59 protein-coding genes (1 of these 59 only partly in view) are annotated in these 56,421 nt (G+C 61.8%); 26 read left to right on the top strand and 33 right to left on the bottom strand.

Translation table 11 applies throughout. The annotated features are described in order from the left end of the window. From AC0L20_RS12770 to AC0L20_RS12740, 7 genes are all read right to left on the bottom strand, one after another. Window positions 1-142: the 5' end (the start) of a tagatose 1,6-diphosphate aldolase gene (locus tag AC0L20_RS12770; RefSeq protein ID WP_027519166.1), read on the bottom strand. 896 nt of this gene lie to the left of the window's left edge; the window shows 142 of its 1,038 coding nt (coding positions 1-142); it begins with the start codon at window positions 140-142; its stop codon lies beyond the left edge, outside the window. Continuing rightward, on the bottom strand, window positions 139-1,098 hold the full coding sequence (locus tag AC0L20_RS12765; RefSeq protein ID WP_456768612.1) for a sugar kinase: 960 nt from the start codon (window positions 1,096-1,098) through the stop codon (window positions 139-141). Before AC0L20_RS12765 ends, AC0L20_RS12770 begins: the two co-directional genes overlap by 4 nt. Beyond that, window positions 1,095-2,168, bottom strand: a complete 1,074-nt coding sequence (locus AC0L20_RS12760) for an ABC transporter ATP-binding protein (RefSeq protein ID WP_456768611.1) — start codon at window positions 2,166-2,168, stop codon at window positions 1,095-1,097. The genes AC0L20_RS12765 and AC0L20_RS12760 overlap by 4 nt, the downstream gene beginning before the upstream one ends. 6 nt (window positions 2,169-2,174) lie before the next feature. After that, entirely contained in the window at window positions 2,175-3,179 is a 1,005-nt protein-coding gene (locus AC0L20_RS12755) for a zinc-dependent alcohol dehydrogenase family protein (protein ID WP_473288810.1), read from the bottom strand. A 7-nt stretch (window positions 3,180-3,186) separates the two neighbouring features. After that, window positions 3,187-4,014 (bottom strand): carbohydrate ABC transporter permease, encoded by an 828-nt coding sequence (locus AC0L20_RS12750; RefSeq protein ID WP_473288809.1) that lies wholly within the window; start codon window positions 4,012-4,014, stop codon window positions 3,187-3,189. A 4-nt stretch (window positions 4,015-4,018) separates the two neighbouring features. After that, window positions 4,019-4,906, bottom strand: a complete 888-nt coding sequence (locus AC0L20_RS12745) for a carbohydrate ABC transporter permease (protein WP_035968926.1) — start codon at window positions 4,904-4,906, stop codon at window positions 4,019-4,021. Between the two features lie 62 nt (window positions 4,907-4,968). Beyond that, the gene (locus tag AC0L20_RS12740; protein ID WP_027519172.1) at window positions 4,969-6,270 is read right to left on the bottom strand and encodes an ABC transporter substrate-binding protein; all 1,302 of its coding nucleotides are present in this window, start codon (window positions 6,268-6,270) and stop codon (window positions 4,969-4,971) included. Window positions 6,271-6,462: 192 nt separating this feature from the next. On the opposite strand from AC0L20_RS12740, the gene AC0L20_RS12735 reads away from it, so the two are divergent. The 10 genes from AC0L20_RS12735 to AC0L20_RS12690 all read left to right on the top strand — a co-directional run bounded on the left by AC0L20_RS12735 (window position 6,463) and on the right by AC0L20_RS12690 (window position 17,912). Continuing rightward, window positions 6,463-7,503, top strand: coding sequence for a LacI family DNA-binding transcriptional regulator (locus tag AC0L20_RS12735; protein ID WP_473288808.1), 1,041 nt, complete (start codon window positions 6,463-6,465; stop codon window positions 7,501-7,503). Window positions 7,504-7,513: 10 nt separating this feature from the next. Continuing rightward, the gene (locus AC0L20_RS12730) at window positions 7,514-8,248 is read left to right on the top strand and encodes an SDR family NAD(P)-dependent oxidoreductase (protein ID WP_027519174.1); all 735 of its coding nucleotides are present in this window, start codon (window positions 7,514-7,516) and stop codon (window positions 8,246-8,248) included. A gap of 220 nt (window positions 8,249-8,468) precedes the next feature. Continuing rightward, window positions 8,469-9,863, top strand: coding sequence for an ABC transporter substrate-binding protein (locus AC0L20_RS12725; RefSeq protein WP_027519175.1), 1,395 nt, complete (start codon window positions 8,469-8,471; stop codon window positions 9,861-9,863). Window positions 9,864-9,865: 2 nt separating this feature from the next. Further along, window positions 9,866-10,801, top strand: a complete 936-nt coding sequence (locus AC0L20_RS12720) for a carbohydrate ABC transporter permease (protein ID WP_473288807.1) — start codon at window positions 9,866-9,868, stop codon at window positions 10,799-10,801. Further along, complete coding sequence (locus AC0L20_RS12715) at window positions 10,798-11,637, top strand: carbohydrate ABC transporter permease (protein WP_473288806.1); 840 nt, start codon at window positions 10,798-10,800, stop codon at window positions 11,635-11,637. Before AC0L20_RS12720 ends, AC0L20_RS12715 begins: the two co-directional genes overlap by 4 nt. Beyond that, the gene (locus AC0L20_RS12710; RefSeq protein WP_473288805.1) at window positions 11,634-12,686 is read left to right on the top strand and encodes an ABC transporter ATP-binding protein; all 1,053 of its coding nucleotides are present in this window, start codon (window positions 11,634-11,636) and stop codon (window positions 12,684-12,686) included. Before AC0L20_RS12715 ends, AC0L20_RS12710 begins: the two co-directional genes overlap by 4 nt. 4 nt (window positions 12,687-12,690) lie before the next feature. Next, complete coding sequence (locus tag AC0L20_RS12705) at window positions 12,691-13,464, top strand: GntR family transcriptional regulator (RefSeq protein WP_473288804.1); 774 nt, start codon at window positions 12,691-12,693, stop codon at window positions 13,462-13,464. 33 nt (window positions 13,465-13,497) lie between these two features. Beyond that, entirely contained in the window at window positions 13,498-15,141 is a 1,644-nt protein-coding gene (locus tag AC0L20_RS12700; protein WP_473288803.1) for an arylsulfatase, read from the top strand. 3 nt (window positions 15,142-15,144) lie between these two features. Continuing rightward, window positions 15,145-16,119 (top strand): formylglycine-generating enzyme family protein, encoded by a 975-nt coding sequence (locus AC0L20_RS12695; RefSeq protein WP_473288802.1) that lies wholly within the window; start codon window positions 15,145-15,147, stop codon window positions 16,117-16,119. Between the two features lie 2 nt (window positions 16,120-16,121). After that, the gene (locus tag AC0L20_RS12690; protein WP_473288801.1) at window positions 16,122-17,912 is read left to right on the top strand and encodes a chloride channel protein; all 1,791 of its coding nucleotides are present in this window, start codon (window positions 16,122-16,124) and stop codon (window positions 17,910-17,912) included. Window positions 17,913-17,965: 53 nt separating this feature from the next. Here the strand turns inward: AC0L20_RS12690 and AC0L20_RS12685 are convergent, their stop codons facing one another. From AC0L20_RS12685 to AC0L20_RS12675, 3 genes are read right to left on the bottom strand one after another with little or no spacing between them, the layout of a single operon-like run. Beyond that, on the bottom strand, window positions 17,966-18,688 hold the full coding sequence (locus AC0L20_RS12685) for a GntR family transcriptional regulator (RefSeq protein ID WP_473288800.1): 723 nt from the start codon (window positions 18,686-18,688) through the stop codon (window positions 17,966-17,968). A 28-nt stretch (window positions 18,689-18,716) separates the two neighbouring features. Continuing rightward, window positions 18,717-20,312, bottom strand: coding sequence for a GMC family oxidoreductase (locus AC0L20_RS12680; RefSeq protein WP_473288799.1), 1,596 nt, complete (start codon window positions 20,310-20,312; stop codon window positions 18,717-18,719). Next, window positions 20,312-21,439: a mandelate racemase/muconate lactonizing enzyme family protein gene (locus AC0L20_RS12675; protein ID WP_473288798.1), complete on the bottom strand. Its 1,128-nt coding sequence runs from the start codon at window positions 21,437-21,439 to the stop codon at window positions 20,312-20,314. Before AC0L20_RS12675 ends, AC0L20_RS12680 begins: the two co-directional genes overlap by 1 nt. 106 nt (window positions 21,440-21,545) lie before the next feature. On the opposite strand from AC0L20_RS12675, the gene AC0L20_RS12670 reads away from it, so the two are divergent. The 5 genes from AC0L20_RS12670 to AC0L20_RS12650 all read left to right on the top strand — a co-directional run bounded on the left by AC0L20_RS12670 (window position 21,546) and on the right by AC0L20_RS12650 (window position 25,774). Then, on the top strand, window positions 21,546-22,316 hold the full coding sequence (locus AC0L20_RS12670; RefSeq protein ID WP_473288797.1) for an ABC transporter permease: 771 nt from the start codon (window positions 21,546-21,548) through the stop codon (window positions 22,314-22,316). After that, window positions 22,313-23,122 (top strand): ABC transporter ATP-binding protein, encoded by an 810-nt coding sequence (locus AC0L20_RS12665; RefSeq protein WP_473288796.1) that lies wholly within the window; start codon window positions 22,313-22,315, stop codon window positions 23,120-23,122. The genes AC0L20_RS12670 and AC0L20_RS12665 overlap by 4 nt, the downstream gene beginning before the upstream one ends. Before the next feature lie 21 nt (window positions 23,123-23,143). After that, window positions 23,144-24,139 (top strand): ABC transporter substrate-binding protein, encoded by a 996-nt coding sequence (locus AC0L20_RS12660; RefSeq protein WP_473288795.1) that lies wholly within the window; start codon window positions 23,144-23,146, stop codon window positions 24,137-24,139. 804 nt (window positions 24,140-24,943) lie between these two features. After that, the gene (locus tag AC0L20_RS12655; protein WP_473288794.1) at window positions 24,944-25,168 is read left to right on the top strand and encodes a hypothetical protein; all 225 of its coding nucleotides are present in this window, start codon (window positions 24,944-24,946) and stop codon (window positions 25,166-25,168) included. Between the two features lie 273 nt (window positions 25,169-25,441). After that, the gene (locus AC0L20_RS12650; RefSeq protein ID WP_354255764.1) at window positions 25,442-25,774 is read left to right on the top strand and encodes a hypothetical protein; all 333 of its coding nucleotides are present in this window, start codon (window positions 25,442-25,444) and stop codon (window positions 25,772-25,774) included. Here AC0L20_RS12650 and AC0L20_RS12645 read toward each other — a convergent pair whose 3' ends face one another. The 3 genes from AC0L20_RS12645 to AC0L20_RS12635 all read right to left on the bottom strand — a co-directional run bounded on the left by AC0L20_RS12645 (window position 25,775) and on the right by AC0L20_RS12635 (window position 27,042). Continuing rightward, a complete protein-coding gene (locus tag AC0L20_RS12645; protein ID WP_473288793.1) occupies window positions 25,775-25,999 on the bottom strand; it encodes a hypothetical protein in 225 nt (74 codons plus the stop codon). A 44-nt stretch (window positions 26,000-26,043) separates the two neighbouring features. After that, complete coding sequence (locus AC0L20_RS12640; protein WP_473288792.1) at window positions 26,044-26,256, bottom strand: hypothetical protein; 213 nt, start codon at window positions 26,254-26,256, stop codon at window positions 26,044-26,046. A 387-nt stretch (window positions 26,257-26,643) separates the two neighbouring features. Further along, window positions 26,644-27,042, bottom strand: coding sequence for a hypothetical protein (locus tag AC0L20_RS12635; protein WP_354208850.1), 399 nt, complete (start codon window positions 27,040-27,042; stop codon window positions 26,644-26,646). 625 nt (window positions 27,043-27,667) lie between these two features. On the opposite strand from AC0L20_RS12635, the gene AC0L20_RS12630 reads away from it, so the two are divergent. Together AC0L20_RS12630 and AC0L20_RS12625 are read left to right on the top strand one after the other, a co-directional pair. Beyond that, window positions 27,668-27,856, top strand: a complete 189-nt coding sequence (locus AC0L20_RS12630) for a hypothetical protein (protein ID WP_247289126.1) — start codon at window positions 27,668-27,670, stop codon at window positions 27,854-27,856. After that, on the top strand, window positions 27,840-28,118 hold the full coding sequence (locus AC0L20_RS12625) for a DUF7662 domain-containing protein (RefSeq protein WP_456768591.1): 279 nt from the start codon (window positions 27,840-27,842) through the stop codon (window positions 28,116-28,118). The genes AC0L20_RS12630 and AC0L20_RS12625 overlap by 17 nt, the downstream gene beginning before the upstream one ends. A 539-nt stretch (window positions 28,119-28,657) precedes the next feature. On the opposite strand, the gene AC0L20_RS12620 is transcribed toward AC0L20_RS12625, so the two are convergent. The 5 genes from AC0L20_RS12620 to AC0L20_RS12600 form a co-directional block, all read right to left on the bottom strand. Next, window positions 28,658-29,161 (bottom strand): hypothetical protein, encoded by a 504-nt coding sequence (locus AC0L20_RS12620; RefSeq protein ID WP_354208851.1) that lies wholly within the window; start codon window positions 29,159-29,161, stop codon window positions 28,658-28,660. A 108-nt stretch (window positions 29,162-29,269) separates the two neighbouring features. Beyond that, complete coding sequence (locus AC0L20_RS12615; protein WP_473288791.1) at window positions 29,270-29,497, bottom strand: hypothetical protein; 228 nt, start codon at window positions 29,495-29,497, stop codon at window positions 29,270-29,272. Window positions 29,498-29,751: 254 nt separating this feature from the next. Further along, window positions 29,752-30,264, bottom strand: a complete 513-nt coding sequence (locus AC0L20_RS12610; protein WP_354208852.1) for a hypothetical protein — start codon at window positions 30,262-30,264, stop codon at window positions 29,752-29,754. Window positions 30,265-30,354: 90 nt separating this feature from the next. Further along, window positions 30,355-30,954: an SGNH/GDSL hydrolase family protein gene (locus AC0L20_RS12605; protein WP_473288790.1), complete on the bottom strand. Its 600-nt coding sequence runs from the start codon at window positions 30,952-30,954 to the stop codon at window positions 30,355-30,357. Between the two features lie 1,149 nt (window positions 30,955-32,103). Beyond that, a complete protein-coding gene (locus AC0L20_RS12600) occupies window positions 32,104-32,841 on the bottom strand; it encodes an IclR family transcriptional regulator (protein WP_473288789.1) in 738 nt (245 codons plus the stop codon). Window positions 32,842-33,301: 460 nt separating this feature from the next. On the opposite strand from AC0L20_RS12600, the gene AC0L20_RS12595 reads away from it, so the two are divergent. From AC0L20_RS12595 to AC0L20_RS12565, 7 genes are all read left to right on the top strand, one after another. Beyond that, window positions 33,302-34,147, top strand: coding sequence for an amidohydrolase family protein (locus tag AC0L20_RS12595; RefSeq protein WP_473288788.1), 846 nt, complete (start codon window positions 33,302-33,304; stop codon window positions 34,145-34,147). Between the two features lie 16 nt (window positions 34,148-34,163). Then, entirely contained in the window at window positions 34,164-35,375 is a 1,212-nt protein-coding gene (locus AC0L20_RS12590; RefSeq protein ID WP_473288787.1) for a CaiB/BaiF CoA transferase family protein, read from the top strand. A gap of 51 nt (window positions 35,376-35,426) precedes the next feature. Then, the gene (locus AC0L20_RS12585; protein ID WP_473288786.1) at window positions 35,427-36,599 is read left to right on the top strand and encodes an NADH:flavin oxidoreductase/NADH oxidase; all 1,173 of its coding nucleotides are present in this window, start codon (window positions 35,427-35,429) and stop codon (window positions 36,597-36,599) included. A gap of 78 nt (window positions 36,600-36,677) precedes the next feature. Further along, the gene (locus AC0L20_RS12580) at window positions 36,678-37,889 is read left to right on the top strand and encodes an ABC transporter substrate-binding protein (protein ID WP_473288785.1); all 1,212 of its coding nucleotides are present in this window, start codon (window positions 36,678-36,680) and stop codon (window positions 37,887-37,889) included. Between the two features lie 180 nt (window positions 37,890-38,069). After that, a complete protein-coding gene (locus AC0L20_RS12575) occupies window positions 38,070-38,393 on the top strand; it encodes a hypothetical protein (RefSeq protein WP_106950580.1) in 324 nt (107 codons plus the stop codon). A gap of 150 nt (window positions 38,394-38,543) precedes the next feature. Further along, on the top strand, window positions 38,544-39,713 hold the full coding sequence (locus tag AC0L20_RS12570) for an NADH:flavin oxidoreductase/NADH oxidase (RefSeq protein WP_473288784.1): 1,170 nt from the start codon (window positions 38,544-38,546) through the stop codon (window positions 39,711-39,713). A gap of 106 nt (window positions 39,714-39,819) precedes the next feature. Beyond that, a complete protein-coding gene (locus AC0L20_RS12565) occupies window positions 39,820-40,275 on the top strand; it encodes a PaaI family thioesterase (RefSeq protein WP_473288783.1) in 456 nt (151 codons plus the stop codon). Window positions 40,276-40,296: 21 nt separating this feature from the next. Here the strand turns inward: AC0L20_RS12565 and AC0L20_RS12560 are convergent, their stop codons facing one another. From AC0L20_RS12560 to AC0L20_RS12505, 12 genes are all read right to left on the bottom strand, one after another. Then, window positions 40,297-41,157 (bottom strand): amidohydrolase family protein, encoded by an 861-nt coding sequence (locus AC0L20_RS12560; protein WP_473288782.1) that lies wholly within the window; start codon window positions 41,155-41,157, stop codon window positions 40,297-40,299. Between the two features lie 7 nt (window positions 41,158-41,164). Further along, window positions 41,165-41,941: an enoyl-CoA hydratase/isomerase family protein gene (locus AC0L20_RS12555; RefSeq protein WP_354208870.1), complete on the bottom strand. Its 777-nt coding sequence runs from the start codon at window positions 41,939-41,941 to the stop codon at window positions 41,165-41,167. A gap of 26 nt (window positions 41,942-41,967) precedes the next feature. Next, window positions 41,968-43,125 carry an acyl-CoA dehydrogenase family protein gene (locus tag AC0L20_RS12550; protein WP_473288781.1) on the bottom strand — a complete coding sequence of 386 codons (1,158 nt, stop codon included), beginning with the start codon at window positions 43,123-43,125 and terminating at the stop codon, window positions 41,968-41,970. An 11-nt stretch (window positions 43,126-43,136) separates the two neighbouring features. After that, window positions 43,137-44,207 carry an acyl-CoA dehydrogenase family protein gene (locus AC0L20_RS12545; RefSeq protein ID WP_473288780.1) on the bottom strand — a complete coding sequence of 357 codons (1,071 nt, stop codon included), beginning with the start codon at window positions 44,205-44,207 and terminating at the stop codon, window positions 43,137-43,139. Window positions 44,208-44,220: 13 nt separating this feature from the next. Next, window positions 44,221-45,444, bottom strand: coding sequence for a CaiB/BaiF CoA transferase family protein (locus tag AC0L20_RS12540; RefSeq protein ID WP_473288779.1), 1,224 nt, complete (start codon window positions 45,442-45,444; stop codon window positions 44,221-44,223). A 37-nt stretch (window positions 45,445-45,481) separates the two neighbouring features. Continuing rightward, window positions 45,482-46,195, bottom strand: a complete 714-nt coding sequence (locus AC0L20_RS12535; RefSeq protein ID WP_473288778.1) for an ABC transporter ATP-binding protein — start codon at window positions 46,193-46,195, stop codon at window positions 45,482-45,484. After that, on the bottom strand, window positions 46,185-46,970 hold the full coding sequence (locus AC0L20_RS12530) for an ABC transporter ATP-binding protein (protein WP_473288777.1): 786 nt from the start codon (window positions 46,968-46,970) through the stop codon (window positions 46,185-46,187). The genes AC0L20_RS12535 and AC0L20_RS12530 overlap by 11 nt, the downstream gene beginning before the upstream one ends. After that, entirely contained in the window at window positions 46,951-47,964 is a 1,014-nt protein-coding gene (locus tag AC0L20_RS12525; protein ID WP_473288776.1) for a branched-chain amino acid ABC transporter permease, read from the bottom strand. Before AC0L20_RS12525 ends, AC0L20_RS12530 begins: the two co-directional genes overlap by 20 nt. 22 nt (window positions 47,965-47,986) lie before the next feature. Continuing rightward, entirely contained in the window at window positions 47,987-48,829 is an 843-nt protein-coding gene (locus AC0L20_RS12520) for a branched-chain amino acid ABC transporter permease (RefSeq protein WP_354218057.1), read from the bottom strand. A gap of 70 nt (window positions 48,830-48,899) precedes the next feature. Beyond that, complete coding sequence (locus AC0L20_RS12515) at window positions 48,900-50,012, bottom strand: ABC transporter substrate-binding protein (protein ID WP_473288775.1); 1,113 nt, start codon at window positions 50,010-50,012, stop codon at window positions 48,900-48,902. Between the two features lie 130 nt (window positions 50,013-50,142). Next, window positions 50,143-50,889 carry a dienelactone hydrolase family protein gene (locus AC0L20_RS12510; protein WP_473288774.1) on the bottom strand — a complete coding sequence of 249 codons (747 nt, stop codon included), beginning with the start codon at window positions 50,887-50,889 and terminating at the stop codon, window positions 50,143-50,145. Between the two features lie 138 nt (window positions 50,890-51,027). Continuing rightward, entirely contained in the window at window positions 51,028-51,807 is a 780-nt protein-coding gene (locus AC0L20_RS12505; protein WP_473288773.1) for an IclR family transcriptional regulator, read from the bottom strand. 105 nt (window positions 51,808-51,912) lie between these two features. Here AC0L20_RS12505 and AC0L20_RS12500 point away from each other — a divergent pair, with 105 nt between their 5' ends. Beyond that, the gene (locus AC0L20_RS12500) at window positions 51,913-52,716 is read left to right on the top strand and encodes an enoyl-CoA hydratase-related protein (RefSeq protein ID WP_473288772.1); all 804 of its coding nucleotides are present in this window, start codon (window positions 51,913-51,915) and stop codon (window positions 52,714-52,716) included. Here AC0L20_RS12500 and AC0L20_RS12495 read toward each other — a convergent pair. Then, a complete protein-coding gene (locus AC0L20_RS12495) occupies window positions 52,703-53,080 on the bottom strand; it encodes a hypothetical protein (protein ID WP_473288771.1) in 378 nt (125 codons plus the stop codon). The genes AC0L20_RS12500 and AC0L20_RS12495 overlap by 14 nt on opposite strands. A gap of 217 nt (window positions 53,081-53,297) precedes the next feature. Between AC0L20_RS12495 and AC0L20_RS12490 the strand changes: the two genes are divergently transcribed. Beyond that, window positions 53,298-54,128: an IclR family transcriptional regulator gene (locus AC0L20_RS12490; protein ID WP_473288770.1), complete on the top strand. Its 831-nt coding sequence runs from the start codon at window positions 53,298-53,300 to the stop codon at window positions 54,126-54,128. Here AC0L20_RS12490 and AC0L20_RS12485 read toward each other — a convergent pair. Continuing rightward, the gene (locus tag AC0L20_RS12485) at window positions 54,125-55,216 is read right to left on the bottom strand and encodes an acyl-CoA dehydrogenase family protein (protein ID WP_473288769.1); all 1,092 of its coding nucleotides are present in this window, start codon (window positions 55,214-55,216) and stop codon (window positions 54,125-54,127) included. The genes AC0L20_RS12490 and AC0L20_RS12485 overlap by 4 nt on opposite strands. Before the next feature lie 12 nt (window positions 55,217-55,228). Further along, on the bottom strand, window positions 55,229-56,377 hold the full coding sequence (locus AC0L20_RS12480; RefSeq protein WP_473288768.1) for an acyl-CoA dehydrogenase family protein: 1,149 nt from the start codon (window positions 56,375-56,377) through the stop codon (window positions 55,229-55,231). Between the last annotated feature and the right edge of the window lie 44 nt (window positions 56,378-56,421).

The raw sequence follows: 56,421 nt of genomic DNA, 5'->3' as shown, positions 1-56,421 counted from the left end.
ACTCGACCTGGTCCCGCGTGATGCCCTTTGCTTTCGCGATGGCATCGAACAAGGGCGGCCGCTGGTCCAGCGCGACCATTCGAAAATGGCCGTCCGCGTCAGCAAGCCGCGCCAGGCCGCGGTTCTTTCCAATCGTTCTCATGGCTTCGTCCTCATGAATGCAAGACACTCGTTGATGTCGGGGATTCCGTTGCGGCCGCCAGCGTGGCGGCATTTCATGGCGGCCGTCGCCGCCGAAAAAGCCACGGCGGCGCGCACGTCCAGGCCGGCGCCGATCGCCAGGGCATAGGCGCCGTGAAAAACATCGCCCGCGCCTGTGGTGTCGACGACCTCGACGGCGTAGGCGACCTGCCGCTGCAGCTGGCCGTTCTGGTACCAGCTCACGCCGCCCTCACCACGCGTGACGGCGATGACGCGGCAGCCGAAGCGAGCGAGGGCTGCGAGAGATTTATCATCGGCGGAGCCGGCAAAGGCGGTAAGCGCGGGCTCGGAGAAGATGGCGTGATCGGTTAGGGGCAGCAGGCGCTCGAACACTTCGGCATCGGCCATGTCGCCGTCGAGCACCGTCGGAACGTCGCGCGAGCGCGCCTCGCGGAACAGCGTTGCGGCGCCCTCGACCCAGCGCGGGTCGGCCAGCACGGAGGATGCGCGGCCGACTGCTTCGAGCGGAAGCCAATCCGCGGATTCAGGAAAAAGGCCGCGGAAGTTCACGATCTGCCGCTCGCCGCTGCTGTCGACAATAATTCCGGAGACAGAGGAGCGGCCATCGGGAAACAGCCGGAAATTCTCGACGTCGACGCCTTCGGCGGCGAAGGCGGACTTCATCTCGCGGCCGGCGGCATCATTCCCTGCCCGCCCCCAGAACGCGACGGACGCGCCGAGCTTCGCCACCGCTACGCTCGCATTGGCGGCCATGCCGCCGCCCAGCGTGCCGTACGCAGCAGCTTTGATCTTCTCGCTTCCACCGGCGAACGGCCGATCGACGCGCCAAACCTGGTCCAGCGCAGAGAGCCCAAGGCAGATCACGTGCACGGGCCTGGCCTTGGACCCGACGTCCGCAAGCGCCAAGAGATCGCCGATGTTGGCTGACGTACTCACCGGAGGACCTGTCCGTTGGTGGCATCGAACAGATGCGTCTTGCCAGGCTGCGGGCGCAGCGCGAGGAGATCGCCGACTTTCGGTCGCAGCGACGGGTCGATCCGCGCAATCGCGGAGACACCGGCGAGATCAAAATGGATTAGCGTATCGGAGCCGAGCGGCTCGACCAGCTTGACCTCGATGGCAATGCCATCGGCAGCATTGGTGGCGACAGTGAAATGTTCGGGACGAATGCCGAGGACGGCATTGCCGGCTTGGCGCAGACTACTCGCGGTCTCGCCGTCCACCGGCACGGCCGTTCCACCTTGCGAGAGGATTGCGCAGTCGTCGTGCCACTCGACCGCGAAGAAATTCATGGCGGGCGAGCCGATGAAGCCGGCGACGAACTGGTTGGCGGGTCGCTCGTAGACCGTCTCCGGCGTGTCGTATTGCTGGATCGTGCCGCTCTGGAGCACCACGATGCGGTCGGCCATGGTCATGGCCTCGATCTGGTCATGGGTGACAAAGACCATGGTGGTCTTCAATTGCTGCGAGAGTGCCTTGATCTCGGCCCGCACCTGCCCGCGCAGCTTGGCGTCGAGGTTGGACAGCGGCTCGTCGAACAGGAACGCCTTGGGATTGCGCACGATGGCGCGGCCCATGGCGACGCGCTGGCGCTGGCCACCAGACAGCTCCTTCGGCTTGCGGTCGAGATAAGGCTCGATGTGCAAAAGCGCGGCGGCGCGCTTCACCCGGGCGTCGATTTCCGCTTTCGGCGTTCCCCGCAGCTCCAGCGCAAACGACATGTTGTCGTAGACTCGCATGTGTGGATAGAGCGCGTAATCCTGGAACACCATCGCGATATCGCGCTGGGCCGCCTGCACGCCATTCACGCGCTTGTCGCCAATGTAAAGGTCTCCACTCGAAATAGGCTCGAGGCCCGCGATGATGCGCAGCAAGGTCGACTTGCCGCAGCCGGATGGGCCGACGAACACCACGAATTCATGGTCCGCGATCTCCAGATTGAGATCGGGGATCACGGTGAAATTACCGTAGCGCTTGGTGAGATTGCGGATCGAGATCGAGGCCATGATCGCTTAATCCAGCGCCAGCACAGGCTTGATCAGCTCGCCGTTGGCGAACCGCGCGAAGTTTTCAGGGAGATCCGAAAGACCGAACTCGCCGTCAACGAGGACGCGGTATTCGTCCTTGTACTTGCGCAGCAGCTCGACATTCTGCTCGAAATCCGAGACCGGGAAGTAGAAGGTCCGGATCATGTAAAAATCCTTGCGGCGGAATACCTTGCCCTCCTCGATGGTCCATGGCGCGGCGTTCTCGCCGACCAGCACCAGCGCGCCGCGCGGCAAGACGAGCTCGATGCCGAGATTGCGCGCCGCATGGGCGCCCGAGCATTCCATGATGAGCGCGAAGCGCTTCGAGGTGTCGCCGACCGGGTGCGCCTTCGCGCCGAAGGACTGTGCGATCTTCAGCCGCGCCGCATTGGGATCGGCGACATGAATGTCGTTGTAGCCAAGCGCGCGAAGCGCCAGCACGACGCCGAGACCGACAGGCCCCGCCCCCATCACGAGGGCCGGACCGGCATCGTTCGCCGGCACCACGCGGCTGACGAACCGTACGGCGTGACCGGATGTGCCGATGGTGTCGAGCAACAACGGCGCGAGGCTGTCCTCGACATCCTTGGGTACCGGCAGCAAACAATTTTCCGGCACGGGCACGTATTCGGCATAGCCGCCCGGCCTGTTCCAGCCGATCAGGCTGGAGACCTCGAGGCACATCTGGGTATCGCCGCGCTTGCAGGCGGCACAGTGATCGCAGTGCAAGGGAATGTAGACGGCGCAGCGGCGGCCATGCAGACCGTGGCCTGGCTGCTCGACGACGCCAAAGATCTCGTGGCCGGCGGTGAACTCGGCGCCCTTGTGCCAGAGCTTGAAGTCTGAGCCGCACAGCGCCGTTCGCGAGACACGGACCAGCACCTCGCCGGCGCCGATTTCGGGCATCGCCACAGGCTCGATGGTGATTCGGTCGCCGCCGTGGAAGACCGCGGCCTGCATGATCGAATTCGAGCGGGGAGACATATTCATCAAATACCTAGCCTTTCACCGCGCCGAGCGTCAGTCCGGACACCAGCCAGCGCTGAACCAGGGCCGCCAGCACCAGCGGCGGCAATGCGATGAGCGTCGCCGCGGCCATGAGGGCGCCCCATTGCGTCGAGCCTTCGCCGATGAAGTTGAAGGCCGCCGCGATCAGCGTCTTGGTGTCGCCGTTGGAGAGCACCAGCGCAAACAGGAAGTAGTTCCACGAGAAGACGAAGGCGAGGATCGCCGACACCGCGACGCCCGACGCCACCAGCGGCATCGCGATGCGCCAGAGGATGCGCGTGACGCTGCATCCATCGACTTGCGCAGCCTCGAACACGCTGCGCGGGATGGCATCGAACGACGGCAGCAAGACCCAGATCACGATCGGCAGCGTGATGACGGCGTGGCTGAGGATCAACGCGGTGTAGGAGCCGATCATGCCGATTTGCCGGAACATGACGTACCACGGCAGCAGGAACAGCGTGCCGGGCGCCATGCGCGCCGCCAGCGTCAGGATTGCCGGCCACGTAATCCGGGTCCAGGAGACGGCGAAGGCGGCGGGAATCCCGAACAGCAGCCCGAGCGAGGTCGAACCGACGGTAACGATGAGGCTGTTGAGCGCATAACTCAGGAACGGAGTGGTCCTGGTCAGCTCGGCGTAATTCTCCAGCGTCGGTGCGAAGACCAGCGTCGGCGGATAGGCGGTGACCTCGAAGGACGGCTTGAACGAAGACAGCACCATCCAGACCGTCGGCGCCATGATGATGATGCCGGCGAGCACGAGCTGCACCGTGTTGAGCCAGCGGATCCAGCGGTCGGTGTTGGCGGCATCGTTCATGACTTCACCACGCCACTGCGCCCCGCAGGCGGTTGAAGGCGAGCACGGCGCCGAACACGATCGCCGTCAGTGTCAGCATCAGGGCGCTGGCATAGCCGATGTTGAAGAACTCGAAACCGACCCGGAACCCATAAATGTTGAGCGTGTTCGAGGCGTTGCCCGGGCCGCCCTGGGTGGTGATGTAGATGATGTCAAAGAAGCGCAGGAGATCGACGCTGCGCAGGATCGCGGCAGTGACAATGGTCGGCAGCAGCAGCGGCAGCGTGATACGCTGAAATGTCTTGAATGGGGATGCGCCATCGATCTGGGCAGCCTCGTAGACACTCGGCGGCAGGGATTGCAGCCCGCCCAGCACGATCAGAGCGACATAAGGCGTCCACTGCCAGCTGTCGATCAGCGCCACCGTCGGAATGACCAGGGACGGCGAGGCCAGCCAGTCCGACGGGGGCAGGCCGAACGACTGCAGGACATAGTTGGCGGCACCCAGCGAGGGATCGAGGATTACCAGCCACATCATGCCGGCGACCACCGGCGGCATCATGAACGGCGAAATGAACAACGAGCGCACGATGCCCGGTAGCCGCTTGGCGTGGAACAGCACCAACGCCAGCCAGACGCCGAAGACGAGTTGCAGCACTAGCGACAGCACGAAGAGGGCTATGGTGATCCACAGCCCGTGCCAAAATTCGTAATCGGAGATCAGCTTGGAATAATTGGCAAGCCCTGCAAAGGACTGCTTGCCGGTCGAGGAAAACGTCTGGAAGCCTAGCCAGATCGTATAGACGACCGGAAACGCGATCATCGCAACCGTGAAGATCACGGCCGGCGCCGAAAGCGCCGCCATTTCCAGCTTCTGCCGGTCCTGCGTGAGTGTCGCAGCCGAGTCAGACATCCGTCCGCGTCCTCAGGTGGGGGGAAATGCCGGCATGCAGCGAGCCTGCCGGCATGAAGCCGTTACTTCTGGGCGATCAGCGCATCGAGCGCCTTGTCGGCATCCGCGCAGGCCTGGTCGATCGGCTTTTGCTTGAGGATCAGGTCCTGCACCGCCTGGCCGATGAACTCGCGCGATTCCGGATTGGCGACGATGGGATAGCCGACCTCGGAGGAACCCTTGGTGGCGAGCACGTCGAGAGCGGCCTGCCATTCCTTGCGCACCGGCTCCTCATCGATCCATTTACGATACTCCGGATCCTTGGCGACCGATGGACGCGGCGGGGCAATGCCCTGGAGCGCCATCTTCTTCTGCACCTCGGGGCTGGTCGCCCACTGCACGAAATACCAGGCCGCATCCGGCTGCTTGCTGTGCGAGGATACCGCCATGCCCCAGCCGATCGTGGTCGGCACCTGGCCGGCCTCCCCCGCCGGGAACGGCAGAAGACCGGTGTCCTTCAACCGCGCGCCACCGTCCATGACGGTGCGAAGCTCGTTGGACGATTCGAACGCCATTGCGGCGCGGCCGCTGCGATAGAGTGCCGAAATCTGCTGGAAGCTGTAATTGACGACGCCAGGCGGACCGAAGTCGCGCAGCAGCCGGCTATAGGTTTCGAGCGCTTCCTTGCCCTTGGCGGAGCACAGGTTCGACTTTCCGTCGGCGATATAGGTGCCGCCGACATTGTGCAGCATGTTGCTGAAGGTGTAGGCGACCGCGGGCTTGAGGCCGCGCGAGACGAACGGCGTCACCGCGCTGTCGCAGGTCTTGATCTTTTCGGCGGCGGCTTCGACGTCCTTGATGGTCTTCGGCGCCTCGAGACCGCACTTCTTGAAGATGTCGGTGCGGTAATAGAAGATCGGCCCTTCGAGATTCATCGGCATGCTGGTGAGCTTGCCGTTGAAGGTCGCGGCCTTCAGCAGGGCCTGGCTGAGCCCGGCCGGATCGTAGTCCTTGGCAACCTCGTTCTTGGCCATCGTGGTGAGGTCGGCATACCAGCCGGCGGCGGCGAACTGCTCGCCCTCGCGCGAGGGCAGCGTCATGAACACGTCAACCTCATCGCTGTTCGCATTCATGACGGTCACCAGACGCTGGCGCATCTGCTGTTCCTGATAACCGTCGACCTTGAGGGTCATGCCGGTCAGCTTCTCGAAATCGACCTTGTAGGTCAGGAGCGCCTGCGCGACCGGATTGTTGTTGGCGAGAAAGGTGACGGTCTTGCCCTTGAACTTCATCCAGTCGAAATCGGCGGCGTGCGAGGGCGCGCCAACAGCGGCGATCGCGAGAACGGGCAACGCGAGATGCGTCGCGAGCATCCTGGCCTTCATTCGACTCTCCTCCCGGCTGGCCGCCTTAAGCTGGCGGACCATTTTGAACACGTTCGTGCACATCTGAAAACGGTTACAAAATAGACCTCACGCTCGCCGTGTCAAGCGATGGACAAACTGCGTGATCTGCGGCAAATACATGCGATTACCACCACCGCCCGGGTTTGCGGCGCAACATGTAACGTTACATTCATGGGACTGACCGACGCCAAGTCTGTGAAACAAGGCATCCGCGCCGTAGCCGCCCGCGCCGGCGTCTCAACCGCATCGGTCTCTCGTGCCCTCAACAATCCGGATGCGGTGAGCCCATCTCTGCGCGTGCGCATCGAACAGGCGATTGACGCGCTCGGCTACATCCCGCATGCGCCCGCGCGCATCCTGTCCTCACGTCGCTCGCGCACTCTTGGCGCGATCGTGCCGACCATCGACAACACGATGTTCGCGCGCGGCATCGCTTCGCTGCAGCACTATCTGTCGTCGGTCGGATACATGCTGTTCCTCACGACGAGCGGCTACGATCTTGACGTCGAATTGCAGCAGGCGCGCAATCTGATCAGCCGCGGCGTCGACGGCCTGGTGCTGCGCGGCGACTGCCATCACGACGGCTTGCGCAAGCTGCTCGCGGACAACGCGGTGCCGTTCATCAATGTGGGCATATACCAGCCCGACCGACCCTACCCTTGCGTCGGCACCGACAACGAAGCGGCCGCCCATCGCGCCGCCGCCCATGTCATCGAACTCGGCCATCGCCGCATCGGGATCGTCTCGGCTCTCCAGCGCAACAACGACCGTGCCAGCGCTCGCGTTGCCGGCTTTCGCCGCGCGCTGACCGAGAGCGGCCTCGAACTGCCGTCGCAATGGCATGTCGAGGTGCCCTATACGCTGGACGACGCCCGCGAAGCGGCGCGCTATCTCCTGGGGCTCAAGGATCGTCCCACAGCCGTAGTGTGCGGCAACGACGTCATCGCCTACGGCGTGCTGCTCGAGGCGGAACGCAGCGGCTTTTCGGTACCACGCGATCTGTCGGTCGTTGGGTTCGACGATCTCGACTGGAGCCGCCATCTGCGACCGAGCCTGACCACGATTCACGTTCCGACCGGAGAAACTTGGCAACGCGCCGGCGAATATCTGGTGCGCAGCCTCGCCGGCGAGCAGACCATCATGCACCGCGAGATCGACTTTTCACTGGTGGTCCGCGAGTCGACGGCGCCGCCTGCAAAATCCCTGAAGTGAGACAGTCCCGATGAGTTTGAATTTCTCTCTAGCCTCCGGCTTTCATGCCATCGTGATCGGGGGCGCCGGCGACATTGGCGCAGCAATCAGCAACCAGTTTTGCGATCTCGGCGCGACGGTGACCGCAACCGGCGCCAACGATGCCGATCTCGCCCGCACACTCCTCAAGCCGCGCGCGGGCCTCACGCTCGGGACGCTCGACGTCACCGATGATGCGGCCGTCAAATTCTTCGCCAACAAGTACAAGCGGGTCGACGCGCTCGTCAATTGCGCCGGGATTCTCGCCCGCGACAAAGAATTCGAGATCGAGACTTTCGTGAAGGTTCTCGATGTCAATCTCACCGGCACCTTCCGGACCTGCATGGCTTTTCGCGCGCTGCTTGCGGAGGCAAAGGGATCGATCGTCAACATCGCCTCGATGAACGCGGTTTTGGCGCTACCGCGTATCCCCGCCTATTGCGCCAGTAAGGGTGGCGTCGTGATGTTGACCAAGGCACTCGCCTTGAAGTGGGCCGAAGAGGGCATTCGCGTCAACGCAGTTGCGCCCGGCTATATCGAGACCGCGATCAACGCCGCCGGCCGGACTGATCTCGCGCATTACCAGCGCATCGCCGACCGCACCGCGTTCAAGCGGTGGGGACAGCCGGAAGATATTGCCGGCGCCGTCGCGTTCCTGTGCATGCCGGCGTCGCAATATGCGACCGGTACTGTGGTTGCTGTGGATGGCGGGTTTCTCGCAGGTTGACGTCGCGCGAGCACCGGCGGCTGGACATCAACGGATACGTCAAGCGGCGCATCGTCGGCTTCAAACCATCTCTGGAAGCGAGCGCCGGAGTTCCGAGGCGCGCAAGATGACGTCCTATGGCAACGACGAGCGGCAACCCTGCCGCGGTTGACTTGTTATAACATTTAGGCAAATGTCCTTACTAACCGGAGCGCGAAATCCGGATTTTTGGGAGGACCGTATGACGTCATTCAAGCCGACGCGACGAACGCTCATCAAAACCGGAACCGCGGCAGCGGCTCTAGCGACGTTTGGACCTACTCTTCTCCGACAGGCCGCCGCGCAGGATGCCGACCTCGCGCCGTACAAGTCCGCCAAGATCGACTGGCAGCAGGTATCAGGCGAAACAATCACTGTCGCGGTTATCCCGGCGAGCTACTTCGAAAACCTGATCACGCTGGCGCCTCAGTTCAAGGCGCTGACCGGCATTGATGTCCGTTTTGAAAAGATCCCCCCGGCGCAGATCCGGCAGAAGAGCGTCATCGACCTGACCTCGAAGACCGGTACCTACGCGACCCACGCCGCCGACCCCATGTATTACGCGCTCTACGCCGCGAACAAATGGGTCGAGCCGCTCGACACCTATCTGAAGGACAAGTCGCTGACGGATGAGGCCTGGTTCAAGCTCGATGACATCATTCCGGCGTGGCGCAGCGCCAACGGCATCGACGGCAAACTCTACGGCATGCCCTATGACGGCGAAGTGACCATTCAGGTCTATCGCAAGGATCTCTACGATGCGAAAGGCCTTAAGCCGGCCGATACGCTCGAAGCTTATATGTCGAACGCCGCGGCGTTGAACACGCCAAACGACCGCGTTTGGGGCGCGGCTCTGCGCGGCGTCGCCGGCGCAGGCCAGAACATGTACATCTATCCGTCGATTTTCCGCGAGTTCGGTGGCGACTGGATGAAGGGCGGCAAGCTCACCGTCAACGGTCCCGAGGCCGAGGCGGCGCTCGCCTGGTACGTCGACATCATGAAGAAGTACGCGCCGACGGCAGCGGCGAACTGGAACTGGCCGGATATCGCCGATGCCTTCTCGCAAGGCACCGTCGCCAGTTACATCGACGCGCATTCGTCGGCCTCGGTCATCAACAATCCGGAGAAATCCAAGGTGATCGGCAAGGTCGCCTATGCGCGCTGGCCGAAGGGCCCATCGGGCAAGCGCACCACCTCGATCTGGAATTGGGGTTTTCCAATCAATTCCGCGCTGCCAGAAAAGAAGCGAAAGGCTACTTGGCTTTTCATCCAGTGGGCTGCGAGCGCCGAAACCCAAGCGCGCACTGCGCATCGTTTCGGCGGTCCGACCAAGCGCTCGGGCGTCAACCGCACCTCCGTCTGGAAGGATCCCGACTACATCAAGCTGATGAACGGCTTTGGCGAGAACTTCGTCGAGGCCACGATGGGCGCCCTGCAGGACGACACCGACGTCGACTGGCGTCCGCGCGTGCCGCAATGGCCGGCGATCGGCGACACCATGGCAACCGCGATTCAGTCGGCCCTCTCCGGCCAGGCCACGATCAAGGCCGCATTGGACGATGCGCAGCGTCGTATCGAACCGATGATGCGCGGCTGAGCGTGACTACGTCAGCGGTGACATCGGCTGACATTGCCCGCGAGACGCCTCGCAGCGATTTCGGCCGCGTATTGGCCCAGCGCGAGCGCCGGTTTGCAGCAGCCTTGCTTGCACCGGCCTTTCTTGCCCTGCTCGCCACGACGACGTTCCCGCTGCTCTTCCTGGTCTATACCAGCGCGTTCCGGATGGATCTGGCGATGCCGTTCACCAACGGCTTCGTCGGCTTCGAGAATTACCAGGTGCTCCTCTCCGACGAGCGCTTCTGGACTTCGCTGCTGGTCAGCCTCGTCTACACCGGCTCGACCGTCGCGCTCCAGGTCATCATTGGGCTGGCGCTCGCCTTGCTGGTGATGGACATGAAGCGCGGCCAAGGCTGGTTTCGTGTCATCGCGATCCTGCCTGTGGTGCTGTCGCCGGCCGTGGTCGGCATGATCTGGCGCACTTTCATGCTGGCACCGGAATTCGGGATCGTGGACTTCCTCGCCATCAACGCCGGTCTCGGCAGCAAGAACTGGCTCGGCGATCCCACGCTTGCGATGGTCTCGGTGATCGCAATCCATACCTGGCAATGGACGCCGTTCGCGTTCATGGTGCTGCTGGCCTCGCTGGCCTCACTGCCCGAGGACATCTATGAGGCCGCGCGGCTCGACCGGGCTTCCGCCTGGCAGCGCTTCCGCCGCATCACCCTGCCCTTGCTGCGGCCCGCGATCGTCATGGTCATCATCATGCGGACGATGGTGGCGCTGACGGCGTTTGCTGCGATCTTCACCGTCACCGGCGGCGGCCCCGGGACCGCGACCGAGATCCTCAACCTCTATGCCTACAGGAAATCCTTCACTGAGTTGTCAATCGGGTACGGTGCGGCGCTGGCGGTGGCGCTGCTGATCGTGACCATCATCATCTCCGGCATCCTGTTTGCCCTGCGGAGGGCGAAGTGACGGCAAAGCGCCTCCGCGCCATCGCCCTGCTGGCGATTTCCATCGTCTTCCTGCTGGCCTGGGCTTTCCCGATCATCTGGAGCGTGCTGAATTCGCTCAAGACTGATTCCGATGTGCTCGCCTATCCGCCCAAGCTGGTTTTCTCGCCGACGCTGGAGGCCTATCGCGACGTGCTGTTCGGCTCCGGATCGATCCTCCCGAACCTCCTTTCGAGTGCCATCATCTCGGTCGGCACTACTATCGTGACCATGTTGATGGCGGTGCCTGCGGCCTATGCGCTGGCGCGGCTGCGCTTTCACGGCAAGAAGTTCGCGGGCTTCTATGTCCTGGCGACACAGATGCTGCCGCCAGTCGGCATCATCATCCCCTATTTCTTGGTGCTGAGGAACATCGGCTGGATCGATACCTATCAGGGCATCATCCTGATCTACCTGTCGTTCTCCCTGCCTTTCGCGATCTGGCTGCTGGTATCCTATTTCGAGGACATTCCCTTCGAGATGGAGGAAGCCGCCTATCTCGACGGCGCCAGCAGGCTCAAGACGCTGTGGCGCATCATCATCCCGCAGGTCCGCGGCGGCATCGCCGTCACCGTCGTGTTCGTATTCCTCAATGCCTGGAACGAATTTCTGTTCGCGGTCGTGCTCAGCGGTAACACGGTGCGTCCGGTCACGGTCGCCATGTTCAACTTCGTCTCCGTCGAGCAGACGCTGTGGGCCAAGCTCGCAGCTGTCTCGGTCCTGGCCATGCTTCCTGTAGTCGTGCTCGGAGTAGTCGCGCAGAAGCACATCGTGAAGGGTCTGACGGTCGGTGCAGTCAAAGGCGGAGGGCGCCGATGAGCGGCCAGGGTCGGGTCAGTTTTCGCAACATCGTCAAGATGCACGGCGAGTTCGCCGCGCTTAAGGGCGTCAATTTCGAAATCAAGCCGGGCGAGTTTTTTGCCCTGCTCGGACCGTCCGGCTCCGGCAAGAGCACGACGCTGCGCATCCTTGCCGGTCTCGATGCGCCGACTGCCGGCCGAGTGCTGATCGACGACAAGGACGTCACCTCGACTGACGCGCGCGATCGTGACATCGCCATGGTGTTTCAAAGCTACGCGCTCTATCCGCACATGACCGTCGCCGAGAACATCGCCTTCCCACTCGAGATGGCCAGGCTTCCAAAGGCCGAGACTGCTTCCGCCGTGCAAGAAGCAGCCAGAAAAGTGAAGATCGACCACCTTCTGGACCGGAAGCCGGGCCAGCTCTCGGGCGGTCAGCAGCAGCGCTGCGCACTCGCCCGCGCGATCGTGCGCAAGGCGCGCTTGTTCCTGCTCGACGAACCCCTCTCCAACCTTGACGCCAAGCTTCGGCTGGAGACCCGGGCCGAATTAAAGAAGTTGCAGCGCTCCCTGGGCGTCACCGCGGTCTACGTCACCCATGACCAGGAAGAGGCCATGACGCTAGCCGACCGCATGGCGGTGTTCATGTCAGGCGAGATCCAGCAGATCGGCACGCCCGCAGAAGTGTTCGCGCGCCCGAACTCGATTGATATCGCCGGCTTCATCGGCAATCCCCCGATGAACCTCGTCCCCGCCCGCTATGTCGACGGCGACGTGATCATTGCCGGGCATCGTCTCAAGACGACCACCACAACCGCGGGCGAGCGTGATGTTGTGGTCGGGCTTCGCCCCGGCGCCCTGCGCATGACGGAGGGTGGACTTGGCGCGCGCGTCGACCTGATCGAGGACCTCGGAGATACCGCCGTGCTCGACCTCGACTGCGCCGGCATCATGATCCGCATGCGCGTCAGCGACGGCAACATCCCCAGCGAAGGCGAGACCATCTCGATCACCACCCGTCCCCAGGACATTCATTTGTTCGATCCCACGACCCGCATGCGGCTCTGACACCATGGCTGTTCAAACCCACAAGAAGAACTCCGCTCCGCTCGGCAGCGATGTCGCGGAAGGCTCGACGCCCCTGCACGTCCAGATTCGCGAGTCCATTCGCAGTCAGGTTCGGGACGGCAAGCTGATCGACGCCACCGGCCGCCTGATGACCGAGGCCGAGCTCGGCCGTCATTTCAGCGTCAGCCGCATTACCATCCGCAATGCCATTGCGCCGCTGGTGAACGAAGGCATGTTCGACCGTTCACGCGGCCGCGGCACATTCCTGCGCTCGAACCAGCCCGAGAACTGGGTCGGCCGCCTCATGGGCTTTTCGGAGACCATCCGCGACGCCGGCTACCATGCCGGCGCCAGGATTTTGCAGCAAGGCATGACCAATCGCCACGATGCCGCCGTTCGCGAGCAGCTGCGCGAGCGCGCCGTCTGGCAACTCAAGCGTCTGCGGCTCGCGGACGAAACGCCAATCGCGATCGAGCACGCCTTCTATCCGCCGGAGATCGGTCTCGAGCTCGAAAAGCGCGACCTGGTCTCGATTATCATGTACCGCGTCTTCGAGGACGAGCTCGGCCTCACCATCAAGGATGCGCAGCAGACGATCAGCGCCGATCTTGCCGACGCCGGCAGCGCAAAACTGCTTGGCGTGAAGGTCGGCTCGCCTCTGCTCGCCATCGAACGCGTCACCTTCGGCAGGGAAGGACGGGCGCTGGAACTTCTGCGCGCCGTCTACCTGCCAAAATATTTCCGCCTCAGCATCAGCCTGACGCGTCGCCATTCCTGACAACGCCACACGTCAATAACGAGGACATAAAACATGCCGAATGGCGCAAAGACCTCTGATAGGCCCAACATCCTGCTCATCCTCAATGACGACATGGGCTTTTCGGACATCGGCTGTTACGGCGGCGAGATCCAGACGCCGAACCTCGATCGTCTTGCGGCGAACGGGCTGCGTTACTCACAGTTCTACAACACCGCGCGCTGCAGCCCGTCTCGCGCCTCGCTGCTCACCGGCCTGCATCCGCACCAGACCGGCATCGGCATCCTCACCTACAGCAACGGTCCGGAAGGCTATGCCGGCAATCTGAACAAGAGTTGCGTGACGATCGCCGAAGCGCTCAAGAGCAGGAATTATACGAGCTATCTCAGCGGCAAGTGGCATATCGCCAGCAGCCTCACCGAGCCGACCGACGCCTGGCCGATGCAGCGCGGCTTCGACCATTTCTATGGCACCATCATCGGCGCCGGCAGTTTCTATCACCCGAATACGCTAACCCGCGGCAACGACAATATCGAGCAAGACGCCGTCAAGGACCCGTCGTTCTTCTATACGGATGCGATCAGCGATCAGGCAACCGCCTTCATCCGCCAGCACAGGGCGGAAAAGCCCGATGCGCCGTTCTTCCAGTACGTCGCCTACACTGCCCCGCATTGGCCGCTCCACGCCCATGAAGATGACATAGCAAAATACAAGGGCCGCTTCGACGCCGGCTGGGACAAGCTGCGCGAGGAGCGCCTGAAGCGCCTCGTCGAGGACGGCATCATCCATCCGAACTGGCGCCTGACCGACCGCGACCCGACCCAGCCCGCTTGGACCGACGCCGAGCAGCGCGAATGGACGCTGCGCTGCATGGAGGTGTACGCGGCCCAGATCGACCGGATGGACCAGGGCATCGGGCGTATCTTGAAGGCGCTGGAAGAAACCGCCCAGATGGACAACACGCTAATCATCTTCCTCTCGGACAACGGCGCCTGCGCTGAGGATATTCCGGAAGGCGTCACTGCGAAGGAGCTGGTCGACCAGCTCATGATCGCGCAGGCAAAGACCCGCGACGGCAGGGCCGTGCGTTTCGGCAACGATCCAAGCCTTATGCCCGGCGGCGAAGACACTTATCAGAGCTACGGCACCGCCTGGGCCAATCTCTCCAACACCCCGTTCCGGCTCTACAAGCACTGGGTTCACGAGGGCGGTATCGCCACGCCGTTCATTGTGCACTGGCCGCGCGGCATCTCCGAAAAGGGTGGCCTGCGGCACAATCCAAGCCAGCTCACCGACGTGATGGCAACCATTCTTGACGTCACCGGCGCCACCTACCCCAGTGAATACAACGGCAACACTATTTTGCCCTGCGAGGGCGAGAGCCTGGTGCCATCATTCGGGGCAGCTTATGGCAATCGGGGCCCGCTGTTCTGGGAGCATGAAGGCAATGCGGCTGTGCGCGCCGGCAAGTGGAAGCTGGTGCGGAAATATCCTGGCCCCTGGGAACTCTACGACATGGAAACCGACCGCACCGAGATGAACGATCTGGCCGCGCAACATCCGGATCGCGTCCGCGAGATGACGGCGCAGTATCAGCAATGGGCCAATCGTTGCGGCGTGATCCCGCGCGAGAAGATTCTCGAATTGATGAAGGCGGAAGGCGGCACGGCCTTCTGGGAAGAAGAGAAGCAGAAATAGCACATGACCGGGGATCGTTCACATTGCTGCACCCGAGGCGACGCCGGCAAGGAGTCGGCGCCGTCCAGCGAGGCGCAAGGAGCTATCCCCCCTGGTCCGACGATGATCCAGCGCCGCTGGAGCTCATTGCTCGGTGGCACCTTCCACATGGGTTCTGCCGACAAAAGGTTTGTCGAAGATGGCGAGGGCCCGGTGCGGCCGGTCACCTTGTCGCCGTTCGCCATCGCCTGTCATGCCGTGAGCAATCTGCAGTTCGGCGACTTCGTCCGCGCTACGGGCTATACGACCGAGGCCGAACGCTACGGCTGGAGTTTTGTCTTTGAAGGCTTGTTGCCGGAAGAGACGCGCACCGTCCAATTGACACGCGTTCAGGAAACACCATGGTGGCTTCCGGTGCCGCGCGCATATTGGGCACAGCCAGAGGGACCGGCGAGCAGCATTCTGGACCGACTCGACCATCCCGTCGTCCATATCTCCTGGAATGACGCTCAGGCCTACTGCGAATGGTCAGGGACGCGGCTGCCGACCGAAGCGGAATGGGAGATGGCCGCGCGCGGCGGGTTGGACCAGGCCACCTATCCCTGGGGCAACCAGCTGCAGCCCGACGGCGAGCATCGCTGCAACATCTGGCAGGGCAACTTTCCCGGCCACAATACCATCGACGACGGCTATTTTGGTACGGCGCCCGTTCATGCATTCGCCCCAAACGGATACGGCCTGCACAATGTCGCCGGAAACGTCTGGGAATGGTGCGAGGACTATTTTTTGCTGAGCTATCACCGCCTCACTACATCTAACGATCCCTTGAACCGCGAACCGGCTCCGAACCGTTCGATGCGCGGCGGATCCTTCCTCTGCCACGAATCCTACTGCAACCGCTACCGCGTCGCGGCGCGAAGCTCCAATACCCCCAACTCCTCGTCGAGCAATATCGGCTTCCGAGTCGTGCGTACCGAGCCGTTGCGGGATCCGGCGTAGTTATGGAGTCGGCACCCCATGCTGCCAAGCCGGCCGGTACTCCCGGCGCCCGCCTGCTGCCGTTGTTCCTGCGCAATTTCGTGCGCAATCGCGAGACCGGCCTCGTGCTGGTCGCCATCGTCGTCGGACTGCTCGGCGGCGTGCTCGTGGCCGCGATCTCGAGCCTCAGCCAGGTCTCTCACGCACTGCTGTTCGACATTCCTGTCGACGCACATCTCAGCGCCACTGGCGTGATTTCGTGGCAGCGAACACTGCTGATCCCGATGCTCGGCGGCCTGGTGCTCGCGCTGATCGGGCTCTACTTCGCCCGACGCGTGAAGGGCCAGCAGCTCGCCGATGCGATCGAGGCGAACGCGCTCTATGGCGGCCGGCTGTCGTTTCGTGGCAGCCTCCTGATTTCGATGCAGACCCTGCTCTCAAACGGTTTCGGTGGATCGGTCGGACTGGAGGCGGGCTACACCCAGATCTGCGCGATGTTCGGCTCTCATGTCGGCCAGCGCCTTGCCGCACGACGAAACGACATGCGGCTCCTGGTCGCCTGCGGCGCCGCAGGTGCGATCAGCGCTGCGTTTTCTGCACCTCTGGCCGGCGCCTTCTACGCCTTCGAGGTCGTGCTGGGCGCGTACACTTCCGCCGCACTTGTTCCCGTCACCGCCAGCGCCGTTACTGCGTGGCTGGTCGCGCGGCAATTGACGCACCAGTCGTTCCTCATGGTGCCCGGCTTCCCCTCACCGGTGTCCGTCGAGATGATCGGGCAAACCGTGCTGATCGGCGTCATCTGCGCCTTCGTCAGCATTATCGTCATGCTCGCAGTCGCGTTCTCGGAACGGTGCTTTCAGCGCATCACGGTATTCAGGGGATTCGTACGGCCGATCCTCGGAGGCCTGCTGCTCGGCGGTCTTGCCCTGCTGACGCCGACCGTCCTGGGGGCTGGCCATGGCGCGATGCAGATCCTTCTCGTCAGCAATCCGACCTGGCTCCTGCTCACCACGACCATTGTGTTCAAGATTCTTGCCTCAGCCATCTCGCTCGGCTCGGGCTTCCGTGGCGGTCTGTTCTTCGCTTCACTACTGCTCGGCGCGCTGATCGGGCAGCTCTACAGCATCGTGCTGACCGGCCTCCTTCCTACGCTTGCCCTGCAACCGGGCACCGCTGCCATTGCCGCGCTGGCTGCGCTGGGCACCGGCGTGCTGGGCGCGCCGTTCAGCATGGTCTGTCTCGCGCTCGAAATCACCGGCGACTTCTCCGTCACCGTTGGCGCGGTAGTCGCATCATCGGTCTGCGCGCTCATTGTCCGCGAGCTTTTCGGCTACAGCTTTGCGACGTGGCGCTTCCATTTGAGAGGCGAAGTCATCCGTGGCCCGCAGGACATCGGCTGGGCCAGGCAAATGAGCGCGGCGTCTCTGATGCGCACGGACTTCGAGAACGCCCCGACGACGATGCCGATCGGGGAGGCGCAAAGGCTGTTTTCGCCGGCGCTGGTCCGGCAGGTCGTGCTGCTCGACCCCAACGACGCTTATGCCGGCATCGTTCCGGCCGCGACGCTGCATTCGGTCGCCAACCGGGACGACGAGCCACTCGGATCGCTGGCGCAGCAACAGGATGAATGCCTGCTTCCGACTACGTCGGTTCGTGAGATCCTGAAAGCCTTCGAGCGCAGCGAGGCAGACGTCCTAGCAGTCGTTGACCGCGGCGACAGTCGCACAGCGATCGGAACGCTAAGCGAATCCCACGTGCTGCGCACCTATGGCGAAGAACTCGAGCGTCGGAACCAGGAATTGTTTTCCCGGTAGACGGACAAAGTCCGGGTTTGAGCATGACCTGGCCGGAAAGCCGCATCGCGCTTTTACGGCCGCAAGTCCATGTCGATACGCACGAAATCGCCGCGATAGGTGACCTCGCCGAGATAGATCACTGTACGGTCGCTGGTTGTGAAGACACGACGGACTTCGGCCACGGGCGAGTTGAGGGGCACGCGAAGCAGCCGCGCCGCCTCGAGATCCGCGGTGTCGATCGTAAGCGTCTGACGGGCGCTGGCGATCGCGGGATCCCTGAGATCGTTGAGGATCGGGATCACGGTCTCGTTGCGAAAGCGCTTTGGCGACCTGCGAAAGATCTTCTCGTCGAGATAGATGGAAATGACGCAGTAAGGCTGCTTCTGGCGTGAGTGCAGGCGGCGCATAAAGACGTATTTCTCGGCCGGCTTGCCGTCTTCGGGGAGCAGCGGCGCATCACTGCGGCTTTCCGAGATGTTGATGATCTCCGGCGAGGTGTCGCGGTACATGTCCGCAAGGTCCGACAGCGTAGTCTCGACCTTGAGCCAGCGATCCTGCCGCAAAGAGCCCGTGACAAACGTGCCGCGTCCCTGCTGGGCCCCGATGACGCCGTCGCGGGCAAGCAGCTCGACCGCCTGACGGATCGTGACGCGCGACACCCCGAACTCGGCCGCAAGCTCCTCATTGGCTGGCAGGCGAAAGCCGCGGGTCCAGGTGCCGCGCGCAATCCGCTGGCGGAAGATGTCGGCAATCTGCGCGTATTTGGGGACGTGACTGTCGGAATTCAATTCCATCTCGCCTCCAGAAGATCAAATGAACCGATCAGGCCATGACAAGAGCTGCACCGCGCTCGCCGATCATCAGGCTGGTCGCGTTGGTGTTGGCCGAAGTGATCTGCGGCATCACCGAGGCGTCGATCACGCGGAGCCGCTCGACGCCGCGCACGCGCAGCTGCGGATCGAGCACCGCTCGCTCATCACGGCCCATGCGGCAGGTGCCGACACAGTGGAACACGGTGCCACCCGTGTTGCGCGCGAAATCCCACAGCCCGGCATCGTTCCTTGCTGCGTCTCCCGGCACCACCTCGGCGTCCCACAGCGGACGAAACGCCTTCTGTTGATAGATCTCGCGCAGGATCTTCAGGCCCGCAACGATGGTCTTGCGATCGGTCTCCTCGGCGAGATAGTTGGGCGCGATCCGCGGCTGCTCGAACGGATCGGTCGAACTGATCGCAAGCCGGCCGCGCGACTTTCCGTGGCATTGCCAGACCGAAGCAGTAAATCCGGAATAGGCGTGAAGGGGCTCACCGGGCTTGTCGACCGAAAGTGGCATCACGTTAAACTGCACGTCTGGCCTGCCGCCGACGGCGTATTCGGTGCAGGCTGCGCCGCCCACCTGCCCTGCGCCGACCGTCAACGGGCCGCTGCCCGCCAGCATCCACTGCAGGCCCATCTTCGCAAGCTCGACCGGATTTCGGACCTGATCGTTGAGCGAGATCCGCTCCTTCAGGCGGACGATCAGCCGGGCTTGATAGTGGTCCTGAAGATTTGCGCCGACTTCCGGTGCATCGGCAACGACGGTGATGCCGAGCTTGCGCAGTAGATCAGCCGGCCCCACGCCGGAAAGCTGAAGGATCTGCGGCGACTGCAGCGCCCCGCCTGACAAAATGACCTCGCGATCCGCTGTCGCGCGGTGCACTTGTCCCTTGCTGATCCATTCGACGCCGGTCGCGACGCGTCCGTTGAAAAGGACCTTGCTGACATGCGCATGGGTAACGATGGAGAGGTTTCGACGGCCGGCAATCGGTTGCAGAAACGCAGAGGCGGAGCTGGTCCGCCAGTGACGCCCGATGCCGAGCTGGTAGGTGCCGACGCCGAGCGTGGTTGCGCCGTTGAAGTCCAGATTGCGTGGCAGGCCAAACTGCGCGCCTGCCTCGACCCACGCCCTGGATGCCGGATTGTCATTGCGGAGATCGGAGACCTCGAACTCGCCGAGGCCGCCGTGAAACTGGCTCTCGCCGCCGCGGTAGCGTTCGTAGCGCCGGAAATACGGCAGAACGTCACGATAGCTCCAGCCATCGGCGCCAAGGCGTTCCCAGTCGTCGAAATCCTCGTGCTGGCCGCGGATGAAGATCAGCCCGTTAATCGACGAGGATCCGCCGAGCACACGGCCGCGCGGCCAGACGATGGAACGGCCGCCGCTGCCTTCCGACGGTTCGGTCCTGAACAGGCGCGAGAAACGTTCGTTGTAGATGGTCCGATAGTACCCGACCGGAAGCCTGAGCCAAAAATTCCGGTCCGATCCACCGGCTTCCAGCAGCAGCACGCGGCAGGCGGGATCGGCTGACAACCGGTTTGCGACCACGCAGCCGGCGGAGCCCGCGCCGACTATGATGTAATCGTAGCCCTGGAGTGACATCACGCGGTCCGGTACTGTTCGATCGACTCAAGATCAGGCGTGAGCCCAAGACCTGGCGCGTCGCTGAGTTCGATCGCACCCTCCCGGACATCAAGCACGGGGCCACAGAAGCGATCGCGCAGCGGGTTCTCATTGCAATCGACTTCCAGCAGCCCGTCGCCGCCGATGCCGGCCAGAAGATGGGCCGATGCGAGAAGTCCGATGCCGGCACCAAGATAATGCGGACAAAACATCTTGCCTGACTGCAGGATATCGCGGGCGATGCCCGCGCACGCCGAGAGTCCACCCCATTTCGCGATGTCCGGCTGGACCACGCCGAGAACCGGCTCACCCAGCACCTCGGCGAATCCGGCGTGGCTTGCGATGTTCTCGCCCGCCGCGAGCGGAAAGCTGATTATCTGGCGGAGTTGCTTCCACTCCTGCCGCGGGCGGTCGGCGCGGATCGGTTCCTCGAGCCAGCCAAGGCCGAACGCCTCCAGCTGCGGAGCAAGCTCAAGCGCCTGCGCGATGGTCCAGCCCTGGTTGACGTCGGCGGCGAGCAGGCCCTGCCCGACAAGCCGCCGTAGGGCTGCCAGATTGGCGCGGTCGGCCACCGGATCAAAACCTACCTTCAGCTTCAGGGCGCGGTAGCCGCGCGCGAAGGCTGCCTCCGCGGCTCGCTCTGATCCTACCGGATTGATGCCGCTGGCGTACACCTTGATCTTGCTCCGGGATCCGCCGAGCAACTTCCACAGCGCAACGTTTTGGCGGCGCGCATAGAGATCCCAGACAGCAAGATCGATGCCGGCGATCGACTGCGCAAACGGACCCGCTTCGCCCGATTGCAGCGCGAGTACCGAGGTTCCCTGCGTCAGGCGCTCGAAAGCGGCTGATGGGTCGTGCGCACTAAATCCGACCAGGGCCGGCGCGAGCACCTCGTTGACCAGCCGAACACGATGCTCGGCGCCTGGCGCTGGAAAATTGCACCACACCTCGCCCCAACCTAGGTGACCGTCCGTATCCTCGACTCGAACGAAAACGGCTGGCCGATCCGCCATCCGCCCGAACGAGGTGATGACGTGTGTCGTCAACGGATAGCGATAGCCGAAAGCCTGGACGCTGCGAATGGTGAAGGGCGGCGATGTCATGCGCGGCAGGCCTGCGATGCTTATGACCAAAGGCGCTCTTGTCTGGTCATCCTATTTATAATATGAGTTCGAAAAACATCAACCGCAATCTGGGTGGACGCGTCAAATGAACGGAGCTGGCGTGAGACGCTTTGGTCTCGGATTGACACCGTGGATCGGTGCAATCCTGCTCTGGTACACGGTGCGCTGGAGCGGCTTCGTCAATGTCTCGCTGATCCCCGCCCCGCACCAGGTCGCCGCCAAGTTCTTCGAGCTTCTCACGAAAGAAGGCCTCCTCGTCGACATCTTCGTCTCGACCAGACGCGTCTTCTTCGGCGTCGCGCTCGGGATTCTCGCCGCGGTGCCGGTGGGTTTCCTGCTCGGCTGGTATCGCCCGGCCCGCACCTTCGCCGACCCGATGATCAACTTTTTCCGCGCGCTGCCACCAATCGCGCTGATCCCGCTGGTGATCGTCTATTTCGGCGTGGACGAGGTCGCGAAACTCGTCATCCTGGTCTACGCATCATTCTTCTCCGGCGTGATCGTGATGTATGAGGGCGTCTCGCAAATCACGCCTCTCTACATCCGCGTAGCGCAGACGCTCGGCGCCAATCAGGCGGAAATCTTCCGCAAGGTCATCATTCCCCTCACCGTGCCGCATATCCTCACCGCGTTGCGGGTGGCATTGGGTGTGGCCTGGGCGACTCTGGTGGCGTCCGAACTGATCGCGGCCCAGCGCGGACTTGGTGCGATGATCCAGAATGCCTCGACCTATTTCCTGCTCGACGTCATCTATGTCGGCATCATCTGCATCGGCCTGATCGCCCTGATCATGGACATGATCCTGCGCAAGATCACGGCGCGATTGCTGGTGTGGCAGGATCGGGCCATCGCATGACGAAGCGTGCGCAGTTCGAAAACGTTTCCCTGTCCTTCGAGACTGCGAAGGGCCGCCTCAATGTCGTCGAGGACATCAGCTACGACATCAACGACGGCGACTTCATTGCCGTGATAGGCCCGTCCGGCTGCGGCAAGACCACGATGATGAGCATGCTCGCGGGCTTCCAGAAGCCGACGACTGGCAAGGTCCTGTTCGACGGAAGTCCCGTCGCCGGCCCCGGCCCCGAGCGCGGTGTCATCTTCCAGGAATATGGCGTATTCCCGTGGTTGACCGTGAAGCAGAACATCGCCTTCGGCCTGACGCTCAACGCGAACCGTGTTCCGACCGCCGAGCGCGACGCGATCTGCGATCACTATCTTGGCTTGATGGGCCTGTCCGACTTCGCCAACTCCTATCCGAAACATCTGTCCGGCGGCATGCGGCAACGGCTCGCGATTGCACGGGCCTATGCGGTCAAGCCGCAATTCCTGCTGATGGATGAGCCCTTCGGCGCGCTCGACGCCCAGACACGCTCCAACATGCAGAACCTGCTGCTCAAGGTGCTGGAGACCGAAGGCAAGACGGTCATGCTCATCACCCACTCCGTGGACGAGGCGATCTATCTCGCCTCCCGCATCGTGGTGGTGACCGCGCGGCCGGCACGGATCAGGGAGATCATCGACGTGCCGTTCGCCTATCCCCGCGATGAATCGATCCAGGAGCGGCCCGAATTCGGCGAGCTGCGAAGCTACATCAGGCAACTGGTGATGGACGAGTATCGCGCCCAGCAGGCGCAAATGCGTGCGGCATCATTCTCGGAATAACAAGCAGAATGGAGGATACACATGGATCGCAGACAATTTCTGAGCACGACGGCGGGCCTTGCGCTTGGCACCTTCACGGCCTCGGCACCGGCGATCGCGCAAGCGAAAACGAAGGTTCGCGTCGGCTATCTTCACACTGTCGCCGTCGACGGTCAGATCTGGACCGGCATGGATCGCGGTTCCTTCGAAAAGCAGGGCCTCGATCTCGAGCTGCGACAATTCAACACCGGCTTGGAGATCTTCCAGGCGCTGATCGGCGGCAGCCTTGACGTGCTGGCAACCGGGGCTGTGCTCTCGAACTTCCCGGCCCGGGGTCAGGGCAAGGTGTTCCTGATCAACGACATTGAGGTCGCGACGGCACAGCTCTGGGTTCGCGGCGACCAGGGCATCAAGTCGTTTGAGGACCTTAAGGGCAAGCGGATCGCGACCGCGACCGGTACCACCGCGCACGTGTTCCTGGATACCGCGCTTCGCGCCAACAAGGTCGATCCGAAGGAGGTCGAACTCGTCAACCAGACCATGCCAGCTGCCGTGACCGCCTTTATCTCCGGCGCGGTACCGGCCGTCGCTCTTTGGGTACCCTTCAACGTCACGGTTCGCGACAAGGTGCCAGGCGCGGTCAAGCTCGCCGATGCATCAGCCTACTATCCAAAGGCCGCTATCATCGGCGGCTGGGCGGCGGCCAACGATTATTACGAGCCAAACAAGGAAACGCTGGCGAAGCTCATCCGTGGTTGGGCGGATGCCAATGACTACATCATCGCGAACAGCACCGAAGCGATGGATAAACTGCAAAAGGGCCACTATAGCCAAACACCGCTGGCGGACATCAACGAGTCATTTAAGGCCCAGAAGATGTTCACGTCCAAGGACTGGAAGCGCATGTATTCAGACGGGACGGTCACCAACTGGCTGCAGCAGTCTACGGATTTCTTCATGGCCAATGCAGGCATCAACGATTTCACGCCGGCAAGCAAATATTTCGATCCCAGTCTGTATCTAAAAACAATCGTGTGATCTGATCGCGGAAGCTGGCGGCTCCCTTGCAAGGAGCCGTAGCACCCGCGCTCTCTTCATGTTGAAGAGGCTTTCGTTTGAAAGCTGACCAGTCGATGATATGGGTCCCGTTTAGTTGAAGCGTACTGGCGGCGAACCGCCTCCGTTTGCATGACACTGAGCGATCCTGCGGCTTCATTGGCCCTGCTCATCACTGTAGGACCGCTGTTGCCCTGTTTCGGCTGTCTCGTTCGAGCCCAAGCAACGCTGCGCCCGCTCGATCTGGAAGTACAAGAACTAGTCATTCGACGGCTACATAGTCGCCATCGAGCTTCTGCGGCCGTTCTGCTTAACTCAGGCGAAGTTGATCCGAAACACAGCCGGGGCGCTTCTCGCCGAGCATGCGCCACCCGGATATTGTCGAATATCAACTGCCGCTGACTGGTAAGGTTTGCCGACAATCTTTATCAGTCTAGAACCGTCTCCAATTCGGATCGTTACAAGCAAGCCGACTGATGCCGCGTCCTTAAATTGTCATCAGATGAGGCGCCACCTTCCGCCGCTGCGCTCGTCTTCAGGAGCGGATGGCGTCAATCGCGTGAGCTATTAGAACCGCAACGCTTGCCGCGATTATGATCACTAACAACCAACTGATCACGTCCGTCTCCATCAACATTATGGAGTGAACGCGCTCAAACGCGCACAGTCAAAAACAAGTCGCCGAAAAGCTTAATTTCAGCGATGGGCTGAGGACTCGAGGCAACTCTTGCGTCCGCAGTCGGTCCTATCGGCGAGATGCCAGTAGCCGGGTCTCACAGACCCACCATGATGGGTCTCGGTGCAGCTCCCCTCTCGCTTGGCAGCAATAGAAGCAGAATTGTTCCGTCCTTGGAACAGAATGCCCGCCAGGCTGATTTCGGTTCCGCCGAAATTGTGTTTGCAAAAGAGACAAAGTTGGGGCAGAATTTTTGCTACCGGGGCTGGCTGCATATTTCACTTGGTATTTTTGACCCGGCTTCATTTGACGACGCGTGGGCCGCAGCGATTTAACCTCCCGCTGCGGCCTTCGCCGCACGGCAGGCCAGCGTGAACCGGCGAGCGCCCCTCAAGGTACGCCCTGTCGTTGGCGCCTCAGAGTCGGAGGACTGTGAGAACGGCTCAAGCATCTCCAGCCGCAGCTTTCCCGTCTGCTCCGCTGATTGAGCTTCGCAGGAGCGGCTCGCCCTGGGCATTAGCCATTGGGACAGTGGCCCCGAATCGATGCCGATTGCACGAAAGGGGCGGAATCCGCATTATGGCTTTGCTGGGCGAAGCGGATCTACCGTGGCTCTGAAGAACCCCGACGCTATTGCGGCAGTCGTGACTGCGCTGCGGCTTACTTGCGGCGACGAAACGGCACGAGCCATGCTGGTCGGCGGCATGAGCCTGGCCGCGCTGATAGAGGCGATGTTCTCCGCCTCGGTTGAGCGACGCGATGCCGTTCGATACGTTGCGTCTGCCTTGGACGACTTCGCCATCTCGCCGGAACCCGGCCCCGTCTGGCACCTTCGCTACGTTTACGAAAGTCATGGCTCGTTTCGCGTCGTCGATATGGAGATTGCGACGCCAACAGGCACACTGTCCAGTAAAGACGTCTGGCTTCGTCTGCCCCTCTAGCTACCTCGCCACCTCTGCGATGTGGCCGGTGCTGTCGACGATTAGCGAGCGCGCGGTGCCTTCCTTGACGGCCTTGTAGGTCTTTATCTTTCCGGCTGGTAGTTCCTGGATGTGTGAATAGCCGGCAGCGCGAATCTTGGCGATGATCTCCTCCGACGTCAGGCTGAGCGCGGACGAGGATCCCCAGACCAGTACGAGGGCAGCCATTACGAACGATCGCAGCACTTGCCCTCCTTGCGCGCACGCCGTCATCGGGTTGACTCCTTATCCTAGCCGCCGACCGGCCCCGACAACGCCTCCAGTCCCGCCTCTATTGCCGCGATGTCCTGCTCGATTTGCGCAATCGACAACCTGCAGTCAAAGCCCACCCAGGCCTTCAGGTCTCCGGCAAGTCGCCGGCGATGGATCCTCAGCTCTTCAAGCGACTGGCGGTCTTTCACTCTTGCGTAGCCATCCACAATCAACTCAATCGCACTCGACATGACGCTACTCCACAAAAACATTCTGATTTAATCGAATAAAGCTTAGTGCAAGCCGCCCGTTCGGCGCAACTTGTGCGCTGGCTTTGTACAAAATGGCCCCTCCGCCGGCTTACGCTTCAGCCAATGGGGCGGCTGGGGAACAACAAGAGCCAGAGACCCCCTCGAATGTCCAACCAGGCCGTCGTCAAAATCGGTCAAGATCATTGACGGGTTGGCATTGCACTCAGCGTCCAACGGCAAATTCTTCGAAAACGGTTGAGCACAGGGTTTTAGTTTCTTCTAGCTTTTCCCGAACGGGGGCGTCAAACTTGCGTCCATTGAGAACGTAATTTTTTCAGGGACATTGCGATGGGAAAACCTGCCGTTTCCCGTGATGCCTTCCGGGGACTATTCGCTTTCTATGCGGCGAAGGCTCATCACGACCACAAGCCCGAGGCCGAACATTCCCTTTTGCGGATGTTCGGATCTGCGGACGATATACCCGATGCTTTGCTGCAGCAGTGGTCGGACAGAGCTGAGCTGCTCGGCTCCGAAACCGTTGGCCGCGTAATGGATCCACACGTCCGTCAAATCACGAACGGCAATGCACAATACGACCATGCCAGCGACTTTCTCCACACGCTGCTGAGAGACCTCGGGCGGAAAATGCAGTGATCGAACCGCCACGCCATTGGCGCTTATCAGACGCATAGACTTCGCAGCTTGTTTCCGGCGTTTTCGAACGACTTGGACTTCATAAAAGACCTTCTGGCCTTCAGCCAAGCCCGATGAACCGGCGCGCTGCACTGCGCTAGGCTCTACCGCCGTCATCGGGTTGGATGAAGCCGACCCACGCCCATTAAACCACTGCAGTGTGTCCGCTGCCAGCTAGGTGTGATCGCAAAGGCCGTGTGAAATAGTTCACAGATTGGGAAAGAAAAGCTCGCTACCATGGAGAGAGCGGCGGAGATGCTCCGGCCTGCTGTTGCCCGGTCGTCTGCCCATCCGGCTTGATGATGAATTGTTTGTTGTCTCGGTAGCGGAAAAGGCGGCGACGATGATTAACGACGATTTGGTCCGGGCACATCGCAACAATATTCAACGCTATCACCTCTTATTGCATACCACTCTGACGGACTTCGAACGGCAGTATGTCGAAAGACGTCTGAGCGAGGAGCAATCGAAGCTGGATAGGCTAAAGACTCGTGCTCAAGCAAAGCGAGACGGCCAAGCGGCTACAGATCACGCAGGGTAGGACACCCGATGGAGCACACGGCTTGCTGTTAAGGGCTGCGGCAGAAAGGCTTGTGCGAGCAGCTGCGCAGCTTCAGCATTCCGAGCGGAGACAACTAGCCGAAGCACGGCAGCACCACCTAAACACTTGCACTCGCCCTTCGGTTGCGGTTGGATCGTCTTTTTAGGATTTGATCCAATGGCAATTCAATTGCTTGTGGCGAAGGTTCTCAGGGACGAGCTATCTTTAAGGGGCATGCAATCATTAAGCGTTGAAGATTCCGAGGCGATTGCTGCTCGCATCTTCGAGCGGATCACTGAGCTCGAGCTGGAACTTGCCGCCCGGGGGTTCAACATCCCCGCGAGCGGCGATGATAGACCAACGTGACGAGCCGAGCGTCATGTCCGTTTACGATCCGCTATTGAGGGAGCTGGTGCGCACAAGGGCGCAAACTATTCGGCTCACGTTCTCGGAAATCGAGGGAATTCTTGGGAGGCCGTTACCGCCGTCAGCTTACAAGTTCAGTGCCTGGTGGGGAAATGAGAGTTCGCGCAAAGCTGGGCACACGCAGGCGATGGCGTGGCTGCAGGCAGGCTTCACGGCCAGAGTTTCACTGAAACAGCGGGCAGTGGAATTCCATCGAGCCTAAAGGCTTGTACGTCGCGCCACCTTAGTGTTGCGAGCTTTCCGCGCGTCCCGGCAGCGTCAGTCCACGGAGAATTAATCCGAACGCGGCGGCCTGTTCTACCCTCTCCTCGCGGTCCTCGGCTCTTCGGCCCTTCTCCTCCAAGGCTGCGTCGATGAAAAGGAGGTCCAGAATTGCATTCTTTGAGACAAAATAGCTACCATTGGAACGCCCCAGTGCTTGGGTTATCGCTCAAGCCGAATAGCGGCCTACTGGGCAGACGACGAAGAGGTTCACCGTACTGCCGATTTCAAGTGCCAAATCGATCAGGGCAGCACTCCGAAATCAATAAGCCAATACACCTAGGTGGCACCGGACAGATCACGCAACACTCTTCAACACCAAGGTTGTGGTTGCAATGGACGAGACCGCTGTGGCGTCGCCGCATGAGCGTGGCTCGAATTTTAGCCCGGGGAAAGGCGTACGTCCGAGCTCCTCGCCTCTGCGGGGCGACGCGTCCGCGGTGAATGGCGCTCGCCGAGGTGCTATAGTCGGCACCGTCATCAGTTCAGCTTGAAAAACGTCTGCCCTAGCCGCTCCTTGAGCGTTTCCAGTAACGACAGTCTTGTATCAGGCGCCGCAGCTTGCGCTCCCGTTGCGGGTGCGGGAATAATATTCAACGGTTTCGCTGTTCGGCGGTTAGAGGCTTTTTTCCCAGATTCGCCTTTTGCCGCATGCTTCGGCTTCAAGACCTCGCCGCCTGATTTCGGAGTGACCGGCTTCCCGGCGACGTCAAGTTCGGAGAATGCGCTCTGCAGAGGCCGAGCAGATTGCACCAACGTCGTCGATGTAGAAGGACTGATGTTCGACGGAGCCACAAGCGTCGGCAAACTGGTATCGATTATTACCCGTTCAGGTGCCCGCTCAACTGAGCTGATCCTTATGGACGGTCGCTCTACGTCACTGTTCCCTGGGCCCAGCGCCTGCTGCGGCAGGCACCAGCCGATTCCGATCATCAACAGGACGAGAGCGCTGCCGACGAATCCGAAGTATTTCATCAAAGGCACAGGCCGCCTCCGTTTGGGGACGACCTTGCGGCCTCGTTTGTTAGCAAAAAGCTAAAGGTAGATTAAAACGGAAGACATGGTTACTACGCACGTTGCGATGCAAAGTGGCTATCTCGCGGGCGTCCGTGACTTCGATGCTGCGTCGTAGATCTCGATCTTCAGCATCGGATAGTTGGCCAACAATTCAAGGGCCGCTTTAGTCGCGGCGTCCTGATCAAGAAATTCAGTCTTGAAGCGACCATCGACGAGCATCGCAAAGCCGGTGGCCGGCGCGAGGTCAGCACGCCGAACTTGGTTTGGTTGCGGACGTTCCAGGTGAAGGGTTGTTTTGTTCATTCCTTACTTATCCGGCTGGAGAACGCCCTTGCTGCTGAGGCTCTCGCAAATCGCCGAATTGAATGCTTGGGGTTTCCCAACCGGCGTAAGCACAGAACAAGAGAACAGAGATTCGAAATGCAATCGACATGCCGCCCGCCTTTTCTTGTTGGTGAGGACGGTACAAGCAACGTCTTACGGCCAGCTTAGGAGAAAGGGTTTGCGCAAGGTATACGCCTGATCAAAAGTGCGAGGCTGGTTTGCCGAAGCCCCCGTCACATTTCTGTCGGTGACCGCACCGATTCAGCATTCATGAATGAATTCGCTATCGTGACCAGGTGTACTGCGGCGGTGCCCAGCTGCTCCATTTCCTTGTCAGCAGTGTAGGCTGAAGCCGCTCGTCGATAGGCGATTGCAACGGTTGCGTATGCATCCGTGATCAGTACAGCTGAATGGTCGTGCGCATCCTTGGCTTTCCGATCACGTGCTTGGACGACTTTTGTTGCCGCCTGAGCGGTTAATTCAGCAAGCATCTCGTTACTTAAGCTCGGATCATCAATACCAGGCTGACATGCAGAAGCCGCGCCGGCGATGGCCTGATAGTATTGGCGCTTTTGCCACTCATTGGCCGTCAGGTAACTCTGCAGCAGGCGGCGAGCCCTCACTTCAAGCTGCTTTCGATCGCTTCGGATCTTTTGATGATCTGAGCTAAGCCAGCGGAGCATCGTCTGCCTATTCACTTCGGCGCCTAACGCAAAGATCAAGGGGCTATAGAGTTCCATCAGCACACTTGAGCTCGTTCGCCCAGCGCCCTCGGGAAATGTTGAAGTCGATTACAGCCTGCAGGTCTAGCGAATGAGAACGAATTCTACGATGAATCAAGTGAGGGGAAAGAGGGAGTTGAGCGCAGGTCGAAAGTAATTTGCCTCCATGTTGCTTTGTCCGCCCTGCGAAGGATGCGTGCCGTCAGGGTATAAAGCTTGGTTTGCGGCAGCGGAGTCAGACCCCCAGGTCGGATCGGCAGCCCAATCGACAACAAAGTCGCACTTTCCTTCACTCGGAAAACGTCGCAGACCCCCATCGGCGGTGGCCCGATTAACATTGAAGAGACCTTCGTTACGAGGATTGTGAGTGCTGATTCCGAGCTGCACGATTTTGCGTGAGGATTTAATTGCATCCTGGAAAGTGGCCAAGTACCCTGCAAATGCAGCAAGCCACGCTGAAGCGTCAGTCGAACGAAGATCGTTTTGTCCGGCCTGAACGAACAGGATGTTCGGGACATCTTTGAATGCGGCGATCACTGACGGTTGTCGGCCGAGCATATCTGCAAGAAGAGCACCATCCGTCGCAAAGCATTGCTGACTAGTCTCATGGACAGCGTTTGGTAGGTAGAGGGTGTGGTACGATATCGTCCTAGCCCCGCCATTATCGACACTGGAGCTTGAACCTTCGACGATGAGGTGACGCATCAGAGGCATTCACGTCGTCTCCCAGTTGCAGATCATCAGCGCAGCTGTACCAAGAGCATTTCGTCCCTACCTAGCTGCTCGGCGGAAGTGCATGGCGCCCCGCGCTGGTTGCAGAATCCGATCATGCTCCCCCAAGTAATCTGATTCAGCGCCTTGTTGTCCTGGTGCGACTTCCATTTGGAACGGGATCGAGCTGGGGCGTTTGTTCCTTGCAGCATAGGAGTTCAGAATGAGATCTTCCAGATTTCTCTTGGTAGCGGCGCTCGTTTTGACCAGCACCTCGGCTTTGGCGCAAGCTGGCGGAGGTGGTTCAGGTGGAGCTTCGGGAGGAGGAACAGGCTCAGGCAGCGCAGCGGCCGGCTCGATGTCGAGCAGTGGCACAGCGAACGGTACGGGTGGTTCGCCCGGACCTAACACGAGCAACGCTCTCAACCATCAAACCACGGGAAATCGGCTGGGCGATCCGGCTAGGAATGAGAACAATGGCTCTTCAACCCCCGCCAGCGGCTACGTCAACGATCCTACGATGAACAAGGCTGTGCAGGATTTGGGTAATACGAATACTGGTATTGTAGCGCCTACGCGCTAGGCCTCCGCCACCGGCGGGCGCCCCACATGAGCGCCCTGGTTGGAATTAGAACGGCTACCGCACGCCACGACGTGAAGACTATGCGGCGCGGCCCGAACGGGTTTAGCCAGGCGGGCCCTTGGACTGATAAGCTTTTGCATAAATCCTTATCAGTCGCGAACTGACTCCATTCGTGACCAAAGCTTACCAGTTCGCAGACCGACTCCCCCTCTGCCAAACCTTATCAGTCCGCGAACTGACTCCATCGGGCCCAGGACGCGGGCGAATTCTCGAAGCATCATCAAAACAGAACAAGCTTGGAAGACTTAGGACCAACCTGTTCGCGTGCGTGCCCGAGTCACACCGGCCAAGCGGCTGCCCCACGGGGATGATCGATTCGTCAGCGAGGCCCGTCCCACACAGCACTCAGCATACTTCAAACTGTACGTATCCTTCCAACGTCGAAGGCAGTCTGATCTGATTTGGATCTGCTGCCGCCGATGCGCCCCCCGTTGGTGACTTGATCGGCGGGCTCGGCTTGAGGTCCGATTTGTGTCTTGAGCAAGTTGGGCTCGGCCGAACGGCAGAGGTCACGACAGGAACCGCGCGATGCCTTCACGGATACAAGCCAATATTTCGTCCTGCCGCTCCTCGAGACGGGACACCGGGCCGCCGACACCGAGGACCAGGTCGCGGCCGAAATCGCGCTTCGGCAGCAGGACGGCGATCACGCCAGCGTCCTGGACGATGATGTGTCTTGAGAACATGTAGCCGTCGCGCCGGATGCCGTTGACGATCTTCATCAGCGCATTCAGCTCGAAGTGCTCTTCCCGGGGGCAGACAGCGTTGATGCGGCGCAGGAGCCGCTCAATCTCGACATCGGTATGGCCGCTGAGCAGCGTGCGTCCGATGCCGCTGATCGCAAGCGGCCGGACGTCGCCGGATTTCACTTCGAACCGCAGGCGTTTGCTGGTTTGTAGCGCGTGAATGTACTGCGCATGCAGATCGGACTGCGTGCTAATGCTGACGAGCTCGTCGAGTTTCCCATGGACGAAATCGACCAGCGCAAGGATTGCGCTGTCGCCGAACAACCCGCTGTCCAGCCAGCGGCCCATCTGGGCGATGCGCATGGTCGGCATGTAGGTGCGATTGTAGCTGTCGTAAAATAGGTACCCCAGCATCGCCATGCTCTTGAGCAAGGCCGCGGCACTCGAAGTCGGATAGTCGCACTTCGTCGCCACTTCCTTCAACGAAATCGGACGCTTCACTTCCTCGAAGTACTCGAGGACTTCAAAGATCCGCTTGGCCGTTTTGATACTGGAGATCATCATTTACACATATCTGGAATGTAATTGGATAACAGGTACCTTGATGTGTCGAGCCGATTGCGGAATTCGGCCGCAGTCTAGCCTCTCCCTTTTATGACAACAAGCGTTTACACGTGTATAGAAATAGAACTATGTATATGTAACATGATGGACTCAGAAGAGCCCTGCCTCTAGTCTTGCAGCGGCCGGAGAGGCCGCGGCGTAGCAGCCGTTCAAGAATGAAAAGCGCCCGCCAAGGTGGCGCACGTTTGCAGGGAGGGCGTGACGAAGCCGGGAATGAATTTGTCCATCGCTATCGACTGATGTCGTCCGGTTCGACCTGTCTTCGCTTGGGCTCCCGCCGCTGAACCCAACCCCTTCGCGACCATGCTTCCAGAGATCAACCATCGCGCTCGGCGACGGCTCGCAAGCCATCGTGTGCAGCGGCGGCAACACCTAGACCGAACAGGGATTTGCTTCCATGGACTACCGATTGCCTGAAGGCAGCTGCGATTGTCATTTTCACATCTACGGCCCCTTCGATCGCTTTCCGCCTGGAAATGAGGGCCGCTTCACCGCCGCAAAGCCATTCACAATCGAAGACGCCTTTGCCATCTGGGACAAGCTCGGCATCACGCGCGGTGTCATCGTCCATGCGGTCGGATCGGGAGACGACAACGCCGTCACTTACGATGCGCTGCGCCGCTACCCCGACAGGCTTCGTGCCGTCGCAATCCTGCGGCCCGATGTCTCGGATCGGCGGCTCGATGAACTCACCGACATCGGCTTCAAGGCGGTGCGCGTCACCATGATCCGGCAGGACGGCAAGCCGGTCTCAACGCTCGGCACCAGCTACGACGATCTGGTCAAGCTCGCCCCCCGCATCGCGGAGCGGGGTTGGCATGCGCAGCTCTGGATCGAGAGCTCGGATCTTGCCGCCGCCGCGGCCGAGCTCGAGAAACTGCCACTGAACTACGTGGTCGACCACATGTCACGGACCATGGCCGACAAGGGGCACGATCATCCGGATTTCCGCGCCTTCACCGACCGGCTGAAGACCGGGCGCTACTGGACCAAGATCTCCGGTGCCGACCGCAACACGCGCGTCGGCCGCCCCTATGCGGACACGGCGCCCTTCATGCGCGCCATCGTCCAAACAGCGCCCGACCAGGTCGTGTGGGGCAGCGATTGGCCCCATGTCGGCCACAGCGCCGAGACGATGCCCGATCTCCAGGACCTGCTTCGTCTGCTGCACGACTGCGTTCCCGACGAAGCCACCCGCTGCAAGATCCTGATCGCCAACCCGGCGCGGCTCTACAATTTCTGACAGGACCGAGGACACCTTGGACAACAACAAGAAGATGCCGCTCGACGGCGTGATCGTCATCGACCTCGGCCAGGTCTATCAGGGCCCGTATGCCGGTTTCCTGATGGCGCAGGCCGGCGCGACCGTCATCAAGGTGGAGCCGCCGAACGGCGAGCCGGTGCGTCATCGCGCCCGCATCAGCAAGGGCAACGCCGTCCCGTTCGCAATGCTGAACGCCAACAAGCGCAACATCAGCCTGAACCTGAAGTCGCCCGACGGCGTCAGGGTCCTGAAGGAGCTCGCGTCGAAGGCCGACGTGCTGATCGAGAACTACGCCCCCGGCGTGCTCGATCGACTGGGCGTCGGCTATGCTGCACTCAGCGCCGTTAATCCGCGGCTGATCTACGGCTCGGCCACCGGTTACGGCCTGTCCGGGCCCAGCCGGGACAATCTGGCGATGGACCTCACCATCCAGGCCGTGTCAGGCATCATGAGCGTAACGGGATTTGCCGAAGGTCCTCCGGTCAAGGCTGGTCCAGCCATCACCGACTTCATCAGCGGCGTGCATCTCTACGCCGGCATCCTCACGGCCCTTTACGATCGGGAGAAAAGTGGTCGCGGCCGACTGGTCGAGATCGCGATGGTCGAGACCGTCTATCCGGCGATGGCCTCGAACCTGGCCGATGTCTTCAACCGTAAGGCGGCGGCCCCCCGCACCGGCAATCGTCACGGCGGGCTCGCCGAAGCGCCCTACAATGTCTATCCGGCATCCGACGGCTATGTCGCCATCATCAGCGTCAACGAATCCCACTGGACCGGACTAACGCGCGCGATGGGACGGCCGGAGCTGGCCGACGATATCAGGTTCAAGACCGTGCTAGACCGCTTGAAGCACATCGATCTGACGGACCAGATCGTGTCCGACTGGTGCTCGCAGCTCGCGCGCGACGAGATCACCGAGCTTTGCCGCGTCAACAGGGTGCCCTGCGCCGCTGTTCGCGACCTGCGCGAAGTAACCGAGGACAAACACCTCCACGCCCGCGGCATGTTGCGCGAGATCTCGCATCCGGAATACGGCGACATCCTCGTTCATCGCAGCCCGCTGGTGCTGCACGATACGGCGACGCCCGAGTACGTTCCGTCCGCGCGTCTCGGTCAGCACAATGGCGAGGTCTTGTCGGAATATCTCGGCCTGTCCAGCAGCGAGATTGATGAGCTACGCCGCTCCGGCGCCATTGCACAACAATGACGAACGTCGAGGGGCGAATGCCCCGGTCCGCCAATTCAGGGGAAGATCACAATGGTCAAGCTGTTTGAAAGCATTGCATTCCGCGGCGTCGAGCTGAGCAACCGCATCGTCGTTTCGCCGATGGGGATGTATTCGGCCGTGAACGGCTACGTCACGCCGTTCCACTTGGTTCACTATGGCAAATTTGCCCAGGGCGGGGCCGGGCTCGTCTTCGTCGAGCAGACGTCGGTCTCCCGGAAGGGGCGCATTACCAATGGCGATCCCGGGCTATGGGAGGACGGCCAGATCGACGGCATGCGTCAGATCGTTCATGTCATCAAGTCGCACGGCTCAAAGGCAGCGATCCAGATCAATCACGGCGGACGCAAATCGAGCCAGCAGCGAGCGTTCCGGGGCAATAGCCATTTGACGGACCGCGATATCGAAATGGGAGAGGAAACCTGGGTGCCCACGGGGCCGTCGGATGTGGCATTCTCTGATGGCTTCCAGACTCCCATCCCTCTCAGCAAGGACGGACTCGTCGGCGTACGCGATGCCTTCGTCGCCACGGCGCGTCGGGCTGTGCTTGCGGGCTTCGACATCATCGAGCTTCACATGGCTCACGGCTATCTCCTGCAATCGTTCCTGTCGCCGCTCGCCAATTTCCGCACCGACGAATACGGCGGCAACCTCGAAAACCGGATGCGGTTTCCGCTCGAAGTGACGCGTGCCGTGAGGGCTGCACTTCCCTCGTCTACGCCCCTCTTCGTGCGCATCTCCGCGACCGACTGGATCGACGGCGGCTGGGAAATCGAAGACAGCATCATTTTCTCCCACAAATTGAAGGAGCTCGGTGTTGATCTGGTCGATTGTTCGACCGGCGGCAATCTTCGCGCGGGATCGACTAACGCCAATCTCGGTCGCGGTCCAGGCTATCAGGTGCCGTTTGCCGAACGCATTCGCTGCGAGGCCGACATTGCAACCGGCGCGGTTGGCATGATCCGGACCCCGGACTTTGCAGAGAAGGTTCTGCAGGACGGCAGGGCCGACCTCATCTTCATGGCCCGCCAGATGCTCTACGATCCGTTCTGGGCGCTTCACGCCGCGGAGCATTTCGGGCTGACCGGTCATTTCGAGCAATGGCCTGAGCAATATAGCTGGTGGCTTGCCAAATGGGGCGGAGCCCTTCGTGCCGCCGGAGAAAGTCTGGACGGGGTCGAGCGATACCGCGAGGCGGCCGAATAGATCGGCCGCCAACGCGGCTGGTGTCGCAAGATCAATCCTGATCTCGAAAGTCAAAAAAAATTCAAAGGGGAGTGAAAAATGAGAAATGTACTGGCTGCGTCGATGGTTTTCCTCAGTCTTGCTTCGGCTCACGCGCAGACGCCTGCGTCGAAGTCGGTCAAGCTCGGCGTGCTCAACGATCAGTCGGGCCAATATGCGGATGCCGCGGGGCCTGCAGCCGTTGAAGTCGCCAAGATGGCGATCGCCGATTTCGGCGGAAAATTGCTGGGACGGCCGATCGAGCTCGTGTTCGCTGATCACCAGAACAAGACGGATATCGCCTCGGGCATCGCCAGGCGATGGATCGACACGGAGAACGTCGATGTCATTCTCGATATCGGAAACTCCGCGGTCGCGCTGGCTCTGGCTGATCTGGTCCGGGACAAGAACAAGATGATGATCGTGTCGTCGGCCGGCGCATCCGCCATCACGAACGAGAAATGCTCTCCCAACACCTTCCAGTGGACCTACAACACCTACACCCTGGCGCGCAGCACGGCGAAGGCGCTTTTGGGACAGGGTGGCAACGAATGGTACTTCCTGACGGCCGACTATGCTTTCGGACAAGCTTTCGAGAACGACGCGTCCGCCGTGCTCAAGGAGTCCGGCGGCAAGGTGGTCGGCTCGGTGCGGCACCCCTTCAACACCAGCGACTTCTCGTCGTTCCTGCTGCAGGCGCAGAACTCGAGCGCCAACGTGCTGGCTCTCGCCAATGCCGGCGGCGACACAACCAATTCGCTGATGCAGGCGCACGAGTTCGGCCTGCTCGGACAGAAGAGCAAGATGAGGGTCGCGGCTCTGCTGTTCCAGATCACGGATGCCAAGTCGGTGGGTCTTCCCAATCTGCAGGGTCTGTACACCTCGGAAGCCTTCTATTGGAATCGGAATGACGGTTCGCTCGCGTTCGGGAAGCGCTTCTTCGACAAGGTCGGCCGCATGCCGACCATGGTCCAGGCCGGGATGTACTCGGCCACCTTGCACTATCTGAAGGCCGTCGAAGCTGCTGGAACCCTCGACACCGCAGCCGTGCTCGCAAAATTCCGTTCGATGCCCGTGAGCGACTTCTTCTCGGAGAAGGGTTACGTTCGCGAGGACGGCATGCACATCCACGACTACTACCTGCTGCGGGCAAAGACGGTGGAGCAGTCCAAGGAGCCGTGGGACTTCTACGACGTCGTCGCAACGGTCCCGGCCGAAGACGCCAACATTCCCCGCGAACAGAGCAAGTGTTCGCTGATGAAGAAGTCCTGATCTCCAGGCTTCGTGAAGGATCTTTGAGCGGCAGCCCAGTGCTGCCGCTCAGGGCGCGGCTTCCACCGCTCGATCGGGATGAAGTGGCCGGCTTGGCTTCCGGTCCCGCAGAGTTTATGCTTATCTCGCAACGAACCCGAATTGAGGATCTCGACGACACGTTTCGGGAAATGGTGGTCCATGACCGATCAGGCGCGAGAAGCTGTCGAGCTGCTGCTCAAGAATCGTCAATCGGACAATCGGCAATCCTATCTCGTACGCGGCCGCCGGTACGAACAACTCTCCGCCAACGATCTTTGCAAGCTCTGGGCGGAGCAGATGAACCGCTGGGCCGACGACTCGATCGCGTTCGACCAGAGAGCCCTCAACGATCTTGGGGTCGAGATGGGATTGCGGGAGATCGCACCGCCTCTGGAGCAGATCGCGGAAGCAAGGCAGAAGATTCTCGCGAAATCGGGAAAAGCGTTGGCGACAATTCTTGCAGACCATCCCGACACAGAATAGCGGAGGTCAACGGTCGCGTGAACGACGCCGTCCAGCCAACAAGGTATCGTCAGCCCCTCTTTTCACATCCATAGAAATGCGATGCCGTCCCTGACGTGCATTGGCATATGTGGGCCAGCTCCCTAATCTGAAATCAACAAGGGAGGCCGGATGAACGAGACGCTGCTGTTCTCACCACTACGTATCCGTGATGTCGAGATCAAGAACCGGATCGTGGTCCCGCCGATGCTGCAATACGTTGCAGAGCGCGGCTTTCCGACCCCCTGGCACATCACCAATGCGGGCAAGTTCGCCGCAGGCGGCGCGGGCCTTGTCATCGTCGAGTCGACCAAGGTCGAGCGCCGCGGCTGCGGGACGGTCGGGGACCTCGGCATCTGGGACGACAAGTTCATCGCGCCGCTTCGCGACATCGCGAGCTTCATCAAGTCGAACGGCGCTGCAGCCGGCATCCAGCTTGGACACACCGGCCGGAAGGGAAAGGCCCGGCGTCCCTGGGAGGGAGATGGAACCCTCTCCGCCCAAGAGCTTGCAGCCGTCGACGACGTCGACGGCTGGGGCCTGATCGGTCCGAGCGCGCTTGCGTTCGGCAATGGCTATTTCACGCCGCGCGCACTGGAGCGTCACGAGATTCCTGATGCGATCGACGCCTGGGGCAAGGCGGCGGCGCGCGCCGACCAGGCCGGCTTCGACGTCGTCGAGCTGCATGCCGCCCATGGCTATCTGATCCATTCGTTCCTGTCGCCTGAGGCGAACCAGCGAACAGACGACTATGGCGGCAGCGAAGCCAACCGGGTGAGATTTGCCATCGAGGTCGCCGAGTCCGTGCGCGCCAACTGGCCGGCGCCAAAGCCGCTGTTCGTCCGTCTTTCGATCGAAGACGAGGCGGGCTGGGGTCCGGCTGAGAACGCCAGGCTGGTCCGCATCTTCAAGACGAAGGGCGTCGACGTCATCGACTGCAGCACCGGCGGCCTCAACAGTAAGGTCCCCAACTTCTTCCGCCTCAACGAGTACGGCTATCAGGTCCAGTTTGCGGACTATATCCGCCGCGAGGCAGACATCATGACCATGGCGGTCGGCCTCATCATTCACGGCGATCAGGCCGAAGCGATCCTTCAGGACAAGAAAGCCGACCTCGTCGCTGTCGGCCGAGAGTTCATCCACAACCCGAACTGGGCGATGGACGCGGCGCAGAAGCTCGGCGTCGATCCGACCTTCAGCGCGGTCCCGCCGCAAATGGGCTACTGGCTCGAAAAACGGGCCCGCCGCGGCTTTGGCGGAAATCCCTCCACGTGGCAAAAGGGCATCGCCTCGGATAGCTGATCTCCGCCGGGCGCTGTTGTGTAGCGACATTGCCTGTGCTGATTGTTTGCGAGGCGTGCTGCGGCTCGCCTCGTGAACATCCAGCAATTACGGGCTATGACCAGACATGTCGTACGAAGACTTGATCAAGCAGACCGAGGCGCGACGGCCGGCGGCGTGGGAGTTGCTAGGCGTCGGCGCCGTTTCCTATGATCAGACACGCGATCGTGTCGTGATCGAATGGCATGCCGAGCCTCGGCATTGCCATTCCACCGAAGGGCATCCCAGGGGCGGCATCGTACAGGGTGGAATCGTGACGGGCTGGCTCGATGCGGCCATGGCGACCGCGAGCCTGCTGCGCGGCGAATACCTGATTACAGTCGCGAGCCTCGAGATCAAGGTCGCATTCCTGCTGCCCGCACACCCGGGCCTGTATCGGGCTTACGGCAAGGTCGTCCGGCAGGGACGCAGCGTCGGCTTCCTGGAAGCCGAGCTGCGGGATTCAAACGGCGTGCTCATCGCAACGGCGAGTTCGACAGCGGCTCTACGGCCCAAGAACCCCGCCGGGACCAGCCCCGCGTAATCCTTTCGCAGCTCTCGGCTCTCAGAAGCCGTAGAGTCTGGCCGGATTGTCGATCAGGATCTTCCTGCGGACGGCCTGGTCGGGCACGCAGCGCCTGAACAGATCCATCAGCACGGACTCCTTCGGGACGGCGTCGTCGGCGTGGCCGACGTGCGGCCAGTCGCTGCCCCAGACCAGCCGGTCGGGGTTGGCCGCGACCAGCGCCTTCATGAAGTCCTCAGTGTCCTTGTACGGGCTGCCGACTCGCGTGTTGCGATCCGCACCGGACAGCTTGCACCAATAGCGGCCGCTCTTGAGGCCGCGGTCGCAAAACCACTGGTAGCCACTGTAATTGACGGTCTTGTCTGCCATGGTGCGACCCTGATGGTCGATGACGAAGTCGAGCGGGAGCTTCTCGATTTCGGGCGCCAGTTGCTGCAGATCGCCGGTCTCGATCCAGAGCTGCGCGTGCCAACCGCGCTCGGCGATGCGCGGCGCCAAGGCCTTCAGGTCGTCCAGATTCATGCCGCCGCCCGACAACACGGGCTTGCCGTCCTGATACAGGAGATTGATGCGCACGCCCTTGAAGCCGGCATCGGTCAACTCGTCCAGCCGCTTGTCTGTGACATCCTGATTGAGGATCGCGATGGCGCGCAGTTTGTCCGGAAAGCCCTTCAAGGCCTCGAGCGTCACCTCGTTGTCCGAGCCGGCATTGCCGGCATGGACGATCACGCCGCGCGAAATGCCGATCGTCTTCCAGACGTCGAACAGCATATCGACTGGGAACTCCTGCTTCGGAGCGAATTTTCCGGAATAGTCGACGGGGAAGCGATCGAACGGCCCATAGATGTGGACGTGGCAATCGCAACTTCCCTCCGGAAATTTTTCGAGCTTTTCCGTCATGGTGACCTCACTTGCCGGTGAAATTGGCGGACCGGCGCTCCGCCGTGGATTTGACCCCTTCGCGGAAATCGTCGGTCACGCGCAGGCGATTCTGCTCGGTGAGTTCGTGATCCGTCGCATGCTTGACGCGGTCCGCGAGTCCCACGCGCATGGTGGCGCGGGTCGACAGAAGGCCGAGCGGCGAGCATTCGGCAATTTCCTGCGCGAGCGACATCGCGGCCGCGCGAACTTGGTCCTGAGGGACCAAAACGCTCGCCAATCCCATCGCCAGTGCCTGCTCACCAGTGACGCGCCGGCTGGTGTAGAACATCAACTCGGCGTTCGGCTTGCCGATCGCCTCGGGCAGCGTGACGGTCAGTCCGAAGCCGGGATGGAAACCCAGGCGCGTGAAGTTCGCGGCAAAGCGGGCCTCGGGACACGTCACGCGGAAATCCGCCGACATCGCCAGACCAAAGCCGCCGCCGATTGCCGCGCCCTGCACCGCTGCGACGATCGGCTTCTTGTTACGGAAGATGCGCACGGCCTCTATATAGAGGTGACCGCCGTCTCGCTGGTCGCCACTGGCCGGCGCGTCCCGGGCCGGCGTATTGAAATCCGCGCCGGCGCAAAACGCCTTGCCCTGCGCGGCAAGGACGACGGCGCGGATCTCGCCGTTCGCATCGATCTTGTCGAGTGCGTCGGCGATGTCCCGAATGAGCTGGAGATCGAAATAATTCAGCGGTGGCCGCTGGATCTCGATCGTTGCGACGTGGCCTTGCGTGGTAACCGCGATATCAGTGCTCATGTGGAGTCAGATTCCTTTTGTCTTGATCAGCGAAGTCCAAGCCCGCGCGCGATGATGCCGCGCAGGACCTCCGTGGTGCCGCCCTGGATTGTGAGCTTCGGCGCGATCTTGAGCTCGAAATCCAGCTTGTTGCGGAAGGCGTCCTCTTCGTCGTCCTCGAGGTCGAGCAGCGAAGCGAGCTCGCGGACCCGATGCGGCAGACCCTGCTCCCAGACCGTGCCGAGATCCTTGACGATCGCGGCCTCGACGACGGGTTCGCGGCCCGCCTCGAGCATCCCCGCCACCGAAACGGACATGCGGCGCAGCGTGTGCAATTGCGCGACCAGCCGCCCGATGCCGACGGTCACCCTCACGTCCGGCTTGGCGCCCGCTGCGTTGGTAAGCGCAAGCAACGCATCGTAGGTTTCGAGAAACCGCTCAGGCCCCGAGCGCTCGTAAGCCAGCTCGCTCGTGGCCTGCTTCCAGGCGCCATCGACCTCCCCGATGACATGATCGTCCGGAATGAACGCGTCCTGGAACACGACCTCGTTGAAGTCGCGCTGGCCGCTCATCTGCCCGATCGGCCGGCAGGTGATGCCAGGCGTCTTCATGTCGACCAGGAACGACGTGAGGCCGTGCCGCCGGTTTTCCTTGGTCGAGCCGGAGGTCCGGAACAGGCCGATCATGTAGTCCGCGATGTGCGCGCTGCTGGTCCAGACTTTCGTTCCGTTGATCAGCCAGCCTCCGTCCGTTCTGGTCGCCTTCGCGCTCGCCGCGAACAGATCCGAGCCGGAATTCGGCTCGCTCATGCCGATGCAGAAGAACAGCTCGCCGCGAATGATGCGGGGAAGCACGTCCTGCTTGATCTTCTCGTCCGCGTAGCGAATGAGGGTTGGGCCGCTCTGCCGATCCGCCACAAAAAAGCGGCGCACGGGTGCATTGGCAATCCGCATCTCCTCGGTGACGACATAGCGCTCGAGGAAGCTGCGCTCCTGCCCGCCATACTTCTTCGGCCAAGTCATGCCGATCCAGCCTTTCGCGCCGACGCGACGGGAGAATTCATCGGCATTCTTCGCGCCGACTTCGGGCCTATCGGGATCGAACGTGCCCGCTGCGATCTCGCTCTCAAGGAACGCCAGGACCTCCTTGCGCAACTCCTGGCAATGATCCGGCAGGCGCATGGCGTCGAAATGAATGAGAGACATCGCGGCTCCTTTCAGCGAGAGGCAAGCAGGGGCCAGAGTTCCCTGGCACCTCTGGCGGTGATTAACTCGCCGAGCTTGAGGCTCCAGAACGTTTCGTCACCGAACTCATCGCGCCATGAAAGAAGGCGCAGCGTGAACCGATGCAAAATATGTTCATCGGTGAATCCGATCGCGCCGTGCACCTGATGGGCGATGCCGGTTCCGACCTCGGCGGCCTCGCTGCAGCGAATCTTAGCCGCTGCGATCTCAAGCAGCGCGGCGTCGTCATCAAAGCCGGTGTTGGCGATGGTATCGGCCGCCGACGCCGCCGCGGACGCAGCCGCAGCAACCTCACCGCCGAGCCGCGCAAGGCTGTGCTGGATCGCCTGGAATTTCGAGATCGGCTTCTCGAACGCGACACGCTGCTGCGAATAAAGGACCGAAAGTTCGAGGATCCTTTCCAGAGCGCCCGCAATCTGCTGCGCTCGCACAGCTGCGCCCATCAGCAGGAGGACGTCCTTCTCGCGCGCTCCCGATTCCTTCAGGCGCGCACGATGAACCGGCAGAACGTTCGCGAAACCCACGGTGTCGCGCGCGTCGCTCGCGAGGCTTTTGCCGGGCTTCAGCTTGCAATCGGCCGTTCGGACCAGAGCGATCGACGGCCCCTCGTCGCCATTGGCCAGCACGACGAGATGCTCGACATCGCTCGCGAAGGGCACCATGCGGGCTTGGCCGTTGACGCGTCCGGTCTTGTCGAGTGTGAGGTGATCTTTCGGGCGAACCGGCGCCACCGTCATCGGCCCGCCCGGCGCGGTCAGACCCGCGCGGTCTAGCAGCCACCCGGCCAGAAGCGTTTCAGCGAGCGGCACTCCCAATGCCGCGCGGCCGGCCTCGCGAATGATGCCGAAGCCATCGCCGAGCGACGCCCCTGCCCCGCCGGCGGTCTCGGAAGCCCAGGCGAGGTCCAGTCCTATCTCCTGAAGAAACGACCAAAGCGGCGCCTTCCAGGCATCGTCGCGCTTCTGGACAATGGTCTGCGGATCGGCCAGATCCGCAAGGACACGCGCGGCTGTTTCGACGACGAGGGTTTCGGAAGCTGACATCGTCATTCTCTCACTATGTGGATGGGGGGCGCGGGCCGATCACGCCCTCGCCCCGCAGCGTAGCGATCTCGGGCTCCGACATGTCGAGCATCGACGACAGCACCTCATCGGTGTTCGCGCCCAATCTGGAGGAGACCGCGGCCGGCAGCCTGTCCGCGCCGTGAATGCGGATCGGGCTGTCCGGAATGACGATCCGCCCGAACTGCGGATGCTCGATCCATTCCAGCATGCCGCGTGAATGCATGTGTCGGTCGTTGCACACCTCTTCTAGGTCGCGGACCGGTGCGGACGGCACCTTGAATTTCGCCAGTGCAGCGCAGGCCTCCTCGCGGGTGATCTTCGAACTCCAGTCCGCGATCAACTGGTCGGTTTCGTCCATGTTGCGAACGCGCGCGACCTTGTCGCGGAATCGCGGATCGTCCGCGAGTTCGGTCCGTCCGATCGCTTGCAGTAGATTGCCCCAATGCTTGTCGTTGGTCGCAATGATCGCGATGTAGCCGTCACTCGCCGGATAGACATTGTATGGCGCCGCGGAGAGCCCGCCGTGTCTATTGCCGGTGCGCGGGGGTGCCCTGCCGATGTCGTACATGTAGGCCAGGTTCGAGGCGAGCGCGGGAAACACGGCCTCCTGCATCGCCACCTCCACCAGCCGGCCGACGCCCGTGATCTGCCGCTCGTACAACGCCGTCATCACCCCGGCATAGAGGTGAATTCCGCTCATGAAATCGACCAGCGCCGGACCGGCCTTGACGGGCGGGCTATCCGGAAAGCCGGTAACGCTCATGAGCCCCGACACGGCCTGCACAGTCACGTCCATGGCCAGATTGTCCTTATCCGGGCCCGACAGTCCGTAACCGGATCCCGACGCATAGACTAGCCGGGGATTGAGCTCGTGCAGCACGGACCAGCCGATCCCGAGCCGATCCATCACGCCCGGCGCGTAGTTTTCCAGCAGGACATCGGCGTCCTTGACCAGGCGCTTGAGGATCTCTTTGCCCTTCGCGGATTTCAGATCCAGCGTGATGCACTTCTTGTGACCGTTCAGCATCGCGAACGGTGCGCCCGACCCGCGACTGACGCTGTCGCGCTGACGAACCGGTTCTCCGGCAAGCGGCTCGATCTTGATTACCTGGGCCCCGGCCTTGGCCATCAGATAAGTTGCGTAAGGGCCCTGATAGACCTGACCAAGATCGATGACCGTAAGGCCATCGAGCGGAAGATTGCGTCGACCCTGCATGTGTCTGTCTCAAATCCCTTGCAAAGAGCTATGTCCGCTAAGCGCCGAGATAGGCTTCCTGGATGTCGGGGGCATCAGCGATTTCGCCGGCCATTCCTTCGCGCACGATCGAGCCCACTCTGAGCACATAGGCCCGGTCGGCAATCTTGAGCGCCGCGCGCATATTCTGCTCGACCAGAAGCGCCGAGAGGCCCTTGGCCCGCAGCGCTCCGATCGCGCCGAGCACGAATTTGGAGAAGAACGGCGACAGACCGAGTGACGGCTCATCGAACAGGATGAGCCGCGGACGCGCCATCAAGCCGCGGCCGATCGCCAGCATCTGCTGCTCGCCGCCGCTGAGATTTCCGGCGGCCTGCCGGAAACGCTCGCGCAGGCGCGGAAACATGTTGAGCACGTCATCGACCGTAAACACGGGACCGTTGCCGAATGCGTCGACGATCTTCAAATTCGCCTCGACCGTCATCGACGGAAAGATCTCGCGCCCTTCGGGGACGTGGCTGATGCCGGCCCGGCTGAGCGTCCAGGGCTTGCGCCCGTCGATGCGCTGATCCGCGAACTCGATGCGGCCCGCAGTGATCGGCAGGATGCCGGAGATCGCGTTCAACAACGTGGTTTTACCCGCGCCGTTGGCGCCGAGGATGGCGACGATCTCGCCGCGGTTGACGGAGAGCGAGACGCCGCGGAGCGCGACGACCTTGCCGTAAGCCGCCGAGACGTCCTTGACGGTCAGCAGCGTGCCATCACTCGTCATCGTCAGCCCCCAAATAGGCGGTCACGACTTCCTGATGACTGAGAACGTGATGCGGCGCGTCGACCACGACAGGCTTGCCGTCGACGACGACGAGCGCGCGGCCGCAGAGCTGCCGGATGACCGCCATGTCGTGCTCGACGATCAGGATGGTCCGCCCCGGTGCGATCGCACGGATCAGGGCGATGAAGTCGGCGGTCTCGCGCCCGTTCATGCCAGCGGCGGGCTCGTCGAGGAACATGATCTTCGGATCGGACATCAGTGCGATTCCGACGGCCAGCCGGCGCTGCACGCCATAGGCTAGCACGCCGGCCTTCCGGTGCCGCTCTCCGTCGAGGCCGATCAGCGCAAGAACCTCCTCGACGCGGGCCTGGAAGGCCTGCTGATCCCGGACATAGCACTTGCTGCCGACGATCCGGCCAAGGACGCCGTGGTGAAAGCTCGCATGGCGCCCGAACAGGAGATTTTCCAGCACCGTGCTTTCGGCGAACACCGCAGTTCTCTGAAAGGTTCGGGCGACGCCTGAGCGCGCGATGAGATGCGGCGGCATCCCCGAGATCTCGCTTCCCATGATGCGGATCGATCCGCTGGTCGGCACGGTGATGCCGCAGAGGATGTCGAACAGCGTCGACTTGCCCGCACCATTCGGGCCGATAATGCCAAAGATTTCGCCTTCCTCGACATCGAGGCTGACGCCGTTCAGGGCCGTCACGCCGCCATATCGCTTGACGATGTCCCGGGCCGAGACGATGGGACGCTCAGCGGCTGCGATCGTCATCTGTCCTCCTTCCGAGCCGGTCACGCAGAGCAACGCCCAGTTGATGCAGTCCGCCGGGGGCAAACATCATGATCAGGATGATGATCGACGAGAACACCAGGATCCTCACGTTCGGATCGAGGTTCATAGCCTGCGGTATCAGCGTGAACATCGCCGCGCCGATCACCGGTCCGACCACCAGCTGCGCGCCGCCCAGCAGAACCATCAGGAGCCCGTCCACCGTGTTCGCGACGCTGAAGACCTCGGGCGTGACAATCTGCGTGTAGGGAACGGCGAGCGCACCAGCCAGCGCGGCAAACGGCGCGCTCAGCATGAAAGCCTTAAGCCGGACGCGCGCCACATCGACGCCGACCGAGCGCGCGAGATGAGGATTCTGGCGGACACTGTCCATGGCGGCGCCGAAAGGAGACCGGCGCAGGGCCACCAGGAAGACGATCGCAAGCAGAAGAATGGTGGCGGTGACCGCGAAGTAGGTCTGCGGATCCGACAGCTGGAGCGAACCGATCTCGATCGGCGGAAAGCCGAACAGGCCGAGCGGTCCCCCGGTGATCTCCTCGAGATTCGTTGCTGCGACCATGGCGACGCCGGTCAGGCCCCAGGACACGATCGAGAAATAGGCGCCGGTCAGACGCAGCGTGATGACGCCAATGATGGCGGCCAGCACCACGGAAAGCACGAGCGCGATCAGTACCGCGACCTCGAACGGCAGCCCGAGCTTGCCCATTCCGATCGCCGCGCCGTAAGCGCCGACGCCGAAAAACAGGCATTGGCCGAGCGGCACCTCGCCGACGCCGCCGAGGATGATGTTGATGCTCAGAGCAAACAGGGCGAACGCACAGGTGTACCCGGCGAGGGTCACCACGAACGGGTCGGTGAACGCGAAGGCGAACGCCGCGATGGCCGCGACTGCGCATGCGACGTAAATGGCCTCTCGCGCGGCGCGCCCGGCCCTTTCGCCGTTCATGGCGCCGGCCCGCTTCCTGTCCATCGTCATGCCGAAATCCTGGATTGCCATCTCAGTGCCGATGCTGCTGGACTTGGCCAAGCAGTCCTTGCGGTCGGAACAGCAGCGTGGCGATGACGAGGCCCCAGCCCAGCGCGGGCGTCCACGAGACAGAGACGTAAGTTTCGAACAGCGCGTTGGCGACACCGATCAGAAGCGCACCCAGCATCGCGCCCGGAATACTGCCCATCCCGCCCAGGATGACGACCGTGAAGCCGACGATCAAGGCGCTGTATCCCATGGTCGGATAGATCGTCGAGATCGGAGCCAACAGCGCGCCTGCAAGACCAGCGGCGGCGACGCCTAGCACGAAGGCCAGCGCGCGGATCCAGGGAACATCAATGCCGGAATAGAGCGCGCCACGCGCGTTCTGGGCGACGGCCACGACCTGCTGGCCCTTTATGCTCAGACGGAGCCACAGACCGAGCGCGCCGAGCACGAGAACTGAACAGACAAAGATGAACGCGCGTTGCGACGTCACGAAGATACCGAGAAATCGCATCGTGCTTTGTCCGAGCGGCGATGTCACCGGGAGCGGGTCCGGCCCGAAGATCAGGATCAATCCGGCCACCGCCGCCTGACCGAGCGCGAACGTGACGATCAGTGAGCCGTGATGTGAATCGCCATACAGGCTGCGACGGATGACGACCCATTCAGTGACGGCGCCAATGGCCACAACGATCAGCACCGACAACGGAACAGCGATGAAATAGTTCATGCCTCGCGACGTCAGCAGGTAGCAGGCATAGCCGCCCATGGCGAAGAACGCACCATGGGCGAAGTTTGCAATGCCCACGATTCCGAAGATCAGCGTCAGGCCTACGGCGATGACGGCATAGCCGGCGCCAAGCACCAATCCGTTGACGAGGGTTTGAACCAGAAGTTCCAAAGCCGTACGTGCCTTCTAAATTTGATCCGCGCGATCGTCAGTTCGAGCTGACGCGCTCGACTTGGACGACAGCCCCGTTTTCGACTCGTTGGATGTAGAAGTACGGCGCCCGCGCCCTGCCCTTCTCGTCGAACTTGAGCAGTCCCCTCGGGCTCGGCCAGGAGTTTTCGCGGATGACTTTCGAGATCTTGTCGTAGTCGCTGTCGGTACCGGCTTTGTCCATCGCGGCGGCGATGAGATTAATCGCCTCGAAGATCACAAGCTCACCTTTTCCCGGAGAGGAGTTGAACTTCTTCTGATAGTTCTCGACGAACTCCTTGCCTTCGGTGCCGGGATCTGATGCCATGAATATCTCTCCCGTAATGACGCCGTTCATGGCGCCCTCCGATGGCTTGATCATGCCCGGCGTCACCACGCCTGGCGACATCACCTCGATCTTGAAGCCGCCGAGCTGGCGCACCTGCTTCCACAGTTGTGCGGCGCGCGCCGGATAGGCGTCGGCGACGTAGATCATGTCCGGACTGCTCGCCTTGATCTTGGTGAGAATGGACGTGAAATCGTTAGTCTCGGCGTCATAAGTAGAGATGCTCACCAGCTCAATGCCTGCGGACTGGAGGCTCGCCTTGAGTTTCTCAAGGACCGTCTTGTTGAACTCGGAATTCTCGCCCATGTAGGCGACCGTCTTCGGCTTTAGCGTCTTGACGATGTAGGCATTGAACGATTCGGAGTTGAGCGACACCGTGTTGTTGATTTGAAACAGCCAGGGACTGCCCTGATCGGTGATCGCATCAGCCTGCGCGCCAGCGTTTACTTGCAGGATACGCTTCTTAGTGACCGAAGACTCGGCAAGCACGACCGAGCTGTTCGTCCCCCCGGTTATCGCTTTCACGCGCCCCACCGACATCAGCTTCTGGACCGCGGCGACGCCGCCTTGGGGCGAGCCCTTCTCATCCTCGAAGACCAGTTCGATCTTCCGGCCGCCGAGAATGCCGCCGCGCTGGTTGACGAGGTCGGCTGCATATTCAGCGCCGCGCTGCAATTCCTGCCCATAAGTCGCCGCTGCGCCGCTCAGAGGCAGCGCAAGGCCGATCTTGACCGGGTCAGCCGCCATCGCGCCGGGCGCGTAAGCGAGCTGCACAGTCGCCGCCACGATGGCCCCCAAAGACAACATTACATTTCGGCGATCCGCACGCTTCATCGTTCTTCCCCCTATGATTTGTCTCGCCAGCCCGCGGCAACGCGGCGGCTCCTTTGATTTCTGATGAACTCAGTGCCCGAGCTCAATTCAGATTGCGCTGAAAGAGATCGAACAGGCGCTCCCAATGCCGCTCGGTGCTGGCCTTGTGGTAGAGGCGCCGGGTTGCAAAAGCGAAGCCGTGTTCGGCTTCCGGATAGTATTCCATCCGCCCGTTGATGCCGGTCGTCTTGATCGCCCGCGATACCTGCTCGAGCATCTCGGGAGGCGCGTAGTGATCATGCTCGGCCAGCGCAAAGTAGATCTCGCCCTCGATCTTGTCGGTGACGAGATGGGCGGAGTCCGGCTGGTCAGTGACGAGGCGCGCGCCGTAGACGGAGGCGCCGGCGGCCATGCGATCGGGAAACACGCCCATCGCGCGATAGACGTAGCGGCCGCTCATGCAATAACCGACGCATCCCGTCTTGCCCTGTCGCGCAGCCGGCTCATTGGCGAGAAAGTCGAATATAGCCTGGGTGTCTTCCATCACCATGGTGTTGGTAAGGTGGCGGTTGAGCTTCCACATGAACTCCAGCTTATCAGCGCAGGCGGGGTCCCACAGCCGGTTCGCGTCGAGATCGACGCAGCGGACCATGCGGTAGTACATGTTCGGCATGACGACGTAATAGCCGACTGTCGCCAGACGTCGGCACATGTCGGACAGCTCCTCGCGGACGCCGACCGAGTCCATATAGAAGATGACGACAGGGAACGGTCCTGGACGGTCCGGGTGAAACACGTACGTGTTCATCACCCCGTCCTTGGTTTTCAGATCGACGACCTTCTCCTGCACGACTCCACCCTTCTAACCATTTTGTATCCCCGCGCCTTCGAGGCGTGGAGTGGGCGGAAGAATGTGCCGGGACGTAGCTGAAAGCCAGAGCATTACAGATATGCGTGCGTATTTACAGATATGTGAAAATTGTTCTGTTCAGTTGCGGGCATTTGTCGCGGATGCGCGATCCTCACGCGTAACGAATTTGTCGATGCCTTCGCGCAGCGATCTCAGGATCTGAGTTCGCTTGGATACCAGTCGTTCGACCGGACCGCCGACGCCGATCGCCAGGATGCGGCCGTGGCGCCGCTCCGGCAACAACATCCCGATGACGCCCGCTCCGGCCGTTACAGTGTGAAGGGAGATGACGTAACCATCCTTGCGGATCTTGCGGAGCTTCTGCATCAGCTCCTTCAGGTCGACCTTCTTCTTTCGGTCTTCCTCCTCGAAATTGATGCGGCGCACGAGCTTCTCGATTGTCTCGTCCGATCGCGCGCTCAGCAGCATCCATCCGAGGCCCGAACGCGCGAGCGGCCGGATCGTCCCAGGCTTGATCGAAAACTGGATCGTGCGCGGCGAAGGCTGTACATGGATATATTGCATGTACAGGTCGCTCTGCGTTGCGATGCTGACGGTCTCTTCGGTTTCCTTGTTGAGGTGGTTCACCAGCGCCGAAATTCCGCGCTCGCCGAAAAGCGCGCCCTGCACCCAGTGCGCTAGCTGCACGATCCGCATCGTCGGCATGTAGGTCCGCGAATAGCGGTCAAAGTCGACATAACCGAGCACCACCATGCTCTTGAGGACCGCGGACGCGCTTGAGACGGGGTAGCCCAATCGCAGCGCGACCTCCTTGAGACTCAAGGGCCGCTGCACTTCATCGAAATATTCCAGGATCTCGAACAGCCGCTTGGCCGTCTTGATGACCTCTTTGGACATGCTTCCTCGCTTGTTTTTTCACATAGATAGAAAACTTTTCTCTTATACGAAAGCCATTTCGCCGAATTCCAGCGTTTGCTAGAAAGATTGACAACGGAGGTCACCATGGTTTCTGCCGAGCAGATGAAGTTCGAAGTGTCCGATGGCGTCGCGACGATCACGTTCGACCGACCGGACAAGATGAACGCCTGGACGCCAGTCATGGAGAGCGAGCTGCGCCGCCTGATGGCGATCGCGTCCGAGGACGACGGCGTGCGCGCGATCGTGATCACCGGCGCGGGCCGGGGCTTCTGCGCCGGCGCCGACATGGGCCGCCTCTCCGACACGTCATCGGGAACCGCAGCCGCCGCACCCGTCGTTCCACCCATAAGCGACGACGATCTGGCGCAGCGCTACAGCTACCTGCTCGCCGTTCCCAAACCGATCATTGCGGGCATCAATGGCGCGATCGCGGGCGTCGGTCTTTGCATCGCTCTGTATTGCGATCTCCGCTTCATGGCAGCTGGCGCAAAGCTGACCACGTCCTTTGCCCGGCGCGGCCTGATCGCGGAGCACGGCAGCGCCTGGATGTTGCGTCAGCTCATCGGACCGATGAACGCGGCGGACCTTCTTCTTTCGGGGCGCGTGGTCGAGGCGGCGGAAGCCGAGCGGCTCGGCCTGGTCAGAATGCTGCCCGCGGATACTTTTCGCGAGACCGTGCAACAGACGGCCTCAGACTTCGCCAAACTCTGCTCCCCCCGCTCGATGCGGATCATCAAGCAGCAACTGACCGCGGCTCCCCGGCAAACCCTGGCCGAAGCCACGCAGCTCGCGAACAGCGAAGTCGCGATCTGCCGCGGGACGGAAGACTTCAAAGAGGGCGTTGCCCATTTCATCGAGAAGCGGGCGCCGCGCTTCACCGGCAGGTGAGCGCGAGGGCGCATGCCTCGTTCAACGAAAATGCGGTACCGGCCGAGTGCTTGCCCCCCGTAATCGGGACGGCCGGGCTCGGCTCGGCGGACGCAATTTCGCGATGGACCGCGGCGGGCCGCTCGAGGATGACGAGAAAGCTGCGGCCTTCCTCGGTGATGCTCCACACGCCCGGTTCGCGCACGACCAGCTTCTGGCCGAAGATATCAAGATCCGGCGCACGTTCGGCGAGCCGATTCATCCGTCCGGTCCATTCCTGGCCACTCGTATAGAGGATGGCAAGGTGCTGCTTGATGACCTCGAGGCTGGCGCGTCCGTCGGTCTGGCCGTCGAGAATCTTCAGGATCGAAAGCTGGAAACTCACAAGCGACTCAGACGCTACGATTCACCGTCGCCGTATATTAGAGCCGAGCACGATGTGGAAGTCATCACGGTTACGCTGAAACGGGATACCGGCCCTGTCGATGCACTCGGCTGGACCTGCCTGCGCGACCCGACTAACCTGCCGTCAGATAGACATGAAATCAGAATGTCCACTCGGCATCACCGGATCGCCGCAGTATAGCCGGCACAATCAGACGATGGCCAAAAAAAGCAAGAGAGCGACAGCGGACGATCAGATCACGGAAGCCACGAGCTACGGCCCGCCGGCCGCGGGATCGGTCAAGTCTGCGGGACGTGTGCTGCGAGTTCTGGAGTTCTTCGACGAGATTCAGCGGGACGCGCGCGTGGCCGAAGTGGCCGAGCGGCTGGGATTTCCGCAATCGTCGACCTCGATCTTGCTCAACTGCCTCGTCGAGCTCGGCTACATGGATTATCTGCAGGAAAGCCGCAGCTTCCTGCCCTCGCCGCGCGTCACCCTGCTCGGGACCTGGCTCGACAAGGGCCCCGTCAGAAACGGCAGCCTGATGCGAATGCTCGAAGAGCTGTCCCATAAAACGGGCGACACCGTCATCATCGCCGCGCGGAGCGGAATCTATGCGCAGTATATTCACGTTTTGCAGGCCCGCGCGACCATGCGCTTTCATGTCCCGCCCGGGTCCAGACGCCTCGTGGTCTGGTCGGCCACCGGGTTTTCGCTACTGACTTCGAGCAGCGACAAGGAGATCCGCAGCTTGTGCACGCGCACCAACGCGGAAGCCGCGCTCGACATATCCCGGATCGACATCAATCAGGTGCTGGAAAACGTCGAGCGCACGCGGCGTGAGGGGTTCTTCTTCTCGGCCGGCCTCGTCACGCCGGGCGCGGGATCGATTGCCGTGCCGCTGCCCGAGGGCATCGACGGCTGGAACCGCGCGCTTGCGGTCGCGGTATCCGGCCCTCTCCAGGACATCACGCGGCGGCAGACGGAGATCGTCACGCTGCTCAACGATGTCGTGCAGCGCTATCTTCGCCCCACAGCCTCAATTTAGGCCGCGCCGGCGGCTGCCGGCCGCTCGACGAGCAGCGGCCATAGGCCCTCGCCGCCTTGCGCGCAGATCATCCGGCCGATCTTTTCCTGCCACCAGGGCTCCGCGCCCCATTCGTCGCGCCACGACCAGAGCCGCCGGGTGGCGTAGTGCAGCGGGTGTTCCTGGGTAAACCCCATTGCGCCATGGACCTGATGGCTCAGGGCCGCGACCTGACCGGCAGATTCACCGCATCGTGATTTTGCAATCGCCACAGCCAGCGCGTCGTCGCCCAGCCGCGGCGACTCCGTCAGGGCGTCGCCTGCCGCCGACGCCGCGGCGAAGTGGCCTGCCGCGATTGCCAGCATGTGCTGGATCGCCTGGAATTTCGCGATCGGACGGCCGAACTGCACGCGCTCATTGGCGTAGGACAGCGCATAATCCATGCACCGTTCCATCCCGCCGATCATCTGCTGCACGCGGATAGCCGCGCCGAATGGCATCAGGCCGTCAGCTCCGATACAGGCGGGCGCCGGCAGGACATCGCTCACGGCCAACTGCACGCCGCTGAAGTCGACACCTTCGCGCGGCTCGTAGGCGACGTTGCGCCGCGTCTTGTTCGAACGCGCTTTGGCAGTCGGCACGCGGCAGAGGAAGGCCTTGCCGTTCGCGTCGCGTGCAAGGACAAGCGCGGTCGGAGCCTGCTGGCCCCAGGCGACATGCCGGGCGATACCTTGCAAAGCCATGCCTGCTGCACCCGAGACGAGCGTGATACGATCCTTCGGATTAACCGGCGCAAGCGTCACCGCGCCTGCGATGACTTCGCCACCCGCGTCGGTCCAGAGTGCGTTGGCGATCATGGTCTCCGCCAGCGGCAGCGGCGCGGAATGAAATGCGGACCTGCGGATCAGGTTTGCCCCAACGTCGGCCGCGAGCCCTGCGCCGCCCTTCAATTCGGCCACCAGCGCCAACGGCAGGCCGGCATCTTCCACGGCGCCCCAGAGCTCATCGGGCCATTGCCCGGCGTCGGCTGCGGAGAGAACTTTCTTGTCGATGTGTTGCGCAAAGAGGCGATCGGCCTGTTCAAGCACAATGGCGGACATGTCTTCCATGGCATTTCCCCGTTAGCGCAGACCAAGACCGCGGGCAATCATCCCGCGCAGGATTTCCGGCGTGCCGCCGCGAATGGTGAACGATGGCGCGTGCAGCAACACATGTGCCATCGCCTGCGAATACTCGTCGTCATCATCGAGACTTGCCTCGACCGGCAACAGCTTCCGCACCGCTTCCGGAACTTCCCGCTCGAATGCCGTGCCGACATCCTTGACCAGTGCAGCTTCGGTGACCGGACTTTCGCCACGCTCCAATAGCCCGGCAATCGACGACGACATCCGGCGCAACGTGGCGAAGTGAGCCGCGAGCCGGCCGATCTCGACCGCCTGCCGCTCATTCGGCTCGCGCCCGATCTTGTCGACGAGTTCGACGAGAAGCCTGATATCCGACATAAAGCGATCCGGGCCAGCGCGCTCGAACGCCAACTCGCCCGTCACGCGCGTCCAGCCTTCGCCGGGTTTTCCGATCATCATGTCGTCGGGAACGAAGCAGTTCTTGAAGAATACCTCGTTGAACTCGTGCCCTCCCGACAGGTTCATGATCGCCCTGATCTCGATGCCTTCCGAGCCCGTATCCACGATGAACTGGGACAAGCCGGCGTGACGGTTCTCGCTGGGCGGCTCGGTGCGAGCCAGCACGATCAGGTAGTGGACGCGATGCGCGTTCGAGGTCCAGATCTTGGTACCGTTGATCACCCAGCCACCTTCGACCTTGTCCGCCTTGGTGCGGGCGGCCGCAAGGTCGGAGCCGGAATCGGGTTCGCTCATGCCGATGCCGAAATAGCACTCGCCCGCGGCAATCCTAGGCAAAATCAGCTCGCGCGCCCGCTCGCTGCCATGCTTGAGAATCTGCGGACCGGACTGCCGATCCGCGATCCAGTGCGCGCCGCCCGGCGCGCCGGCCGCCAGCATCTCTTCGGTCACGACGAAGCGCTGCAAGTTGGAGTATTCTTCACCGCCATAGCGTTTCGGCCAGGTCATGCCGATAAAGCCCGCCTTGGCGGCGCGCTTGCTGAACTCCGGATCGAATGTCGACCAGGATGTCCGGTGTGCGGCGTAGCGACCGCCGTCACGCTCCTCTTTCAGGAAGGCGCGGACCTTGCGCCGCATCGCGTCTGCTTCGGGCGGTAAGGTCAGAGATTCGAACCGGAACGCGCGCATTCAAGCCTCCATTCGTCCAAAATCGTCATTTGGCACAATATCCA

The organism is Bradyrhizobium sp. Kon58, from assembly GCF_055807455.1.
This window is presented reverse-complemented; position numbering and strand designations above follow the sequence as displayed.

Bases quoted from the DNA above. Each gene is read 5' to 3' on its own strand.
- AC0L20_RS12760 (WP_456768611.1), bottom strand. From the start codon at position 2,168: ATGGCCTCGATCTCGATCCGCAATCTCACCAAGCGCTACGGTAATTTC.
- AC0L20_RS12755 (WP_473288810.1), bottom strand. From the start codon at position 3,179: ATGAATATGTCTCCCCGCTCGAATTCGATCATGCAGGCCGCGGTCTTC.
- AC0L20_RS12750 (WP_473288809.1), bottom strand. From the start codon at position 4,014: ATGAACGATGCCGCCAACACCGACCGCTGGATCCGCTGGCTCAACACG.
- AC0L20_RS12745 (WP_035968926.1), bottom strand. From the start codon at position 4,906: ATGTCTGACTCGGCTGCGACACTCACGCAGGACCGGCAGAAGCTGGAA.
- AC0L20_RS12740 (WP_027519172.1), bottom strand. From the start codon at position 6,270: ATGAAGGCCAGGATGCTCGCGACGCATCTCGCGTTGCCCGTTCTCGCG.
- AC0L20_RS12735 (WP_473288808.1), top strand. From the start codon at position 6,463: ATGGGACTGACCGACGCCAAGTCTGTGAAACAAGGCATCCGCGCCGTA.
- AC0L20_RS12730 (WP_027519174.1), top strand. From the start codon at position 7,514: ATGAGTTTGAATTTCTCTCTAGCCTCCGGCTTTCATGCCATCGTGATC.
- AC0L20_RS12725 (WP_027519175.1), top strand. From the start codon at position 8,469: ATGACGTCATTCAAGCCGACGCGACGAACGCTCATCAAAACCGGAACC.
- AC0L20_RS12710 (WP_473288805.1), top strand. From the start codon at position 11,634: ATGAGCGGCCAGGGTCGGGTCAGTTTTCGCAACATCGTCAAGATGCAC.
- AC0L20_RS12705 (WP_473288804.1), top strand. From the start codon at position 12,691: ATGGCTGTTCAAACCCACAAGAAGAACTCCGCTCCGCTCGGCAGCGAT.
- AC0L20_RS12700 (WP_473288803.1), top strand. From the start codon at position 13,498: ATGCCGAATGGCGCAAAGACCTCTGATAGGCCCAACATCCTGCTCATC.
- AC0L20_RS12695 (WP_473288802.1), top strand. From the start codon at position 15,145: ATGACCGGGGATCGTTCACATTGCTGCACCCGAGGCGACGCCGGCAAG.
- AC0L20_RS12690 (WP_473288801.1), top strand. From the start codon at position 16,122: ATGGAGTCGGCACCCCATGCTGCCAAGCCGGCCGGTACTCCCGGCGCC.
- AC0L20_RS12685 (WP_473288800.1), bottom strand. From the start codon at position 18,688: ATGGAATTGAATTCCGACAGTCACGTCCCCAAATACGCGCAGATTGCC.
- AC0L20_RS12680 (WP_473288799.1), bottom strand. From the start codon at position 20,312: ATGTCACTCCAGGGCTACGATTACATCATAGTCGGCGCGGGCTCCGCC.
- AC0L20_RS12675 (WP_473288798.1), bottom strand. From the start codon at position 21,439: ATGACATCGCCGCCCTTCACCATTCGCAGCGTCCAGGCTTTCGGCTAT.
- AC0L20_RS12670 (WP_473288797.1), top strand. From the start codon at position 21,546: ATGAACGGAGCTGGCGTGAGACGCTTTGGTCTCGGATTGACACCGTGG.
- AC0L20_RS12665 (WP_473288796.1), top strand. From the start codon at position 22,313: ATGACGAAGCGTGCGCAGTTCGAAAACGTTTCCCTGTCCTTCGAGACT.
- AC0L20_RS12660 (WP_473288795.1), top strand. From the start codon at position 23,144: ATGGATCGCAGACAATTTCTGAGCACGACGGCGGGCCTTGCGCTTGGC.
- AC0L20_RS12655 (WP_473288794.1), top strand. From the start codon at position 24,944: ATGATGGGTCTCGGTGCAGCTCCCCTCTCGCTTGGCAGCAATAGAAGC.
- AC0L20_RS12640 (WP_473288792.1), bottom strand. From the start codon at position 26,256: ATGTCGAGTGCGATTGAGTTGATTGTGGATGGCTACGCAAGAGTGAAA.
- AC0L20_RS12630 (WP_247289126.1), top strand. From the start codon at position 27,668: ATGGCAATTCAATTGCTTGTGGCGAAGGTTCTCAGGGACGAGCTATCT.
- AC0L20_RS12625 (WP_456768591.1), top strand. From the start codon at position 27,840: ATGATAGACCAACGTGACGAGCCGAGCGTCATGTCCGTTTACGATCCG.
- AC0L20_RS12615 (WP_473288791.1), bottom strand. From the start codon at position 29,497: ATGAACAAAACAACCCTTCACCTGGAACGTCCGCAACCAAACCAAGTT.
- AC0L20_RS12605 (WP_473288790.1), bottom strand. From the start codon at position 30,954: ATGCCTCTGATGCGTCACCTCATCGTCGAAGGTTCAAGCTCCAGTGTC.
- AC0L20_RS12600 (WP_473288789.1), bottom strand. From the start codon at position 32,841: ATGATCTCCAGTATCAAAACGGCCAAGCGGATCTTTGAAGTCCTCGAG.
- AC0L20_RS12595 (WP_473288788.1), top strand. From the start codon at position 33,302: ATGGACTACCGATTGCCTGAAGGCAGCTGCGATTGTCATTTTCACATC.
- AC0L20_RS12585 (WP_473288786.1), top strand. From the start codon at position 35,427: ATGGTCAAGCTGTTTGAAAGCATTGCATTCCGCGGCGTCGAGCTGAGC.
- AC0L20_RS12580 (WP_473288785.1), top strand. From the start codon at position 36,678: ATGAGAAATGTACTGGCTGCGTCGATGGTTTTCCTCAGTCTTGCTTCG.
- AC0L20_RS12575 (WP_106950580.1), top strand. From the start codon at position 38,070: ATGACCGATCAGGCGCGAGAAGCTGTCGAGCTGCTGCTCAAGAATCGT.
- AC0L20_RS12570 (WP_473288784.1), top strand. From the start codon at position 38,544: ATGAACGAGACGCTGCTGTTCTCACCACTACGTATCCGTGATGTCGAG.
- AC0L20_RS12565 (WP_473288783.1), top strand. From the start codon at position 39,820: ATGTCGTACGAAGACTTGATCAAGCAGACCGAGGCGCGACGGCCGGCG.
- AC0L20_RS12560 (WP_473288782.1), bottom strand. From the start codon at position 41,157: ATGACGGAAAAGCTCGAAAAATTTCCGGAGGGAAGTTGCGATTGCCAC.
- AC0L20_RS12555 (WP_354208870.1), bottom strand. From the start codon at position 41,941: ATGAGCACTGATATCGCGGTTACCACGCAAGGCCACGTCGCAACGATC.
- AC0L20_RS12550 (WP_473288781.1), bottom strand. From the start codon at position 43,125: ATGTCTCTCATTCATTTCGACGCCATGCGCCTGCCGGATCATTGCCAG.
- AC0L20_RS12545 (WP_473288780.1), bottom strand. From the start codon at position 44,207: ATGTCAGCTTCCGAAACCCTCGTCGTCGAAACAGCCGCGCGTGTCCTT.
- AC0L20_RS12540 (WP_473288779.1), bottom strand. From the start codon at position 45,444: ATGCAGGGTCGACGCAATCTTCCGCTCGATGGCCTTACGGTCATCGAT.
- AC0L20_RS12535 (WP_473288778.1), bottom strand. From the start codon at position 46,195: ATGACGAGTGATGGCACGCTGCTGACCGTCAAGGACGTCTCGGCGGCT.
- AC0L20_RS12530 (WP_473288777.1), bottom strand. From the start codon at position 46,970: ATGACGATCGCAGCCGCTGAGCGTCCCATCGTCTCGGCCCGGGACATC.
- AC0L20_RS12525 (WP_473288776.1), bottom strand. From the start codon at position 47,964: ATGACGATGGACAGGAAGCGGGCCGGCGCCATGAACGGCGAAAGGGCC.
- AC0L20_RS12505 (WP_473288773.1), bottom strand. From the start codon at position 51,807: ATGTCCAAAGAGGTCATCAAGACGGCCAAGCGGCTGTTCGAGATCCTG.
- AC0L20_RS12500 (WP_473288772.1), top strand. From the start codon at position 51,913: ATGGTTTCTGCCGAGCAGATGAAGTTCGAAGTGTCCGATGGCGTCGCG.
- AC0L20_RS12490 (WP_473288770.1), top strand. From the start codon at position 53,298: ATGGCCAAAAAAAGCAAGAGAGCGACAGCGGACGATCAGATCACGGAA.
- AC0L20_RS12485 (WP_473288769.1), bottom strand. From the start codon at position 55,216: ATGGAAGACATGTCCGCCATTGTGCTTGAACAGGCCGATCGCCTCTTT.
- AC0L20_RS12480 (WP_473288768.1), bottom strand. From the start codon at position 56,377: ATGCGCGCGTTCCGGTTCGAATCTCTGACCTTACCGCCCGAAGCAGAC.